The sequence below is a fragment of the Pantoea leporis genome, assembly GCF_028048155.1.
In the GTDB taxonomy this organism is placed as follows: domain Bacteria; phylum Pseudomonadota; class Gammaproteobacteria; order Enterobacterales; family Enterobacteriaceae; genus Pantoea; species Pantoea leporis.
This window is the reverse complement of sequence record NZ_JALMEU010000001.1, coordinates 975,955-1,033,625: the sequence shown is the minus strand read 5'-3', so window position 1 is coordinate 1,033,625 and position 57,671 is coordinate 975,955. Positions and strand designations below refer to the sequence as shown.

The window sequence follows — 57,671 nt, the reverse complement described above, 5'->3', positions numbered from 1 at the left end:
GGTAGAGCGCGCGTCGGTGCAGCAGCTGTTTGCCGACCCGCAGCAGCCCTATACCCGCGCGTTGCTGGCGGCGGTGCCCAAACTGGGGGCGATGCATGGCCAGCCGCTACCGGCTAAATTTCCCTTATTGCATAGCAACGGACGTGAAGAACAGGCCGCGCCGCAGGACACGGTGCGTCACGATCGACCGCCGATTTTGCAGGTGCGCGATTTAGTCACGCGCTTTGATATTCGCGGCGGCTTGCTCAATCGCGTTAAACGCCGCGTGCACGCGGTCGAGAAAGTCAGTTTCGATCTCCATGCCGGTGAAACGCTGGCGCTGGTGGGGGAATCCGGCTGCGGAAAATCCACTACCGGGCGTTCGCTGCTGCGGCTGGTAGCCAGCCAGGGCGGCACCATTACTTTTGACGGCCAACGCATCGATGCGCTGCAGGGCAATGCGCTGGCGTCGCTGCGTCGCGATATCCAGTTTATCTTCCAGGATCCTTACGCTTCGCTCGATCCGCGTTTGACCGTGGGTTTTTCGATCATGGAACCGCTGCTGGTGCACAAAACGCTGGGTCGTCGTCAGGCAGAGAAGCGCGTTGCCTGGCTGCTGGAGCGCGTCGGCCTGCTGCCGGAACATGCGCAGCGCTATCCGCACGAATTTTCCGGCGGCCAGCGCCAGCGCATCTGCATTGCGCGCGCGCTGGCGCTCAATCCCAAAGTGGTGATCGCCGATGAATCGGTGTCGGCGCTGGATGTGTCGATTCAGGCGCAAATCATCAACCTGATGCTCGATTTGCAGCGTGAATTTGGTATCGCTTTCTTATTTATCTCACACGATATGGCGGTGGTGGAACGCATCAGCCATCGCGTGGCGGTGATGTATCTCGGACAAATTGTGGAGATGGGGCCGCGTCAGGCGGTATTTGAGCAGCCGCGCCATCCCTACACCAAAAAACTGATGGCCGCGGTGCCGGTGGCCGATCCGGCCCATCGGCATCGTGAGCGGGCGCTGATGGTGGATGAGATCCCCAGCCCGATTCGCCCGCTGGGCGATGAGCCAGAAGTGGCGCCTTTACTGGAAGTGGCACCGGGCCATTTTGTCGCCCGGCACGCAATTAGCGGCGCCTGAGCAGCAAACAACCGCACATCTTTGGATGTCGCGCATGACAGGGATTACAGGAGAACGATAACGATGCACCATATTATGCGAAAAGGGGTTATCACTGCCGGTTTGTTGAGTTCGGCGCTGGCGCTGCCCGCGTGGGCGGCGAAGGATGCGGTGATTGCGGTGGCCTCGACCTTTACCACGCTCGATCCGTACGACGCTAACGATACGCTGTCGCAGGCGGTGGCGAAGTCCTTCTATCAGGGCTTGTTCGGCTTCGATAAAGACATGAAGCTGACCAACGTGCTGGCGGAAAGTTATCAGGCGAGCAGCGACGGCCTGACCTACACCATTAAGCTGCGCGCCGGCGTGAAATTCCAGGATGGCACTGACTTTAATGCCGAAGCGGTGAAGGTGAACCTCGATCGCGCCAGCAATCCGGATAACCATCTCAAACGCTATAACCTGTTCAAATATATCGCCACCACCGAAGTGGTCGATCCGAGCACAGTGAAAATCACCCTGAAGCAGCCGTTCTCGGCCTTCATTAATAATCTCGCGCATCCGGCGGCGGTGATGATTTCCCCGACCGCGCTGAAGAAATATGGCAAAGAGATCGGCTTCCATCCGGTAGGAACCGGCCCGTTTGCCTTTGATACCTGGAACCAGACCGACTTCGTGAAAGTGAAGAAGTGGGACGGCTACTGGAAAAAAGGCTATCCGAAGCTGGATAGCATTACCTGGCGTCCGGTGGTGGATAACAACACCCGCGCGGCGATGCTGCAAACTGGCGAAGCGAGCTTTGCTTTCCCGGTGCCGTTCGAGCAGGCCAAACTGCTGGAAGGCAACAGCAAGCTCGATGTGGTCACCACGCCGTCAATCATGCAGCGCTACATCAGCCTCAACGTGACGCAAAAGCCGTTTGATAATCCGAAAGTGCGTGAAGCGCTGGAGTACGCCATCAACCGTCAGGCACTGGCAAAAGTCGCCTTTGCCGGTTACGCCACGCCAGCCACCGGCATCGTGCCGCCGAGCATCGACTTTGCGCAGAGCTATCCGGCAATCAAATATGATCCGGCCAAAGCGCGCGAACTGCTGAAAGAAGCGGGCTTCCCGAACGGTTTCGAAACCACGTTGTGGTCTTCGCACAACCACAGCACCGCGCAGAAAGTGCTGCAGTTCACCCAGCAGCAGCTGGCACAGGTGGGCGTGAAGGTGAAAGTGACGGCGATGGATGCCGGTCAGCGTGCCGCTGAAGTAGAGAGCAAAGGGCAGAAAGAGAGCGGTGTGCGCATGTTCTACACCGGCTGGTCCGCCTCGACCGGTGAAGCCGACTGGGCGCTGACGCCGCTGTTCGCCACCACTTCATGGCCGCCAGCAATCTTCAACACCGCGTTCTACAGCAATCCGCAGGTGGATAAAGATCTCGCCGATGCGCTGAAAACCACCGATCGCGATCAGAAAGCTAAGCTGTACAAAGACGCGCAGGATCGCATCTGGAACGATCATCCGTGGATCCCGCTGGTGGTGGAACAACTGCTGTCAGCCAACAATAAAAACCTCAGCGGTTTTTATGTCATGCCCGATACCTCATTCAATTTTGATGAGGCCGATCTGAAGTAACAGACGCGGCCAGCCTTAGCGGGCTGGCCGATGCTGCGCAGGACTTCGCATGCTCAACTATTTTCTCAAACGATTACTGGGACTGATTCCCACGCTGCTGATTGTGGCGGTGCTGGTGTTCCTGTTCGTCCATTTGCTGCCAGGCGATCCGGCGCGCCTGATTGCCGGCCCGGAAGCGGATGCCTCGGTGGTGGCGCTGGTGCGTCAGGATCTCGGCCTCGATCAGCCGCTGCTCAAGCAGTTCTGGCACTTTATGATCAATGCGGTGCAGGGCGATTTCGGCCATTCGCTGGTCTCGAAACGTCCGGTGATTGACGAAATTGCCGCGCGCTTTTTCCCGACGCTGTGGCTGACACTCAGCAGCATGGTGTGGGCGGTGATATTCGGTATGGCGATTGGCATCACCTCGGCGGTGTGGCGCAATCGCTGGCCGGATCGCATCGGCATGACACTGGCGGTGTCGGGCATCTCGTTCCCGGCGTTTGCGCTCGGCATGCTGCTGATGCAGGTGTTTTCTGTCGAGCTCGGCTGGTTGCCGACCGTTGGCGCGGATAGCTGGAAACACTACATTTTGCCATCGATCACCTTGGGTGCAGCGGTGGCGGCGGTGATGGCACGCTTCACCCGCGCGTCGTTTGTGGAGGTGATGCAGGAAGATTACATGCGCACCGCGCGCGCCAAAGGGGTGCGCGAATCGCTGGTGGTGGTGAAACACGGCCTGCGCAACGCGATGATTCCGGTGGTCACCATGATGGGCCTGCAGTTTGGTTTCCTGCTCGGCGGCTCGATTGTGGTGGAAGTGGTGTTCAACTGGCCAGGCTTAGGCCGCTTGCTGGTGGATTCGGTCGAGATGCGCGATTACCCGGTGATTCAGGCTGAAGTGCTGCTGTTCTCGCTGGAGTTCATCCTGATTAACCTGATTGTCGATGTGCTGTACGCGGCAATCAATCCGGCAATTCGCTACAAGTAAGGAGTTGCAATTGAAGAACTGGCGACGAGCCGCGGCATTGAAAACCCTGCCGACTATCACGGAAAACCGGGTACGCACGCCGTGGCGCGAATTCTGGCGACGCTTTCGCCGTCAGCATGTGGCGCTGCTGGCCGGACTGTTTGTGCTGCTGCTGATCGTGGTGGCGTTTATCGCGCCGCTGATTGCGCCGTTTGATGCGGAAAACTATTTCGATTACGACCGGCTAAACGAAGGGCCGTCGCTGATGCACTGGTTTGGCGTTGACTCGTTGGGGCGCGATATCTTCAGCCGTGTGCTGGTGGGCACGCGTATCTCGCTGATCGCCGGTTTCTTCTCGGTGGCGATCGGCGCTCTGATCGGCACCGTTTTAGGTCTGCTGGCGGGCTATTACGAAGGCTGGTGGGATCGCATCACCATGCGTATCTGCGATGTGCTGTTCGCTTTCCCCGGCATTCTGCTGGCGATTGCGGTGGTGGCGATTATGGGCAGCGGCATGAGCAACGTGATTGTCGCGGTGGCGATCTTCAGCATTCCGGCGTTTGCCCGTTTGGTGCGCGGCAATACGCTGGTGCTGAAACATCAAACCTATATTGAGTCGGCACGCAGTATTGGCGCGTCGGACTGGACCATAATTATGCGTCACATCCTGCCCGGCACGGTGTCGTCGATTGTGGTCTATTTCACCATGCGTATCGGTACCTCGATTATCACGGCGGCGAGTTTGTCCTTTCTCGGCCTCGGCGCGCAGCCGCCCACGCCGGAGTGGGGCGCGATGCTCAATGAAGCGCGCGCCGATATGGTAATTGCGCCGCATGTCGCCATCTTCCCGAGCCTGGCGATTTTCCTCACCGTGCTGGCGTTTAACCTGCTGGGTGATGGTTTGCGTGATGCGCTGGATCCGAAATTGAAGACCTGATGGTGAGTCCGGTCGCCATTTATGGCGACCTCTTCAATAACCGCACCACTCCGGTCTTAGAACGTTTCCCAATTGTCATTACTGTGCGCGGCGGCAGGCTGCGCGCGGGCTGGTGTTATCACCGGTTTTACCACTTTCGCCACCTGCGCAGCGGCCTGGCGCGTGCCAGTTTTGAAGCGGGCCACCGCAGAAGAGAGGCTGCTGGCCTGCTGCTCCAGCGACGCTGAGGCGTTAGCCGATTCCTGCACCAGCGTGGCGTTCTGCTGCGTGACGCGATCCATCTCGTTCACCGCCTGACCAATCTGGTCGATGCCGCGGCTCTGCTCATCGGACGCTGAAGCAATCTCGCCCATGATATCGGTGACGCGGGTAACAGCGCTGACGATTTCCTGCATGGTTTCACCGGCGCTGCTCACCTGCTGCGAACCGGTGTTGACACGCTGCACGGAATTCTCAATCAGCAGTTTGATCTCTTTCGCCGCCTGAGCGCTGCGCTGTGCCAGATTGCGCACTTCACCCGCTACCACGGCAAAACCGCGTCCTTGTTCACCGGCGCGCGCCGCTTCAACTGCCGCGTTGAGCGCGAGGATGTTGGTCTGGAAGGCGATGCCATCAATCACGCTGGTGATATCGGCGATTTTCTTCGAGCTGTCGGCGATATCGCGCATGGTTTTCACCACACCATCCACCACGTTGCCGCCTTTATCGGCGGTTTCCGAGGCGGTTTTCGCCAGCTGCGTGGCCTGACGCGCGTTATCGGCGTTCTGTTTCACCGTGGCGGTCAGCTGTTCCATACTGGCGGCGGTCTCTTCCAGCGATGCCGCTTGCTGCTCGGTGCGTGAAGAGAGATCGTTATTGCCGGTGGCAATCTCGCTGGCGCTACCAAAAATCGCATCCGCACTATCACGCACATTGTTGATGGTGCTGAGCAGCGACTGCTGCATATGGTTGAGGCTGGCGGCAATCGATGCCATTTCACTGCGGCCTTCCACCTGCAAACGGGCGGAGAGATCGCCGTCGGCGAAGCGCTCCATCTGCTGCTGCACCTGCTTCATCGGTGCCAGCAGGATGCGACGCACCAGAATCCACACCGCAACCAGCAACAGCACCACAACTATCGCCATCACGGCGACCAACACCAGCATGTGCTGATAGTTATTATCATATTCCGCATTGCGCTCGGCCAGCAGCTGCACGTTGTGCTCGCGCCATTGCTTGTACGCGACTTCCAGATCGTCCTGAGCCTGCTGGGCGTCAAGGTTGCCATAGGCGGCGTAATCATTGGCTTTCAGGAACGCTGCCGACTGTTTCAGTAATTCTGCGAAGGCAGCAAATTTAGCGTCGACTACACTGGCTGAATCAGCGCTTTGTCCGGCAATGCGCGGCATGCTCTGGTATAGGTCATAATGTTGCTTTGCTTCATCCAGTGACGCACCCGCGCTGATCAGCAGTTTGTTGATGGCGGCGACGGACGCTTCATCCGTTTGTTTTTTCAGGATACGAATGGCGACGCGGTTAATGATTACGCGCGTTTTCACCAGCGTTTGCCAACCGTCGGCCAGCTCACGCTGCTGATGTGACAGCTGATTACTGGTGGTGAAATTATGCTTTCCGGTAATCAGTGATGATAAAAACAGCGAGCCGGAAATCGCCTGCATCGCGGTGAAAACCACCAATATCATCATGATGGCTGTCACAATTTTCATTCGTTTAAACATAGGTGCGTCTCTGAGGAAGTAGGCTAATACCCAGGTTATCGGTATAAAAGCAAATCGCTTAAGTGCCAGCAGGAAATAATTACGTCACGGGACGATGAGAGGCGGGAAAAACAGATGAAAGCGTTTAACTACGAGCAGGATTTCAAGCACATCAATTTTCGCCAGCAGCCTGAGCTGTATCAGGTGGGGCGCGGCGAGCAGGGCGTGCTGATGGTCGAACCCTATAAAAGTGAGATTCTGCCGCACTGGCGTTTTCGCACCGTCGAGCTGGCAAAAGAATCTTCACAGCAGATTATGCAGCTATTTGAGGCATATCGCGCGCAGGACGATTTTGTCGGTATGGACATGGCGCGCAAATATATTCAGATGGGTTATACGCGTGCACGCCGCTACAGTAATCATCAGGGCGGGCGTAAATATGACGAGGCGGGCAACGAACTGCCGCGTACCACAGAAAAAGAGAAGGCCGCTGCGGCGGCCGTTTTCAAAGCGTGCTGGGATAAACTGCGCGCGGATACAGACTATCTGGCGCGCAAGCGTGCGCACCAGCAGAAGTATGGTTAAACGCGCGTGCCCCACAGATCGTATTCATCGGCGTGTTCCACTTTAACGCGGACCACGTCGCCGACTTTCACCTGACGATCGCCGTTCAGATAAACCGCGCCATCGATTTCCGGGGCGTCAGCCATGCTGCGTCCCACCGCACCTTCTTCGTCCACTTCATCAATCAGCACCAGCACTTCGCGGCCGATTTTCTCCTGCAGCCGTTCGCTGGAGATCTTCTGCTGCAGCTGCATGAAGCGATCAAAACGATCCTGCTTCACGTCGTCCGGTACCTGATCCGGCAGCTGGTTAGCAGTTGCGCCATCTACCGGGCTGTACTGGAAGCAGCCAACGCGATCGAGGCGCGCTTCCCGCAGGAAGTCGAGCAGCATCTGGAAATCTTCTTCGGTTTCACCGGGGAAACCGACGATAAAGGTTGAACGCAGCGTCAGCTCCGGACAGATTTCACGCCAGCGCTTAATGCGCTCCAGCGTACGCTCTACCGCGCCGGGACGCTTCATCAGCTTGAGGATGCGCGGGCTGGCGTGCTGCAGCGGAATATCGAGGTACGGCAGAATCTTGCCTTCGGCCATCAGCGGGATCACATCATCCACATGCGGATAAGGATAAACATAGTGCAGACGCACCCACACGCCGAGTTTGGCTAACTGCTCGCACAGGCTCACCATGCTGGTTTTCACCGGCGATCCGTTCCAGAAACCGGTGCGATGTTTAACATCCACGCCGTAAGCGGAGGTGTCTTGTGAGATTACCAGCAGCTCTTTCACGCCCGCTTCAACCAGACGTTTAGCTTCGTCGAGCACCGAACCGATTGGGCGGCTATCAAGATCGCCACGCATTGATGGAATGATGCAGAAGGTGCAGCGATGGTTGCAGCCTTCGGAAATTTTCAGGTAGGCGTAATGGCGCGGCGTCAGTTTGACACCTTGCTCTGGCACTAAACTCAGGAACGGATTGTGTTCTGGTTTCGGCACATAAGTGTGCACATGCGACAGCACCTGCTCGTAGCTGTGCGGGCCAGTGATCTCCAGCACTTTCGGATGCACTTCGCGGATCTGATCCACTTTGGCACCGAGGCAACCGGTGACGATCACTTTGCCGTTTTCATTCAGCGCTTCACCAATCGCTTCCAGAGATTCCTGTACGGCGCTGTCAATAAATCCACAGGTGTTAACGATGACGATCTCCGCATCATCGTAGCGTGGCACCACGTCATAGCCTTCAGTACGCAGCTCCGTCAGGATGCGTTCAGAGTCGACGAGGTTTTTCGGACAGCCGAGGGAGACGAACCCCACGCGCGGTGGATTTTTGACATGGCTCATAAGGATAAAAATTCATCATAATTAGTGTGGATAGGGGGGCGATTGTACAGAGGTTGCCGGGGAAAATGTATAGGCTGTGTAAGAATCTCCTTATGGGGTAACTAATGCATGATGATTGTGCTTAACTCTGTTGGCGGTGCGGCTCACTCGCTGGCGCAATGGCCCTCTGTGGCGATCCGAGTTGTGTAAGCTGGCGCCTTTTGCTTAAATGTTGGGTCGGTGAAGGTAAGTTGTTATCTTCACTGAAAATTTCAAATCGCACTGATAGTGAATCCTCACTGCCAGGGCAGAAGTGGATAATGTGAGAGCAGACATATGCAAGAGATCGTCAAAGGTTTTCTGAATTTTCAACAGAATGTGTTCCCTGAAAGGAAGGATCTTTTCAAAAGTTTGGCATCCAACCAAAATCCTAAAGCCCTGTTTATCTCCTGCTCAGACAGCCGTCTGGTGCCAGAGCTGGTGACGCAGTCGGAGCCGGGTCAGCTGTTCGTGATCCGAAACGCCGGTAATATCGTGCCACCGTTTGGTCCAGAGCCGGGCGGCGTGTCCGCAACCATTGAGTACGCGGTTGTCGCTTTGGGCGTGACCGAAATTATTATTTGTGGTCACTCTAACTGCGGTGCCATGAACGCCATTGCTTCCAATGCCGATCTCGAAACCATGCCCGCGGTCGATCACTGGTTGCACTACGCCAACGCGGCGAAAGCGGTGGTGGAAGAGCGTAACTACGATTCCGTTGAGAAGCGTCTCAACGAAATGGTGAAAGAGAACGTGATTGCGCAGCTGAACAATATCAAAACACACCCTTCCGTAGCGGTAGCGCTGCGTAAAGGCAAAATTCGCCTGCATGGATGGGTTTATGATATTGAGAGTGGCGGAATCATTGCCCTGACCAAAGGCGGTGAATCCTTTATTTCGCTGTCGGAAAACCCGGAAACCTGCTTCGAGTAATTCCGCCTAACCACCTGCATTGCAGGTGGTTATCCTCGCATTTCGTTAATATTTCCCGCCACGTTTTTGACGACCTCCTACACTTGAGAAGCAATTACCTCTGATAAGGGCTTTCTCATGCGATTTCCCCTTTATGCTTCTGTTTTAACGCTGGCAATACTGGCGGCGGGCTGTACCTCTCATGTGACTAATCAACAACAATATTCAGGATTTCTCGGCGATTACAGTGAATTGAAGGCCACCGAGTCGCCCAGCGGTAAACCGACCTTGCGCTGGATTTCACCCGATTACCATGATGCTGATTATAAAGGCGTGGTGTATACGCCAGTGGTCTATTATCCGGTGGCACACCCCACGGCACGTATCGATCAGCAAACATTGGATGCGATCCGCAGCTATACCGATACGCAACTCAAGCACGCGATTTCCCAGCGTAAACCGCTGGTGACGCAAAAAGGCCCTCACACGCTGGTAGTTAAAACCGCTATCACCGCCGTTTCTGCCGAAAATGAAGGCGTGCAGTTCTATGAAGTGGTGCCAATTGCCGCTGTTGTTGCCAGCACCATGGCAGCGACTGGACATCGCACGCAAAACAGCGCGCTGTTCCTCGAAATGGAAGCGCTGGATGCGCAGACTGGCAAGCCGCTGATCAAGGTGGTACGCAAGGCATTTGGTAAAAATCTGCCGAACAACAGTGCGCCAATCACACTTAACGATCTGCGTCCGGGCATCGACGAGATGGTCCGCGATGCGCTGACCTTCCCCGCACAGTAAATTCTCGCCCGGCGGCGTGCCGGGCTTAATGTTTTGTAAATCCTGCACATCCTTTGTCGCGCGCTGACTACGCTTTACGGCAGACCGCGATAAAGGAGAATGCCATGCGTTTACTGCCCGCCGCGCTACTGTTTGGCGCTTTAAGCACGTCCTTACCGTTATTCGCTGCCGATGTGCAGGTTCAGGTGCTTCAGGACAAGCTCGACCATCCGTGGTCCGTGGCTTTTCTACCCGATAATCAAACGCTGTTAATCACTGAACGATCCGGCCAGCTGCGCAGTTGGCAGCCGGGTAAAGGCTCGTCGCCACCGATCGGCGGGGTGCCGAAGGTGTGGGCGAATCGTCAGGGTGGCTTGCTGGATGTGGTGCTGGCACCGGACTTCGCCGAAAGCCGCCGCGTGTGGCTCAGCTACACCACCGCCGATGCCAGCGGTCGGGCGGGTGGCGTGGTGGGTTATGGTCGCCTGAGCGATGACAACCGTCAGCTGAGTGACTTTAAAGTGGTGCTGGAGCAAACGCCGAAGCTGTCGGGCGGCGCCAATATCGGCACGCGACTGGCATTTGATCGCCAGGGCTTTCTCTATATCGCCTTCGGTGACAACTTCGCCAGCAGCAGCGCGCAACAGCTGGATAAGCTCTCCGGTAAAATCGTGCGTCTGACCAAAGACGGTGAAATCCCGCCGGACAATCCGTTTGTTGATCGTCAAGGCGCGCGCGCGGAAATCTGGTCCTACGGCATGCGCAATCCGCAAGGGCTGGCGCTCAATCCGTGGACGCAGCAAATATGGGAAAGCGAACACGGCCCGCGCGGGGGTGATGAGGTCAACATCCCCGAGAAGGGCAAAAATTACGGCTGGCCGCTGGCGACGCACGGCATTGATTACAGCGGGCAGAAAGTGCCGGAAGCAAAGGGCAGTGAAGTGGAAGGCACTGAGCAACCGCTGCATTTCTGGAAAGTCTCGCCGGCCATCAGCGGCATGGCGTTCTACAACAGCGCGCGTTTCCCGCAGTGGAAAAATTCCCTGTTTATTGGTGCGCTGAAAGAGAAGAGTTTGATTCGCTTGCAGGTCAACGGCGAGAAAGTGGTGGAGGAGCAGAGATTGCTGGAAAATCGTGGTGAGCGTATTCGAGATGTGCGTCAAGGCCCGGATGGTTATCTGTACGTGCTAACCGATGAATCCAACGGCAAGCTGCTGAAAGTGGGGCTGCCAGACACAGCCAGCGCCCCACGCGGTTAAATTAGCGAGCCCAGTTACACACTTCCCATCCGCGCTGTTGTGCTTCCTGCAGCAGCAGCGGATTGGGATTGACCACCCACGCATGATCGGCATGTGCCAGCAGCGGTAAATCATTCATCGAATCGCTGTAAGCCCAGGTGCGTTCAAAGCGTTGATCTTGCTGTAAGGCTTTCCAGTCACTGAGGCGTGTCACTTTACCTTCGCGATAGGTCATGGTGCCGTAGGTTTGTCCGCTGTAGCGTTCATCCACCACTTCCACGCCAATCGCCAGCGCGCCGTGTACACCAAGGCGTTCGGCGATGGGCACCGCAAGATGATCGCCGCTGGCGGTGATGATCATTACCGTGTCGCCGCGCTGCTGGTGCCACGCAATACGCTCGCGGGCGGCAGGGAACACGCGCGGCATGATGTCGCGATGGATAAAGCGGCGTACCCAGCCTTCAACGGTCATCGTAGCCATGCCGGCGAGTGGCGCCAGCGTGGTGTTCATATACTCTTCAATGGATAACGTACCGGTGTGATATTGCTCCATCAGGATTTTCTCCTGCTGGATGATCTCTTCGGGGGCAAAGCCCTGTGAAACCAACCAGCGCAGCCAGAGGCTGGTGCTGTCTTCACAAATCAGGGTTTCGTCCAAATCGAAAATGGCTAAGTCCATCGCGGCTCTCCTCAGGCTGACTGAGTTCAGGTTAGCGGAAATTTGTGACTGGCTTAACCGTTCTGCGAAAAATCGGAATTACACGCAAAATTTTTCAATAGTCAGATGGGCAAAAGTGGCGGCGCTGCGCGGTTGGTGCCAGGGTTAGTCTAATAAACTCTATAAAACTTTACGATTGAGCGGTTTTTTTCGCTGGCCTGAACCGTTAGCGTGGGGCAAGACATGTCTTGCCTGCAAGAAAACCGAGATTTAACAAGGACAATCTGGTCACGCTCATGAGAAAAAACACCTTCGCTTCTGTCTGGCGGCCGTTGGCTGCGTCTTCACTTCTTTTACTCTTTATCCCCGCAGCCACCCTGGCTGAACAGGCACCTGCGGCACCGCAAATTGACGCCAAAGCCTGGATTTTAATGGATTACAACAGCGGCAAAGTGTTGGCGGAATCCAATGCCGATCAACGCCTCGATCCCGCCAGTTTGACCAAAATGATGACCAGCTATGTGGTCGGCCAGGCGCTGAAATCGGGCAAGATTCACAACGATGACATGGTTACCATCGGCCAGGATGCGTGGGCAACCGGCAATCCCAAGCTGCGCGGCTCATCGCTGATGTTCCTTAAGCCCGGCGATCGCATTCCGGTCTCTGAGCTGAATAAAGGTGTGGTGATTCAATCCGGCAACGATGCCTGTATCGCGCTGGCTGATTATGTCGCGGGCAGCCAGGATTCATTTATCGGGTTGATGAACAACTACGTCAAAGCCTTTGGCCTGCAAAACACCCACTTTATGACGGTACACGGCCTGGACGCCGAAGGGCAGTACAGCACCGCGCGTGATATGGCGATTATCGGCCAGCGCCTGATTAGCGATGTGCCGGAAGAGTATGCGATCAACAGCGAAAAAGAGTTCACTTTCAATAAGATTAAGCAGATGAACCGCAACCGTCTGCTGTGGAGCACCAATCTCAAGGTGGATGGCATTAAAACAGGTCACACCTCCGGCGCGGGTAACAATCTGGTGGCGTCGGCAACCGAAGGCGATATGCGGCTGATTTCCGTGGTGCTCGGTGCGGCGACCGATGCCACGCGTTTCCGCGAAAGTGAGAAGTTGCTGACGTGGGGCTTCCGCTTCTATGAAACCGTGACGCCGATTAAGGCCGATAAACCGTTTGCGCAGCAGCGCGTTTGGTTTGGCGATCGCAGCCAGGTCAATCTTGGCGTCGCAAAAGACGCCGCGATCACCATGCCAAAAGGGCAGATGAAAAACCTCAAGGCCAGCTTTACCCTAAATTCACCGCAGCTGGAAGCGCCGCTGGAGAAGAATCAGGTGGTGGGCACTATCGATTTCCAGCTGGATGGCAAAACCATTGAGCAACGTCCGCTGGTGACGATGGAAGCTGTGCCGGAAGGTGGCTTTGTTGGTCGCATTTGGGATTTCATCATGATGAAATTCCACGGCTGGTTCGGGAAGTGGTTTAGTTGAGACAAAAACGGTGCGCTTGATGCGCACCGTTTTTTACAGGCTCGTCATTAATGGCGACCCCATCGCTTACTCACGAATCCACCCTTTCTTAATCGGCATGGCGAACAGCGCGCGATACACCTGATGCGTAAACGCCAGCATGCGTTCGCCATACAGCTGCCACGCCATGTGCGACGCCAGACAACCCAGCAAGCCAACCAGGAATCCGCCCAGCATATCCAGCGGCCAGTGCACGCCAAGATAGACGCGTGACCAGGCGATGGCGCTGCCTATCACCAGCAACACCACACCTGACCAAAGGCGATGCCAGAAGATAAATGCCAGCGCAAAGGTGAAAATGGTGGTGCCGTGATCGCTCGGATAGGAATCATCAGGTCGGTGTGACAGTAACTGATGGCCAAAACCAATAGCGAACGGACGCGGATGCGGCAGCAGCTGGCCGACGCACCATGAAATGCTCAGCGCGTACAGCAGCGCCATGCCGGTTTTTAGCACCAGCTCGCGTTGAGACTGCACCTGATCGCGCGGTCCCCACAGCCACAGTGCCACAATCAGCAGCGGCACGATGGCTATCACATCTTTGGCGATAAAGGTTGCCAGACTAATTAGCCACTGCGGCGAATCCTGCGTGGCGTTGATCCATAAAAAGAGCGTGTGGTTCAGTGCTTCCATCACGATTCCTTGTCCTCGTCTTGTTTACCCAAAAAACTGCAGCGCAAAATTGTCTGCAAAATAAGCGTGATAGCCTAGAAGCGTCCGAACCAGGAATAAATAGTCGCGCTCTTAATCTTATCGCGGGTTGTTGGAGTGTTTAACTTTGATGAAAGTTGCATGAAGATTTAAAAAATCGACATCAGAGTGGCAGGATGGAATTTTTGTCTGAGAAGAACCTTAAGCGGCAGAATGGCAGCCATAAAAAAACCCGCAAGTCAGTGACCGGCGGGCTCCACAATTTGGGGATTTCAAAGAAAAGCAGTGGCACTTATTCAGACTGCGACCCCAGAAGAAAGTTCTGGACAGCGCAAAAATATTTTTATAAAGGCAAAAGCGGCCAGATTATCACGATCAGGGTACCGGCCAGCGTCAGCAAAACATTCGCGATCGCATACGTTCCTGCATAGCCCAAGGCTGGGATGCTGCTGCGCGCGGTATCGCTGATGATCTCCATCGCTGGCGCACAGGTACGCGCGCCCATGATGGCACCAAACAGCAGCGCGCGGTTCATACGCAGCACGTAAGCGCCGAACAGATAGCAAATCACCACCGGCAGCAAACTGACCAGCAAGCCACTCAGCAGCATCAACGCGCCGGCGCTGCCGAAACCGTGCTGCAAGCCGCTGCCCGCGCTCAGACCTACGCCCGCCATAAACACCATCAGGCCAAACTCTTTCACCATCGTCAGCGCACCCTGCGGGATGTAGCCAAATGTAGGATGGTTAGCGCGCATAAAGCCCAGCATGATGCCTGCGAACAACAATCCAGCGGCGTTACCGATGCCGAAGCTGAAATTGCTGAACTGGAAGGTGATCATCCCGACCATCAAGCCGACGATAAAGAAGGCGCAGAAGGCCAGCAGATCGGTGATTTGGCTGTGAATGGCGATAAAGCCAATGCGATCGGCCAGGCTTTTCACGCGACGCGCTTCGCCGCTTACCTGCAGCACGTCGCCTTTGTTTAGCATAATGCTGTCATCGATCGGCATTTCGATTTGGCTGCGAATCACCCGGTTGAGGAAGCAGCCGTGATCGGTCAGTTTGAGATGACTCAGGCGCTTGTTCACCGCGTTGTGATTTTTCACCACAATCTCTTCGGTGACGATGCGCATATCCAGCAGGTCACGGTCGAACACCTCTTTGCCGTTACGGAAACTGGGATCAAGACGCGCGTGCGCATCGGGATAGCCCACCAGCGAGATATCGTCGCCCAGCTGCAGCATCGCGTCACCGTCCGGGCTGGCGAGAATACCGTTACGGCGCAAACGCTCGATGTAGCAGCCGGTCTGGCGATGAATGCCCAGCTCGCGCAGGTTTTTACCGCCGCTCCACTCCACCAGTTCCGGACCCACGCGATACGCGCGGATCACCGGTAGAAACACTTTGCGCTGGCTATCAGCGTCGAGGCCGCGCTCGCGCGCGATTTGCTGCGCGCAAGTCGGCAGATCCTGATGCTGCAGGCGCGGCAGATAGCGGGCGCCAAAAATCAGGCTGACTAAACCCACCAGATAAGTGAGGGCATAACCGAGGCTGAGGTTATCCTGCATCAAAGTGAGCTGATGGCTGTCGCTGATACTTTGCCGCAACGTATCGCCAGCACCTACCAGCACCGGCGTTGAGGTCATTGAACCGGCCAACATGCCCGCGGTTAAACCAATATCCCAGCCGAATACTTTGCCGAGCGTCAGGGCGATTAACAGCGCGCTGACCACCATGACAATCGCCAGAAAGAAGTAGTTTTTACCGTCGCGGAAAAATATCGAGAAAAAGTTAGGCCCGGCTTCGACGCCAACACAAAAAATAAACAACATAAAGCCAAGACTTAATGCGTCAGTATTAATGGCGAAATGCTGTTGACCTAAAATCAACGAAACAACCAGGACTCCAATGGAATTACCGAGTTGGACCGAGCCGAGGCGTAATTTACCTAAGCAGAGTCCGAGGGCTAAAACGACAAATAATAACAGAACGTCATTTCCGCTTAACAATTCTGCGACGTTAATGTTCACGGTTTAACTTCTTCTTAACCTGTAACCAGTTGATGAGAGGGACTTTTTTCGCTATCTTGTGCCGAACGTTAAAGTTCCTGCAACAAAAGCGTTCAAGCCGAAATCTAAAGCGGCGTCATTCTAATCATAATTAACACCCTCAGCTATCGGCAGTTTTCATTCCTTTCGCCTCCAGCTGTTTCTTTTTATTTCCAGTCGTGCGCATCAGGGCAATAAAAGTTTCATAATTGTTAACGTCAAAGTTGAGGATAATTATGTTGCAGCGCAATAATCGCTGGCCAGCATCCATTCTGGGCGTGATGCTTTATACGCTGGTGTTTATTTATGCACATCATTTCTGGGCCGCCGCCAGTGAACAAGCCGTACGCGGACAGCCAGAATTACTGCTGTTTTTACTGCCGGGATGTGTGATGGCGCTACTGCAGCCGGAAAGTCCGCTTATCAGCACCTTGTGGGTCGCGCTAGGCGGTACGCTGCTGGGTATGATGTGGTTAATGCTAGCGGTGCCAATGACGCACAGCGGCTTGTTGATTGTGGCCTGGAGTTTGAGTGCGCTGTTTTGGGCGGGCTGTGGTGCGCTGCTGGTGCGCTTGCTGCGGATTATGCTGGCGATGCGAGCCGAATAGCACCTGCAAAAACGGGCCCGCAGGCCCGTTCTCTTAGGCTTCGATACCCAGGTTTTCTTTGGTCCAGGCAGCGAATTCGGTGTAACCACCGATGTGCTGATCGTCGAGGAAAATCTGCGGCACGGTTGTCACCGGCTTGCCGGCACGGGCTTCCAGATCGGCTTTAGTAATGCCGGTGGCCTGAATATCCACGTACTGATAGTTAAAATCGTCGCGCTCGCTGGTCAGCTTAGCCGCCAACTCTTTCGCACGTACGCAGTAAGGGCAGCTAGAACGGCCAAAAATCACTGCAATCATTGCTTCTCTCCTTCCGCTGCTGTTTTGTGACTAGAATCACATCACAGCGTGAATAATGCGTCACATCATGCCCGCCCATCCTGCTTAAAGGAAGAAGAATATACCTGTTACTCTAATACTTACCGCCTATACATTGGGTAAAATGCGGCTAACGCTGAAAGAACAATCAAGGAACCATCGCATGCGTAATCTCGCCACATTACCCAAACCCGTGTTGCTACTCGAAGTGCTCGGCGTGCTTGCCGTGATTGGCGCCTTGTTGCTTACCAACGATTGGGTGAGCGCACCTGATTTCATCGCCAAAAAGCCGCTGGCGACGCTGCTGTTTTTTCTTGGCATCGCGCTGATGCTGCCTGCGGCATGGATGATGATGTGGCGCACGGCGAAGGCGATGGCCCCGCAATTGTTCAATCATTCCAACAAAAAGAAGTAACCACCGGAGAGAATTTATGACGCCGACTATCGATTTACTGTGCAGCCACCGTTCCATTCGCGCTTTTACCGAACAGGGCATTGACGAGGCGCAACGCAGCGCCATCATTGCAGCGGCACAAGCGGCTTCGACCTCCAGCTTTTTACAGTGCTCCTCAATTATTCGTATCACCGATCCCGCTAAGCGCGAGCAGCTGGTCCAGCTGACCGGCGGCCAGCCTTGGGTCAGCGCAGCGGCGGAGTTTTGGGTGTTCTGCGCGGATTTCAATCGTCATCAACAGATCTGCCCGGATGCGCAACTGGGGCGTGCTGAACAGCTGCTGCTCGGTTGCGTTGATACCGCGCTGATGGCGCAAAATGCCATGGTGGCGGCGGAATCGCTGGGCCTTGGCGGCGTATTTATTGGCGGGATTCGCAACAGCATCGCTGAAGTGACCGAGCTGCTTGAACTGCCGAAGTTTGTGCTGCCGCTGTTCGGCTTCTGCATCGGCCATCCGGCTGATACACCCGATGTTAAACCCCGCATGCCGCACGCGATGCTGGTACATGAAAACCGCTATCATGCAGTCGATAAAAATCTGTTGGCGCAATACGATGAGCAAATTACCGCCTATTATCAGCAGCGTGATAGCAACCAGCGTTCCGAAACCTGGAGTCAGCTGATTCAGCGTCTGATCATTAAAGAAACGCGTCCCTTCATACTGGATTACCTGCATCAGCAGGGCTGGGCGACGCGCTAAGCACAAGGAACTCTGTAATGAAAATGGCCATTCTCACTCGCGATGGATCGATCTATTCGTGTAAGCGTCTGCGCGACGCCGCGGAGGAGCGTGGCCATCAAGTGCAGATGATCGATCCGCTCTCCTGCTACATGAACATCAATTCCGATTCGCCTGCGGTGCACTATCGCGGCGAGGCGCTGGGGCATTTTGATGCGGTGATCCCGCGCATCGGCACCGCTACCACTTTTTACGGCACCGCGGTGCTGCGTCAGTTCGAAGTGCGCGGCAGCTATCCACTCAATGAATCGGTGGCCATTACCCGCGCGCGCGACAAACTGCGTTCGCTGCAGCTGCTGGCGCGTGAGGGCATTGATATGCCGATCACCGGTTTTGCTTCTTCGCCGGATGATACTGATGATTTGATCGCGATGGTGGGCGGTGCGCCGCTGGTGGTGAAACTGGTGGAGGGCACACAGGGCATCGGTGTGGTGCTGGCGGAAACGCGGCAGGCAGCGGAGAGCGTGATTGACGCTTTTCGTGGCCTCAATGCCCATATTCTGGTGCAGGAGTTCATCAAGGAAGCGCAAGGACGCGATATTCGCTGCCTGGTGATTGGCAATGAAGTGGTGGCAGCGATTGAGCGCGAGGCGAAAGAGGGCGATTTTCGCTCCAATCTGCATCGCGGCGGCAAAGCGCGTGCGGTGGAGATCACTGAACAGGAGCGCGAAATCGCGGTGAAAGCCGCCAGTACGCTGGGGCTGGAAGTGGCCGGTGTGGATATCCTGCGCGCCCAGCGTGGTCCGCTGGTTATGGAAGTGAACGCCTCGCCGGGACTGGAAGGGATTGAGGGCATTACCGGTTTAGATATCGCCACCATGATGATCACGTGGATTGAGCAGCACGCTTGCCCCGGCTATCGTCCTAAAACCGGCGGCTAACCGGCGCTTTTCAGCGGTTTTCGTGGCATCCAGATCGGTTTTTCCGTAAGCTAAGGCGCTTATTTCTTCACCCCACAGGATATTACGATGGATTCACTGGTCGTTCCGGACATTGACGTACTGCGTCGCTGGCTGGATCAACAAAATATCACCTGGTTCGAATGCGATGCCTGTCAGGCACTGCACCTGCCGCACATGCAGAATTTTGACGGGGTGTTTGATGCAAAAATTGACCTGGTGGATAACGTTATCCTCTTCTCCGCGCTGGCAGAAGTAAAACCGACGGCGCTGATTCCGCTGGTGGGCGATCTCTCGCAGATCAACGCCAGTTCGCTAACGATTAAAGCCTTTGTTGATATTCAGGACGACAATCTGCCGAAGCTGATTGTCTGCCAGTCGATCAGTACCAGCGCCGGATTAACCTTCGGGCAGTTCTCCCACTTTATGAAGCAGAGTGAAGAGGGCGTTTCTATGGTAATCATGGAAGCCTTTGCTAACCACCTGCTGGTGGTTGAAGAAGAAGAGGAGCGACAGCCGAGCTCCAGCAGCCACGCGATGCTGCACTGAGTTCCCCGCCTCGCTAACTGCCGCTTTTTGCGGCAGTTTTCATTTTTGCCCCACCACTTTTTATTCTGCACTTTGCCCTTTATTGCCAGATATTAGTCGTGCTTTATGCCACTAGTGCCAAACCCCATAGCAGAAACATGCATAACTCATCGCAAAAAGGCGTTTTTTAAGCTGGGATCTGGTGAAGGTGGTGCGGGGGGGCTATTCTTGCGGGGCTGCTTGAGACGTGCAACCTCAGCGCAGGTATAGGTTTTTGCTATTAAACTCCCGCTGAATATTGATTCATTGTGTGCCTGTGATTTAACAGAAAACGCAACGTCCGGATCGCCGTGTATGCAGCGTTGTGATGACCCGCTCAGGAGGAAGTAAAACATGTTCAACCAACGTCAAAAATGGTTGTCAGGTGTGGTTGCTGGTGCATTGATGGCTGCGGCCGGCGGTGTGCAGGCCGAAGGCAGTACGGTACATGTGTATAACTGGTCCGATTATATCGCGGCGGATACCGTGCCGAACTTCGAAAAGCAGACCGGCGATAAAGTGGTTTATGACGTCTTTGATTCCAACGAAGTGTTGGAAGGCAAATTAATGGCGGGCAGTACCGGCTACGACGTGGTGGTGCCGTCGTCCAGCTTCCTCGCGCGTCAGCTGCAATCCGGCGTATTCCAGGAGCTGGATAAGAGCAAGCTGCCGAACTACAAAAACCTTGATCCCGATCTGATGAAGAAACTGGAGCAGCACGATCCGGGTAACAAATTTGCGATTCCTTATCTGTGGGGCACCACCGGCATCGGCTATAACGTCGATAAAGTGAAAGCCGCACTGGGCAAAGATGTGCCGCTGGATAGCTGGGATCTGGTGCTGAAACCGGAAAACCTGGAAAAACTGAAAGGCTGTGGGGTTTCCTTCCTTGATGCGCCGGAAGAGATTTTCGCTACTGTGCTGAACTACCTTGGCAAAGATCCCAACAGCTCTGACGCGAAAGATTACTCTGGCGCAGCCACTGATTTGCTGCTGAAACTGCGTCCGAACATCCGTTACTTCCACTCGTCGCAGTACATCAACGACCTGGCGAACGGCAACATCTGCGTGGCGATTGGCTGGTCGGGCGATATCCTGCAGGCGAAAGATCGTGCGGACAAAGCCAACAATGGCGTGCATGTCGGCTATATCGTGCCAAAGCAGGGCGCACTGGCATTCTTTGACATGTTCGCGATTCCAAAAGACGCGAAAAATGTGGAAGGCGCCTACCAATTCCTTAATTACATGATGGATCCCAAAGTCATCGCTGACGTTTCCAACAACATGAACTACGCCAACGGTAACAAAGCCTCGCTGCCGTTGATCAATGCGGACGTGCGCAACAATCCGGGCATTTTCCCAACGCCGGATGCCATGGCCAAACTGTTTGTGCTCAAGGTCCAGGATCCGAAACTGGATCGTGTGCGCACCCGTGCATGGACTAAAGTAAAAAGTGGTAAGTAATTCGTTCTGAACGATTATTGCCTGAAGACGACAGCAGAGGCGCAGTAATGGCCTCTGTTGTGCCATTTTTAGCGGCTGGCTGTGCCGCGCGATTTTAGCGCCGGAGAAATGTTAGTGAACGACGCGATTCCCCGCCCCCCAAATAAAACGGCTAAGGCGATGACGCCGCTGCTGGAAATTCGCAACCTGACTAAATCTTTTGACGGCCAGCACGCCGTGGATGATGTCAGTCTGACCATTTACAAAGGTGAGATTTTTGCGCTGCTGGGCGCATCCGGCTGTGGTAAATCGACCTTGCTGCGCATGCTGGCGGGATTCGAACCGCCCACCAGCGGCCAGATTGTGCTGGATGGCCAGGATCTCTCCCATGTTCCGCCGTATCAGCGCCCGATCAACATGATGTTCCAGTCCTACGCACTGTTCCCGCACATGACGGTGGAGCAGAACATCGCCTTTGGCCTGAAGCAGGACAAACTGCCGAAAGGCGAAATCAGCAGCCGCGTTGAAGAGATGCTGTCGCTGGTGCATATGCAGGAGTTCGCGAAGCGTAAGCCGCATCAGCTCTCTGGCGGTCAGCGTCAGCGTGTGGCGCTGGCGCGTAGCCTGGCGAAGCGGCCCAAACTGCTGCTGCTCGACGAGCCGATGGGCGCACTGGATAAAAAGCTGCGTGACCGCATGCAGCACGAAGTGGTCGATATTCTCGAGCGCGTCGGCGCCACCTGCGTAATGGTGACGCACGATCAGGAAGAAGCGATGACCATGGCGGGCCGCATCGCCATCATGAACCGCGGTAAATTTGTGCAGATTGGTGAGCCGGAAGAGATCTACGAGCATCCCACCAGCCGCTACAGCGCCGAGTTCATCGGTTCGGTAAACGTGTTCGAAGGCTTACTGCGCGAACGCGGTGAAGACGCGCTGATCATCGATGCGCCGGGCCTGGTGCATCCGCTGAAAGTGCAGACCGATGTTTCTGTCGTCGATAACGTGCCGGTCCATGTGGCGCTGCGTCCGGAAAAAGTGATGCTGTGCGAAGAGGTGCCTGCCGATGGCTGTAACTTTGCCGTAGGTGAAGTGGTGCATATCGCCTATCTCGGCGACCTGTCGATTTATCACGTGCGCCTGCGCAGCGGCCAGATGATCAGCGCACAGTTGCAAAACGCCCACCGCTACCGCAAAGGCGCGCCAACGTGGGGCGATGAAGTGCGTCTCTGCTGGGACGCCGACAGCTGTGTGGTTCTGACGGTTTAAGGGGGCGATATGAGCCAGATTTCTCAACGCAGCGAGCCCGAAGTGGTGGGCACGCCGCTGCAGCGCTGGGCGACGCGCATCAAGATGCAGCACGGCCGCAAGCTGGTGATTGCCATGCCATATCTGTGGCTGATCCTGCTGTTCCTGCTGCCGTTCCTGATCGTGCTGAAGATCAGCTTTGCCGATATTGCGCGCGCTATTCCGCCGTACACCGATTTGGTCACCTGGGCCGATGGTCAGCTCAATCTGGTACTCAATCTCGGTAATTACTTCACGCTGACCGACGATCCGCTGTATGCCGATGCGTACCTGACGTCGCTGAAAGTGGCGGGCATCTCCACCATTATCTGCCTGATGATCGGATATCCGCTGGCGTGGGCGGTGGCGCACAGCAAGCCGTCAATGCGCACTATTTTGCTGCTGCTGGTGATCCTGCCATCGTGGACCTCGTTCCTGGTGCGCGTTTACGCGTGGATGGGCCTGCTCAACAACAACGGCATTCTCAACCGCTTCCTGATGTGGCTCGGCGTGATCGATCATCCGCTGGTGATCCTCTACACCAACACGGCGGTGTATATCGGGATCGTTTACTGCTATCTGCCGTTTATGGTGCTGCCAATTTATACCGCGCTGACGCGTATAGATTATTCGCTGGTGGAAGCCTCGCTGGATCTCGGTGCACGTCCGCTGAAGACCTTTTTCAGCGTGATTGTGCCGCTGACCAAAGGCGGGATTATTGCCGGCTCAATGCTGGTGTTTATTCCGGCGGTCGGCGAGTACGTGATCCCGGAACTGCTCGGCGGTCCGGACAGCATCATGATTGGGCGTATTTTGTGGCAGGAGTTCTTTAACAACCGTGACTGGCCGGTAGCGTCCGCGCTGGCGGTGATCATCCTGTTGATTCTGATATTGCCGATTATCTGGTTCCACAAGCATCAGAATCGTGAAGTGGGAGAGAAAGAATGAGCCAGTTACCGACTATTCGCTCTCCGTGGCGCACTGTGATTCTGCTGCTGTGCTTTATGTTCCTCTATGCGCCGATGCTGCTACTGGTGGTTTATTCCTTCAATAGTTCGCCGCTGGTCACGGTATGGGAGAGCTTCTCGTTCCACTGGTACAACGTATTGTTCCAGGATCAGGCGATGCTGGATGCGGTGGGACTCAGCCTGACCATCGCCGCGCTCTCAGCCACCATGGCGGTGGTGCTCGGCACCATGGCGGCGGTGGTGATTGTGCGCTTTGGCCGCTTCCGTGGACACAACGGCTTCGCCTTTATGCTGACGGCGCCGCTGGTGATGCCCGATGTGATCACCGGTTTGTCCTTGCTGCTGCTGTTTGTGGCGATGGGCAATACCTTTGGCTGGCCAAGCGATCGCGGCATGCTGACCATCTGGCTGGCGCACGTGACCTTCTGTACTGCTTACGTGGCGGTGGTGATCAATTCGCGTTTGCGTGAACTGGATCGCTCAATTGAAGAGGCGGCGATGGATCTCGGCGCAACGCCGGTGAAAGTGTTCTTCGTGATCACCGTACCGATGATCGCGCCCGCGATCGTTACCGGCTGGCTGCTGGCGTTTACCTTGTCGCTGGACGATTTAGTGATTGCCAGCTTCGTGACCGGCCCAGGCGCGACCACCTTGCCGATGGCGATTTTCGCCACCGTGCGTCGTGGCGTCAATCCGGAGATCAACGCTTTAGCCTCGCTGATTCTGTTTGTCGTCGGTTTAGTTGGTTTTATCGCCTGGCGCTTTATGGCGCACGAAGAAAAGCAGCGTTTACGCGATATTCAGAAAGCAAAACGTGGCTGAAAGCCGTAACATTTGTCACTATAAGAACGGGCTGATTTTATCGGCCCGTTTTATTATGGTTACGGAGCGACACCATGTCGGAAACCCTGAAACACGGTTCAATGATTAACGCTACACCGGTGCCCGTGATGGTGGCGGGCAGCGCTATCATCATTACGCGTTGCCTCAGCGTGTTGATGCTGGCCAACGAACTGGGTTACGACGAACTCGCCAACTTCGTGCATCGCAGCGCGCAAGCCTGGGATTCCACCCTGATCTTTATCGCTAGCCAGCTGATTTTCCTGTTTGAACTGCGCTGCGCCTTTATTCTGATGCGCGGCAACAATCGTGGGCGCTGGGGCTATGTCGCGACGCAAATCATTGTGCTGATCTACATGTTGATGGCATCGGTGGGCTGGATCTACCCGGAAATTTTTAGCATTCCCGGTGAAAGTAATGCGCAGATCATTCATCACACGCTGCTGCAAAAGCTCCCGGATGTGTTGGTATTAGGGCTGCTGTTTGTGCCGGCCAGCAGTCGCGCTTTTTTCCGGCGCCGGTGATACAATCGCCCCCCATTTTTTCTCCCGATTCTGACTACAGGCATTTGCATGCATTGCGCGCTATATGATGCCGGTCGCTGTCGTTCGTGTCAGTGGCTGGAAAAACCCTATCCGCAACAGCTCAACGACAAGCAGTCGCTGCTTGAACAACTGCTGGCTGAAAAGCCGGTGGGCGAATGGCTGCCGCCGGTGCAATCCGCGCAGCAAGGGTTTCGCAATAAGGCCAAAATGGTAGTCAGCGGGAGCGTAGAGCGGCCGATTTTGGGCATGGTGGCGCGCGACGGTGAACCGGTCGATCTCTGCGCTTGTCCGCTCTATCCTGACAGCTTCAGTGCGGTGTTCGCCCAGCTCAAACCTTTTATCGCCCGCGCCGGTTTAACGCCCTACAACGTGGCGCGTAAACGCGGTGAGCTGAAATTTCTGCTGCTGACGGAGAGTACGCAGGGCGGCATGATGCTGCGTTTTGTGCTGCGTTCCACCAGCAAGCTGCAGCAGCTGCGCGACGCCTTGCCGTGGCTGCAACAGCAGCTGCCGCAGCTGAAGGTGATTTCCGCCAATATTCAGCCGGTGCATATGGCGATTCTTGAAGGTGATGAAGAGATTGCGCTGACGCCGGATCAGGCGCTAGCGGAGCGCTTTAATCAGGTTCCGCTCTATATTCGCCCGCAAAGCTTCTTCCAGACCAACCCACTGGTTGCAGCCGATCTCTATGCCACCGCGCGCGATTGGGTCGCGCACTTGCCGGTGAGCGGCATGTGGGATCTGTTTTGTGGCGTCGGGGGATTTGGCCTGCACTGTGCAACGCCCGAAATGCAGCTGACCGGCATCGAAATCAATGCTGAAGCCATCACCTGTGCGCAGCAGTCGGCGCAGCAGCTGGGATTAGAAAAAGTGAGTTTTGCCGCGCTGGATTCCACGCAGTTCGCCACTTCACGGGAAGCGGTGCCGCAGTTGGTGTTGGTGAATCCGCCACGTCGCGGTATTGGCGCAGAGTTGTGTGCTTATCTCAGTGAGATGGCGCCGGATTACCTTCTCTATTCCAGCTGCAATCCCAGCAGCATGGCGCAGGATATCGCGCGTCTGGCTGATTATGACGTGAGCCGCGTGCAGCTGTTCGACATGTTCCCGCATACCGCGCATTTTGAAGTGCTGTGCTTGCTGAGCAAGAAGGGTGGGACGGCGTAACGTTCACCTGCACGGAGGACGTGCAGAACCTGGCAGGCAGCACGCTCCGCCATCCCATAATGCTTATTCCGGGAACCACTTCTGGTTGATTTGCTGCCAGGTGCCGTTGGCTTTCAATGCCACTAACGCGCTGTTCAGCTCGTTCAGCAGCGGCGCATTGCCTTTGCGTACCGCGATACCTAAACCGGTGCCAAAGAAGTCGGTATCGGTGATGTGCTCGCCTACCGCGCTAAGATCGTCATTGGCCTTGAGCCACTGATTCACCACCGCCGTATCACCAAACACGCCGTTCAGGCGACCGTTTTTCAGGTCGAGAATCGCGTTCTGATAGCTGTCATACGCCACCGCAATCACCTCCGGATGTTTCTCCAGCAGGTATTTCTGATGTGTGGTGCCGTTCTCAACGCCAACACGTTTGCCTTTCAGCTGGCTGAAGTCGGTGAACTGGCCTTTATGCGCAATCACAATCGCCGAGTTAGCGTAGTAAGGTTGGGTGAAATCGACCTGCTTGCTGCGATCGGCGGTGATATCCATGCCGGAAATCACTGCGTCATAGCGACGGAATTTCAGCGACGGAATCAGGCTATCGAAGGCGTTGTTGGTGAAGGTGCAATCCGCTTTCATCTGCTGACACAGTGCTTTTGCCAGATCGATATCGAAGCCCACGATTTGGTTGTCGTGATCAAGGGATTCGAACGGGGGATAAGTGGCGGAAGAGGCGAAGCGGATTTTTTCCGCCGCATAAGCATTCATTGCTAGAGTTGCCAGCGCAGCAGCAACGATCCATTTTTTCATTATGTAACTCCTGTAAACCATGCCAGAGACGGAACGGGTTACACGATGCCAGTTAATGAATTTATATGCAATATTTTTGCTTATTAATTTAAACAAACAGCGGGCGCTTTTTTAGTGCGCCCGCAGGGAATAAATCAGTTACGACGCTCAAATGCCAGCGCACGCTTCTCGACCAGACGCATCATCAGCGTCAGCAAGCCGTTAACCACCAGATAGATCAGGCCAGCGGCAGCGTATACCGAGATATCGTAAGTGCGGCCATACAGCAGTTGTCCGTGGCCCATTACTTCCATCAACGTAATGGTGTAGGCCAGCGAGGTACTTTTAAATACCAGCACCACTTCGTTGGAGTAGGACGACAAGGCGCGCTTGAAGGCGTACGGCAGCAGAATGCGCAGCGTATCTTTGCGGTTCATGCCGAGCGCCGCGCAAGATTGCCATTGACCGGACGGAATGGCGCGCACCGCACCGTAAAACAGCTGCGTGGTATAAGCCGCACTGTTGAGCGACAGCGCCAGCAGCGCACACAGCCACGGCTGCGACAGCAGATGCCACAACCAGGGAATGTTTTGGATGCTGGGGAACTGGCCGGGACCGTAATAGATCAGGAAGATCTGCACCAGCAGCGGCGTGCCGGTGAACAGCGTGATATAGCCTTTCACTAGCCAATTGAGCACCGGCACTTTGAGCGCCAGCACGATGGTGCAAAGTACAGAGAGCACCAATGCCGCAATCAGCGATGCCACGGTCAGCGTCAGGCTGGTGTGTAGCCCTTTCAGCAGCTCGGGTAAGTAATCCAGCATGCTTAAGCCCCTCGCTCGAAACGCGTGGTGCGCAATTCAATGCGGCGCAGCACGAACTGACTGAACAGCGTGATAATCAGATAGATCGCCGCCGCCACCAGATACCAGGTAAACGGCTCTTGCGTGCGCGTAGCGATACTTTTGGTTTGCAGCATCAGGTCATTCACGCTGATCAGCGATACCAGCGCAGTATCCTTCAGCAGCACCAGCCATTGGTTACCCAAACCGGGCAGCGCGTGACGCCACATCTGCGGCATGATCAGGCGCAGGAAAATCGCCGACTTCTTCATCCCCAGCGCCTGGCCCGATTCCCATTGACCCACCGGCACCGCTTTCAGCGCGCCGCGCAGGGTTTGTGATGCATAGGCGGAATAGAGCATCGCCAGCGCAATCACACCACACAGGAAGGGACTGACGTCGAAGTTTTCAATTTGCACCTGCACCGGAATAGCGAACAGGCCGAGATTGATGTGGAAGCCATCGGAGAGCGTTAGCAGCAGCTGTGAGGCGCCGAAATAGATAAACAGCACCACCAGAATTTCCGGCAGGCCGCGAATCAGTGTGACCAGCGCGGTACCGAGCCACGCCAGTGGTTTCCAGCGCAGCGATTCCCAGCCAGCAAAAATCATCGCCAGCACAAGGCCGGCGATCAGTGCACAAACGGCAAGGCCGACGGTCATACCGGCGGCGCTTGCGAGTGGAATCATTTCATTCATCAGAAATTACTGCTGGAACCATTTGCTGTAGATGGTTTTGTAGGTGCCGTCAGCTTTGATCTTCTCCAGCGCCGCATTGAACTTGCCCTGCAGCTCGCTGTTGCCCTGACGCACAGCAATACCTAAACCGGTACCGAAGTAATCTTTGTCCGTCACTTTCTCACCCAGCGGCGCGAGGTTGGCGTTCTGCTTCAGCCACTCGTTGACCACGGCGGTGTCACCGAATACCGCATCGATACGACCGTTTTTCAGATCCAGCACCGCGTTCTGGTAGCTGTCGTAAGGCACAACGGTGATGTCGCTGTGTTTGTCAGAGAGGTATTTCTGGTGCGTGGTGCCGTTCTGCACGCCTACACGTTTGCCTTTCAGCGCGGCCACGTCAGCCATTTTGCCTTTCTGCGCGATGAAGATGGCCGAGTTGTCGTAATACGGCTTGGAGAACAGCACTTGCTTCTCACGATCTGGCGTGATGTCCATGCCTGCCATCACCGCGTCAAAACGACGGAACTTCAGGCTGGGGATCAGGCTATCGAACGCCTGATTAGTGAAGGTGCAGGTCGCATCCATCTCTTTACACAGCGCGTTAGCCAGATCGACATCAAAGCCCTGAATTTTGTTATCAGAGTCGACGAATTCAAACGGAGGATAAGAAGCCTCGGTAGCAAAACGCAATGTCTGTGCCGCTGAAGCGCTCAGGCTCAGGCCAGCAAGGAGGGCAGCAATTACAACTTTTTTCATTAGAAGCATCCTGACTTAATGCGAAAGATAATTAGCAAACGCGTCGGTTTGCGGCTGTGTAAAGTGGCTGGCATCGCCTTGCTCAACAATGTGACCGTTTTCCATATACACCACGCGGCTGGCGGTTTTACGCGCCACTTCCACTTCATGCGTCACGATCACTTGTGTGATGTTGGTTTGTGCCAGCTCACGAATAATGCTGACGATCTGGGCGGTGATTTCGGGATCGAGCGCAGCGGTCGGTTCATCAAACAGCAGCACCTGCGGCTCCATCATCAGCGCACGGGCAATCGCTACGCGCTGCTGCTGGCCGCCGGAAAGATGCAGCGGGAAGCGATCGGCGTAAGGCGTCAGGCGCAGACGGTCCAGCAGCTTTTCAGCACGCGCACGCGCGGCGTCCTTGCTGAGGCCGAGCACGCGGCACGGCGCTTCAATCAGGTTTTGCAGCACGCTCAGGTGCGGCCACAGATTATATTGCTGGAATACCATGCCCACGTTCTGCCGCAGCTCGCGAATCGCGCTGTCGGAAGGGGCTTTGGTGAAATCAAACTGGTTGCCGGCAATCTGTAGGCTGCCGGAGCGCGGTTGCTCCAGCAAGTTGAGGACGCGCAGGAGCGAACTTTTACCCGCGCCACTCGGGCCGAGCAACACCAGCGTTTCACCCTGCGGACAAGCCAGGTTGATATCGAACAGGGCCTGATGGGTACCGTAAAAACAGTTTATGGCGTTTAGTTGAATACTCATGCGCAAAAAATGAATAGTAATTAGTGTCGCGGATTTTAACGTCACCAGAATAGTTATGCAATTGTGGTGGGTTAATATTTATTAAAGAGCAGTGAAACCTCCAAAGCGTAGCACAAAATCGCGCAACTCAAGGTGGATGAGGGCTGGCGAGCCCTATTTTGTTCACAAAATATCAACAAAAAGCGCCGCAAGGATGCGGCGCGCTAAACAATGGTATTAACGGCGGGAAAAGTGAACGGTTACTTTTTCGCTTCCAGCAGCTGCGTCAGCGAACCGCCGCCAGCGTGGGGCACCTGGCCGACATAACGCACATCATCAACCACCCAGCAGGTGCCTTCGTGGATCATCAGCACTTCATCTTGCCAGGTTTTGCTGTCGCGGCTCAGCTCAACCCGCAGCGGAATATTGCGCGCGTCGCGGTTAGGAATGGTGGATGCGCTGGCCACGTCCGCTGAAGTTGGGCCTTGCGCCAGGCTGGAAAAGATATCGCCGCGGGTCCACGCCGCTGGTTTCGGATTCTGGCTGCTGGCACTCAGCAGCTTTTGATACAGGCGATCGCTCAGGTAAGGGCGATATTTCGCCAGCGTGTTGCTGTCTGGCAAACCTTGCGTCGGCTGGCTGACGCGTAAATCGTAGAACTGTTGCGCCACGCTGTCCGGACCCCCGTCAACGCAGGCAGCGGTGCGCGGGCCATTATCCTTAATCACTGGCTCAACGGTGGTACAAGCACTTAGCAGCAACGCTGCGGGAATAAGCAGCGCAAAGGCATTGTTTCTCATCTCGATTTCCTTATTGTTCACTGGCAAAGCGCCATTTTTAGCATAGAGTATAGCCTTGCTTTTAAGCGCTACGAGCTGATTCAGAAAAGGAGAACACCATGAAATTTTCTACAACGCCCACGTTGGAAGGACACAGCATCAGTGAATATTGCGGCGTGGTCGCCGGTGAAGCGATTCTCGGCGCCAATATTTTCCGCGATTTCTTCGCCGGTATCCGCGATATCGTCGGTGGCCGCTCTGGCGCCTACGAAAAAGAGTTACGCAAAGCGCGCCAGATCGCCTTTAAAGAGCTGGAAGAGCAGGCGAAAGCGCTCGGCGCCAACGCGGTGGTGGGCATCGATATCGACTACGAAACTGTCGGCAAAGAGGGCAGCATGTTGATGGTGAGCGTCACCGGCACCGCCGTGATTATTCGCTAATGCGCGTGGTTGTCCTGCTGGCGGTGGCGCTGTTACTTAGCGCTTGTCAGTCATCGATTGAAGCGCGCCACGGTTACTGGGTTGATACCGCGCATCCGGCGCAGGGCGCGCGGCCGCGTATTAAGGTGGTGGTGATTCATTACACCGCTGAGGATTTCTCCAATTCGCTGGCGACGCTGACCGATCGGGAAGTTAGCGCGCACTACCTGATTCCGCAAAATCCGCCGCAGAAAAAAGGAAAGGGCGTGGTGTGGCAATTGGTGCCGGAAAGCAAACTCGCGTGGCACGCAGGCCCGAGTTTCTGGCGCGGCGCAACGCGCATTAATGACACTTCGGTTGGTATCGAAATCGTCAACAGTGGTTATCGTCGAACCTTAACGGGTTTGCAGTGGCAGCCCTTTACGCCGCAGCAGATCAGCGCGCTGATGGCGCTGGTCAAAGATATCACTCAGCGCTACGGCATCGCGCCGGAAAATGTGGTCGGGCACAGCGATATCGCGCCGCAGCGTAAGCAGGATCCCGGTCCGCTGTTTCCCTGGCAGCAGCTGGCAGAGCACGGTTTAGGCGCTTGGCCCGAGCAGGCAACGGTGCAGCGCTATCTTAACGGACGCGCGGCGGATGAAGGCGTGGATCAGGCAGAACTGCTGGATGCGCTGCAGCGCTATGGCTACGACGTGGCGGCGGCGACCACGCCGCAGATGCAGCGCAAGCTGATTGCGGCGTTTCAAATGCATTTCCGCCCGCGTGATTATCGCGGCATCGCCGATGCAGAAACCCTGGCGATCGCCCGCGCGTTATCAGCGAAGTACGGTGCGGCGCAGTGATACGCGGCATTGGTCGCCATAAATGGCGGCCCTTTGTTTACTGCTGCAGGAATGCCTGCCAGTGCGCCACCAGCCGTTGCAGATCCTGACGGCTGACATCCAGATGCGTGACAATACGCGTTACGGGCCCAACGCTGATTAGCACATCGCCCGACTGCATCCAGCTTTTCAGCGCGTCAACTTTCTCTGTTGGCACCTTCACAAACAGCATGTTGGTGTGCTGATTGAGCACTTCAACACCGATGGCGCTGAGCTGCTCGCCTAACCATGCCGCATTATCATGATCCTCTTTGAGACGCGCGATATTGTGCTTCAACGCATACAACCCCGCCGCGGCCAGAATGCCCGACTGGCGCATGCCGCCGCCGGTCATTTTGCGCCAGCGACGCGCTTGCTCAATGTAGGCCTCATCGCCACACAGCAGCGAACCAATTGGCGTGCCGAGGCCTTTTGACAGGCAGATGGTTAAGGTGTCGCAGTAACGCGCAATCGCTTCCAGCTCCACATTCTGTGCCACCACGGCGTTAAAAATACGTGCGCCATCAATGTGCAGCGCCAGCTTATGCTCGCGGGTGAAACTCCACGCTTGCTCCAGATAGCTCAGCGGCAGCACTTTACCGTGATGGGTGTTTTCCAGGCTCAACAGACGGGTACGGGCGAAGTGGAAATCGTCGGGTTTGATGGCGGCGGCCACCTCCGCCAGCGGCAGGGAACCATCTTCCGCATGCAGAATTGGTTGTGGCTGAATGCTGCCGAGCACCGCTGCGCCACCGGCTTCATATTTGTAGTTGTGCGCCTGCTGACCCACGATATATTCATCGCCGCGCTGACAGTGACACAACAGCGCTACCAGATTAGCTTGCGTGCCGGTGGGGAAGAACAGGGCGGCGGCTTTGCCGCTCAAGCGTGCGGCTTCGACTTCCAATGCGTGTAAGGTGGGGTCATCGCGGTAGACATCATCGCCGGTTTCGGCTGCCATCATGGCATCGAGCATGGCAGCACTCGGGCGGGTTACGGTATCACTGCGTAGATCGATCACGTCGCTCTCCTGAAATAAAAAAGCGGGCGAAGCGCCCGCGTTATCATCATGTTTGGCCTGAATTGTTTTACCTCAGCCAGTTGGTTTTCGCCAGCTCCACGATCTCATCACCGCGTCCATTCAGAATGGCACGCATCATGTAGAGGCTGAAACCTTTGGCCTGCTCGGCTTTAATCTGCGGCGGCATCGACAACTCTTCTTTGGCGGTAAGCACGTCAAGCAACACCGGGCCACCATGCGCAAAGGCTTCCTGCAACGCGCCGTTGAGATCGGAGGCTTTCTCAACGCGAATGCCTTTGATGCCACAGGCGGCGGCGATGGCGGCGAAATCCGGGTTTTCGAGGTCAGTGCCGTCGGTCAGATAGCCACCGGCTTTCATCTCCATCGCCACAAAGCCCAGCACGCTGTTATTGAAGATCACCAGTTTCACCGGCAGCTTGAGCTGCGCCACCGAAATGAAATCGCCCATCAACATGCTAAAACCGCCGTCGCCACACAGCGCCACCACCTGACGCTGCTTGTCCAGCGACTGCGCGCCCAACGCCTGCGGCATGGCGTTGGCCATCGAACCGTGATTGAACGAGCCGATCAAACGACGTTTGCCGTTCATCTTCAGATAGCGCGCTGCCCACACGGTTGGCGTGCCGACGTCGCAGGTAAAGATGGCGTCATCATCGGCGTATTCGCTGATTTGCTGGGCCAGATATTGCGGGTGAATCGCCAGCTTATCGTTAGCGGTGGCCAGTTCGTCCAGCCCTTTGCGCGCATCGACATAATGCTCCAGCGCTTTGTCCAGATGCTGACGATCGGTTTTGCTGGTGAGCTGCGGCTGCAGCGCATGCAAGGTGGTTTTGATGTCACCCACCAGCGCCATATCCACATGGCTGTGTGAGCCAAGGCTGCCCGGATTGATGTCGATCTGAATGATTTTGGCATCGGCCGGATAGAAGGCGCGATAGGGGAATTGCGTCCCCAGCAGCACTAAGGTATCGGCATTCATCATGGCGTGGAAACCAGAGGAGAAGCCAATCAATCCGGTCATGCCGACATCGTAAGGGTTATCATATTCGATGTGCTCTTTACCGCGCATCGCGTGCACAATCGGCGCTTTCAGCGTTTCTGCCAGCTTCACCACTTCGTCATGCGCGCCAGCGCAACCGCTGCCGCACAGCAGGGTGATATTTTTCGCTGCATTCAACGTTTCAGCTAAGGCGGCCACTTCGCGGGCGGTTGGCACCACGTGCGGCAACTGCGGCGGATACCATTCGCTGCGTGCGCTTTCCGGGGCCGGCTGCAACGCCACGTCGCCGGGGATCACAATCACTGATACGCCACGATTGAGAATCGCTTTACGCATCGCAATGCCCAGCACCTGCGGCAGCTGCTCCGGATTGGAAACCAGCTCGCAATAGTGGCTGCATTCGCGGAATAATTCTTGTGGGTGGGTTTCCTGAAAATAGCCGCTACCAATTTCGCTGGAAGGAATGTGGGCGGCGATGGCCAAAACCGGAACGTGATTGCGGTGGCAATCAAACAAGCCGTTGATGAGATGCAGGTTGCCCGGTCCACAGGAACCGGCGCATACCGCCAATTCACCGCTGATTTGTGCTTCAGCGCCGGCCGCGAAGGCTGCCACTTCTTCATGGCGCGTCGGCATCCATTCGATGGTGCCCATGCGATTCAGGCTGTCGCTCAGCCCGTTGAGAGAGTCACCGGTGACGCCCCAAATGCGTTTCACGCCGGCGTTTTCCAAAGTTTTTGCCAGCATTGCCGCCACAGTTTGCTTCATCGTTATGCTCCTTTCTGGTGTTGAGCCATCCATGCCGATGGCGAAAACGTGTCAGTCAGAAAGCGTAGACGATGAAGCTGGCGTGCAGGCGTGAAAAAATGCGTTATGCCGAGAACAGGGCGATAAGGATTGGCGCCAGCAAACTCATAATAAAACCGTGCACAATCGCAGCGGGCACGATCTCCATGCCGCCGGTGCGTTGCAGGATTGGCAGCGTGAAATCCATCGAGGTTGCGCCGCTCAAGCCCAGCGTCATGCTGCGTTGACGGGTGATCAGCAGCGGGATCAGCATAATGGTGATCAGCTCACGCAGCAGGTCGTTGAAGAAGGCGGCGCTGCCTATCACCGGGCCGAACGATTCGCTCATCAGAATGCCGGAGAGCGAATACCAGCCGAAACCGCTGGCTAACGCCAGGCCGGTTTTGATCGGCAGATCCAGCAGCAGCGCGGCCATTACGCCGCCCACCAGCGCACTGCACAGCGATACCAGCGCCACCAGCATGCCGCGACGGTTGATGGTGATTTGACGCAGCGTCATGCCGCTGCTGCGCAGCTGAATACCGACCAGCAATAGCATCAGCATCAAGGCGTATTCACTGATGGTCGAGGCGTTACGCAGCGGCGCCCATTGACTCAAACCGAGCAGAAAGCCCGCCAGCACCGAACCGCACAGCTTGAGCGACTCCAGCGCCATATGCAGACGCGACGGCAGCGCTTGTGGCTTGTGCTGATGACGCCAAGGCCAGCGTCGCTCCAGCAGCCACAGCGCCAGTAGCGAGCAGGCAAGAATGCTCAGCATGCTCACCAGCGCGATGTGGAAAATGGCCAGCAAATTGCTGCTCAGGTTATCGAGGAATGCCAGGCTGGTGCCCATAAAGAACAGAATGATGTAGACCAGCGCGCTCAGCGTGCGGGCAACCGCCTGTAAAAGCGTGGTGTTGCGCAGCGGCAGCAGATAGCCGAAAATCAGCGGCAAAAGGATGATAATCAATCCGTACATGTGAGGTTTCTATCCATGATTTGCGGGCTGCCACGCTAGCGAAAAACGGTTGAAGTGTAAACCTTTTCCCCTGGCGCTGACTTGACCAACGCAGCGTAGCGGACCATGCTCAGGCAAAGTAGCAGATGGAATGTATGATGATTCTGGAACATATCGATATTCACGGTTTTCGCGGTATTAATCGGCTGTCATTGCCGTTGACCAACACCAATGTATTGATTGGGGAAAATGCCTGGGGTAAATCGAGCCTGCTCGATGCATTGACGCTGTTGCTGGCGCCCGCCGCCGAGCCTTATCAGTTTACCGAACACGACTTTCACTTCCCGCCCGGCGACATTGATGCCCGCATGCGCCAGTTGCAGCTGGTATTTCGTTTTCGTGCCCAGAGCGATGATGAGAATGCGTTGTTTCAGCCTTTCTGGCAGCACGATGAGCATGGCCGCTATATCCGTTTCAGCACGCGTGCTAAACGTCAGGATCAGGGTGTAAAAACCAGCTGGCGTTTCATCGATCAGCATAACGATGTGTTGCCAGCGGCAGGCACTGACGCAGCGTTGGCACATCTGCGCGCTTATTATCCGGTATTGCGTTTACGCGATGCGCGTTTTGGCCGTCGTAACCGCCATGCTGACAGCGATGCGGAGCGCCGCGAGACGACGCTGACGGCATTGGCGCAGGAAGTGGAAAAGCTGACGCGCGATTTGGTGGTGCGCCCGCAAACGCTGAGTGACGATCTGCTGCGTCAGGGATTGCATACTATGCAGCAGCTGCTGGAACACTATTTTCTGGTGCAGCAGTCAGGCAGCAGCGCGCCGCGCGTGGCACCGGAAGTTCGCGATGGCAGCGAAGGCTGGCGATCGCTGGATAAACTTAATCACCTGATTGCCGGCACCGAATCACGCAGTCGTCAGGTGATTATGCTGCGCATGTTCTCGCTGTTGATTCAGGCGCACGGCAACGAGCCGCTGCCGGCGGGTGCGCATCCGCTGCTGCTGGTGGAAGATCCGGAGACGCGGCTGCATCCCATTATGCTGTCGGTGGCGTGGAATTTACTGGAACTGATGCCGCTACAGAAAATCGCCACCACCAACTCGGGTGAACTGCTGTCGCAGGTGCCACTGGAAAATATGTGTCGGCTGGTGCGTGAACCCGCGCGCGTGGCGGCATGGCGCATTGGGCCTGAAGGTTTAAGCGCTGAAGAGAGTCGCCGTATCGGTTTCCACATCCGCGTGAATCGTCCGTCGGCGCTGTTTGCCCGCTGCTGGCTGCTGGTGGAAGGCGAGACCGAAGTGTGGATTATCAATGAACTGGCGCGGCAGCGTGGCTATCACTTCGCGGCGGAAGGAGTGAAAGTCATTGAGTTTGCGCAATCGGGCTTGAAACCGCTGCTGAAGTTCGCCCAACGCATGGGCATCGCCTGGCATGTGCTGACCGACGGCGACCAGGCGGGCAGCAAATATGCGGCTGCTGCCCGCAGCCAGCTGCCGTCGGCGGCACGGGAAAGCGATCATCTCACGCAGTTTCCGGCACCGGATATTGAACATTTTCTCTATAAGCAGGGTTTCAGCGATGTTTATTACCAGACGGCGCACCTGCCGTTAAACGCGCCGATGAACACGCGGCGTATTATTAGTAAAGCCATTCAGCACAGCTCGAAACCTGAGCTGGCGATTGCCGTCGCGATGGCTGCGGCTGAACGCGGGCCACAGGCGATTCCGCCGTTGCTGGATCAGCTGTTTGCGCGCGTAATGTGGTTGGCTCGCGGCCGGGCGGATTGAGGAAAGGGTGAGATGCGCCAAATAAAAATGCCAGCGTCTGCGGCTGGCATTTTTTTTCGGGAGTGGTCAGAATACGTGAAACAGCATGCGCGTTAAGCGACCGCGGCTTGCGTGGCTTCACAGGGCACGATCAGGCTGGCATGATTGCCTTTTGGTCCTTCATGGACATCAAACTGAACCTGCTGGCCAGCTTTCAGCGTTCTGTATCCCTCCATCTGAATCGTGGAGTAGTGTGCGAAGATATCGTCGCCGCCGCTAATCGGACAGATAAACCCGAAGCCTTTGGCGTTATTGAACCATTTTACTGTACCCGTCTCCATGCTTTTACTTCCCTCGCAAGACATTTTGATAAGTAGGTGAGGTCATCGAAGCTGTGAGTCGAGTTTGTTTAAAACTCAATCAGCTTGTGTTAGTAGAATGTAGAGAAACGGACCTTACCGTCAAGCAAACGGCCCTGGCGGACGGGGATAAATTCATCAAAATTTGAGGCAGTTAACGCTATTGCAAATTTTGTGATACAGGTCGCGCATGTGCTTTTAGGGCCAGTTTTTATCAACTGAAAACCGGCTTGACAGGCATGTTAAACTTTAGGAATGGGCGCAGAGATGTGCACAACCGTAACGCAGAATTTCGACGGAACATTATGGCAAACACAAACGACTGGCTTAATTTTGAACATCTAGCCGAAGATAAAGTACGCGAAGGGTTAAAGCCGCCTTCAATGTATAAAGTCATTCTGAATAATGACGATTATACACCTATGGAATTTGTTATTGACGTTCTGCAAAAGTTCTTTTCTTATGATATTGAACGTGCAACGCAGCTGATGTTGAAAGTTCACTACCATGGAAAAGCAATCTGTGGTGTATTCACTGCAGAAGTGGCGGAGACCAAAGTAGCCCAGGTGAACAATTACGCACGAGATAATGAACATCCGTTGCTGTGTACGCTAGAAAAAGCCTGAAGCCATCTCCATATAGGAGATAGGTTGTCAGAGCGATAATTGGGGGAGGTGCCAAATGCTCAATCAAGAACTGGAACTCAGTTTAAACATGGCTTTCGCCAGAGCGCGCGAGCACCGTCATGAGTTTATGACCGTCGAGCATCTGTTGCTGGCATTGCTCAGTAACCCGTCGGCCAGAGAGGCACTGGAAGCCTGTTCGGTGGATATCGTGGCTCTGCGTCAGGAACTCGAAGCCTTCATCGAACAAACCACGCCGGTGCTGCCTGCCAGTGAAGAGGAGCGCGATACCCAACCGACGCTCAGCTTCCAGCGTGTGCTGCAGCGCGCGGTATTCCACGTCCAGTCCTCCGGTCGCAGCGAAGTCGCAGGCGCGAACGTGCTGGTCGCAATTTTCAGCGAGCAGGAGTCGCAAGCGGCTTATCTGCTGCGCAAACACGAAGTGAGCCGTCTCGATGTGGTGAACTTCATCTCCCATGGTACGCGTAAAGACGAACCCGGCCAGCCGCAGAACAATGCGGAGAATCCGGTTAACGAAGAGCAAGCAGGCGGGGAGGATCGTATGGAAAACTTCACCACCAATCTTAATCAGCTTGCTCGTGTCGGCGGAATCGATCCGCTGATCGGCCGCGATAAAGAGCTGGAACGTACTGTTCAGGTGTTATGCCGTCGTCGTAAGAATAACCCGCTGCTGGTGGGGGAATCGGGCGTGGGTAAAACCGCGATTGCCGAAGGGCTTGCCTGGCGCATTGTGCAGGGCGACGTACCGGAAGTGATGAAAGAGTGCACCATCTATTCACTCGACATCGGTTCGCTGCTGGCGGGTACCAAATACCGTGGTGATTTTGAAAAACGCTTCAAAGCGCTGCTGAAACAGCTGGAGCAGGACAGTAACAGCATCCTGTTTATTGATGAAATTCATACCATTATCGGTGCCGGTGCGGCATCGGGTGGCCAGGTGGATGCGGCGAACCTGATTAAACCGTTGCTCTCCAGCGGCAAAATTCGCGTGATGGGTTCAACGACCTATCAGGAATTCAGCAACATTTTTGAGAAGGATCGTGCGCTGGCGCGTCGTTTCCAGAAGATCGATATCACCGAGCCTTCTGTGGAAGAGACCGTGCAAATTCTTAACGGCTTGAAACCGAAGTACGAAGCGCACCATGACGTGCGTTATACCGCCAAAGCGGTGCGTGCGGCGGTGGAGCTGGCGGTGAAGTACATCAACGATCGTCATCTGCCGGATAAAGCGATTGACGTGATTGACGAAGCCGGTGCGCGTGCGCGTCTGGTGCCCGTCAGCAAGCGTAAGAAAACCGTTAACGTTTCGGATATTGAAACGGTGGTGGCACGTATTGCGCGTATTCCTGAGCAGAGCGTGTCACAAACCGATCGTGATACGCTGAAAAATCTCGGCGATCGCCTGAAAATGTTGGTGTTTGGTCAGGATAATGCGATTGAAGCACTGACTGAAGCGATCAAAATGAGCCGTGCAGGTTTGGGCCAGGATCGTAAACCGGTCGGTTCCTTCCTGTTTGCGGGCCCAACCGGTGTCGGTAAAACAGAGGTTACCGTCCAATTGGCAAAAGCGCTGGGTATCGAGCTGCTGCGTTTTGATATGTCCGAGTATATGGAACGTCACACCGTCAGCCGTTTGATTGGTGCGCCTCCGGGCTACGTTGGCTTCGATCAGGGCGGTTTGCTGACTGATGCGGTAATTAAACATCCGCACGCTGTGGTGCTGCTGGATGAGATCGAGAAAGCGCACCCGGATGTCTTCAACCTGCTGCTGCAGGTAATGGACAACGGTATGCTGACCGATAACAACGGCCGTAAAGCAGATTTCCGCAATGTGGTGCTGGTGATGACCACCAACGCCGGTGTGCGTGAGACTGAACGTAAGTCGATTGGCCTGATTCATCAGGACAACAGCACAGACGCAATGGAAGAGATCAAAAAGATCTTCACCCCAGAGTTTCGTAACCGTCTCGACAACATTATCTGGTTCCGTCACCTGTCTCAGGAAGTGATTCATCAGGTAGTGGATAAGTTTATCGTCGAGTTGCAGGCTCAGCTGGATGCGAAGGGCGTATCGCTGGAAGTTAGCGATGATGCGCGCGATTGGCTGGCTGATAAAGGCTACGATAAAGCGATGGGTGCGCGTCCGATGGCACGTGCCGTACAGGAAAATCTGAAGAAACCGTTGGCGAATGAACTGCTGTTTGGTTCGCTGGTTGATGGTGGATCGGTATCAGTAGCGCTGGATAAAGATAAAAACCAGCTTACATACCACTTCCTGAGTGCGGAAAAACGTAAAACCGAAGGTACAGTACACTAAGCGTTTTGCAGATATGAAAAAGGCCGGATGCGAATCCGGCCTTTTTTTTGCGCTAAGTTTGTGCCATCAGCGCGAGATAGAAATATCTACTTAGCGACTACGGAAGACAATGCGGCCTTTGCTCAGGTCGTACGGGGTCAACTCGACAGTCACTTTGTCGCCCGTCAGGATGCGGATATAGTTTTTGCGCATTTTACCGGAGATATGAGCGGTAACCACGTGCCCGTTTTCAAGCTCTACGCGGAACATGGTGTTCGGTAACGTATCCAGTACGGTACCTTGCATTTCAATATTGTCTTCTTTGGCCATCGAATCCTCTGGGTGTACTACCAAACTGTTGAACCGGCAAGATAATGCCGAATTCCATGATTTATGTAAAGAACCGTTGATGATTTTGCCAACGCTTCGCCGTGCGTCGCGCCGTTGCGCGTGCAGTACGGATAAATTAGGGTGTTTTTTGACGTCTGCGGGGGATTAGCGGGCTAAGAATCTGTAGCAATCGGCATCAGTTGCACAATCAAAACAGCTTCGGGAAATGTGTGAGATTCCCAACCTGGCAATTCCGGCTCGCCACAGCGAAGCGCGGACGACATACCAAACTCGCTTATTGTATCACTTTTGTCGGGAATTGTGTGCAAAACATCGGTGACCGATGTCAAAAAAGGGTTTGTGTGTGCCAGCAACTCTCGGAAACCGGTTGCCACGCCAGCGTTTGCACGTACTGCAGATAATCAACGCGAGGAATTTCCACCGCACCGAGGGAAGCGGTATGCGGATTCAGCACCTGACAATCAATCAGCCGGCCCTGATGCGCCAGAAAATGTTGTGCGAACACCCAGAGCGCGGTTTTCGAGGCATTTTCCTGACGGCTGAACATCGATTCACCGCAAAAAATTTGCCCCAGCGCCAGGCCATACATCCCGCCGACCAGTTGCTGCTCGCACCAGACTTCAATCGAATGTGCATGGCCCAGTTCGTACAACCGCAACCACGCACGTTTCACTTCGAAAGTGATCCATGTCCCTTCCTGACGGCCGCTGGCGCAGCCTTCCAGCACCTGCGGAAACGCATGATTCATGGTGACGCGATACGGTGAGCGCTTATGGAAGCGCGCCATACTGCGGCTGAGATGGAAAGATTCTGGCAGCATGACCGCGCGGGGATCCGGCGACCACCAGAGAATCGGATCGCCAGGAGAAAACCACGGAAAAATGCCTCGCTGATAAGCATTCATCAGGCGAGCAGGGGAGAGATCGCCGCCCATCGCCAATAATCCATTGGGCTCGCGCAGCGCCATTTCCGGTGGTGGGAAATTTAATGAATCTCGTGAAAGCTGTATCAGTCTCATTGCATCAATCACACTCAGGGCTGTTGGCTAAGACTATAGCGTAAAGCGCTGATGGAAACGCCAGTAGCGGCCTGCTTTTGAGATTAATTCGGCGTGCGAACCGGATTCGATAATTTGTCCCTGATCCATAACGCAAATGCGGTCCATGGCGTCTAAACCACTTAAGCGATGCGTCACCATAATCAGCGTCTTGCCGCGGGTGACGTGTTGCAATAACGCCAGAATTTGCTGCTCGGTGCTGGCATCCAAACCTTCGGTAGGTTCATCCAGCAGCCACAAATCGCCATCATGCAGCAGGGCACGCGCTATTGCCAGACGACGCAGTTCGCCGCCGGACAACGGTCGACCGCCATCGCCCATCCACGCATTCAATCCTTCGCTGTGTTCGGCGAGATGGGCCAGACCCACCTTACTCAACGCGTCTTCCAGTTGCTCATCGCTGGCATCGGGTTTTGCCAGCAGGAGATTGTCGCGCAGCGTTTGGCTGAACAGATGCACGCGCTGTGTTACCACGCTAATGCGGCGACGCAATGAAGCTTCATCCCAGGTGGTGAGATCGCTATCGTTGAGGCTAATTGAACCTTGCTGCGCTTCCCAACCGCGGGTAATCAGCGCCAGCAGACTGGATTTGCCGCAGCCGGTTGGACCGAGCAGCGCCAAATGCTCACCTGCATTTAACGATAGGGAAAAATGCTGCAACACCGGTTCGGGGCGCTGCGGATAGCTGAAGCGGATGTTTTCCATTTTCAGGCTGATACCTGATGGGCTACTGATTTTTGCGCTGGGAAAACGGATCGCGGCGGGCTGTTCAATGATTTCCTGTACCCGCTTAGCGGCGCTGGTCACCTGCGACAGCGGCAGAAACGCTCCGGCAACCGGGGCCAGCGCTTCAAACGCCGCCAGTCCGCAGAACACAAACAGCGCGATCAATGCGCCCGGCGAACTGTTTCCACCCACGCCATTCGCGGAAATCCATAGCAACAGCGTAACCGTCGCGCCGCTGATGACCAGCAACAGACTTTGCGCCAGCGCCTGCAGGCAATGTTGTCTGCGTTGCGCCTGTTGCCACTTCTGTTCATCGCTATCAAGTTGGTCGCGCCACTGTTGTGCTGCACCATAAATTTTCAGCTCAGACAGGCCAGTAATCCAGTGCGTCAACTGCACGCGCCAACTGGCCTGATGCTGGGCGATTTGGTGTCCGGCTGAGGTGCCAAGCCGCCAGAACAGCGGCGGCATGAGCAGCAGCGTCAAAAGCATCATACCGCCGAGCAGCAAAGCTAACGGTACATCCAGCAGCGCCAAACCGCAGGTGACCACCACAATTACCACCGCTGCACCGATTAACGGCGAGATCACACGCAGGTAAAGATGATCGAGTGTATCCACGTCGCTGACAAAACGGTTGAGCAATTCGCCATGACGAAAACGAGCCAGCTGTTCCGGCGATAGGGCGATGACTTTGCTGAAGGTGAATACGCGCAAATGTTGCAGCACGCGGAAGGTGGCATCGTGGCTCACGAGGCGCTCAAAATAACGTGCAGCCGTGCGCGTGATCGCCGCGCCTCGCACGCCGGCAGCGGGCAACATATAGTTGAACGTATAAAGTCCCGCTACGCCCGCCAGCGAAGAGGCGGCAAGGAACCAGCCGGATAAAGTCAGCAATCCGATACTGGCAAGCAAAGTGATAATGGCGAGAATGATGCCAAGTCCCAAACGCCATGGATGACGGCTAAACAGACGCAGGAAAGGCAATAAATTATTCATTATGCGATCTCCTTCCGACGATGCTGCGCCATTTCACGCAAAGGTCCATCTTGTTCAATCAGCTGCTGCCAGGGACCTTGTTGCACCAGTTGCCCGGCCTGCATCACCCACACTTCATCCCAGCTAGCGAGCTCGTTGAGTTGATGCGTGATCATCAGCGTGGTCTGCTGGGTGGCCGCCTGCTGCAGTGCGCGGATAACATGTTGCTCACTTTGGCTATCCAGCCCAGAACCGGGCTCATCAAGCAATAGCAGTTGTGCCGGTTTAAGCAGCGCACGCGCCACGGCAATACGCTGCGCCTGACCGATGGAAAGCCCCACGCCGCCATCGCCTAAAAGAGTATCTAATCCGTTTGGCAGACGATCTAAAAACTCGTCAACGCCCGCGCGCTGCAGAACCGACATGAGCGTCGCGTCATCAATGGGGCTATTAAGCAGCAGGTTTTCGCGTAGCGTTTGCGCGGGTAAATGCGGATTTTGGCCAACCCAGGCAATATATTGTTGCCAGCTATCGCGGTTGATATCACGCAGCTCCTGCCCATTAACCTGCAGTGAACCTTGATAAGGCAGGAAACCCAGCAAGACGTTCATCAGCGCGGTTTTGCCTGCACCGCTTTGTCCTAACAGCGCTACACGTTTACCAGTATCGAGAGTGAAATTGAGCGATTGAGAGAGCGCTTCACCGCCAGCAGTCATGACCACCAAATTCAGAGCCTGAATATGCAGCGGTGTAGTGAGAGAAAGCTCGCGAGAAGCATGCTCTTCGTGTGGATCGGGACTTTCGCGTAGAAACTGGTCCAGCGCATCAGCTCCGCCAATCGCTTGCGCTTTGGCGTGATAAAAGGTGCCTAAGTCGCGCAACGGCTGGAAAAATTCAGGCGCCAGAATAAGTGCCAGGAAACCAGCAAACAGCGTTACGCCGGTGCTGTAATGACCAAAATTCAGTTCGCCGAGATAAGAAAAACCGAAATAGACCGCGACGACAGCAATCGCCAGTGAGGCAAAAAATTCCAGCACGGCAGATGAGAGAAACGCCAGGCGCAACACTTCCATAGTGCGTTGCCGAAAATCGGTGGTGCTGGCGGCAATTGCTTCTTGCTCTGCCGCAGCGCGATAGAACAGGCGCAGCGTTTCACGTCCACGCAGACGATCGTAAAAATCACCACTTAGCCGGGCGAGAGCAACAAAGTTGCGGCGATTGGCATCTGCAGCGCCCATGCCAACCATCGCCATAAATAGGGGAATCAGTGGCGCGGTGACCAGCAGAATCAATCCCGCCGCCCAGTTAATTGGAAAAATGGCGATCAATATGGCTAACGGAATAAAGAGTGCCAGCGACATCTGAGGCAGATACCGCGCGTAGTATTCCTGCATCTCTTCGATTTGTTCGAGCAGCAGCGTAGCCCAACTGCCTGCTGGCTTACCTTGAATCCAGGCGGGACCGAGCACATTGAGTCGATCCAGAACCTGCTGACGCAGCGCACGGCGAATGGCAACGCCGGCGCGATGTCCTGCCATTTCGCGGGCGTAATGCAATCCGGCGCGCAAAACAAAGCACAGCAGCAGCAACAGAAAATCGGTGAGCAGTGATGCGCGCGGTTGCTGTGCGACAAGCAGATTTTGCAGCAGCGAAGCCAGTAACCAGGCTTGGGCGATAATGACCAATGCGCCAGCAAAACCCAGCAGCGAAGCCGCACGTAAGTTGCGCGCACCGTGATGACGTTGCTGACGGAGCCAGCGGAGAAGTTCTTGTTGCCGTGATTTGTTCATGCGATGCCGTTTGGTAACTCAAAAGAGATGTAAATCCCGGATGAAAACCCAGCAATATCGGGCGCGTGAACTGTAGCACGCAGGTAACAAAAAAGGCGACCAAAACTGGCCGCCTTTTAGCGATTATGATCAGGTTATTAACAACTTACTTATCGTTTTTAACCAGTCCATCGAGGAAGCGTTCCGCATCCAACGCCGCCATACAGCCGGTACCGGCAGAGGTAATTGCCTGGCGATAAATATGATCCATCACATCGCCGGCAGCGAACACGCCTGGGATGCTGGTTTGCGTGGCGTTGCCGTGCAGACCAGACTGCACTTTGATGTAGCCATTTTCCAAATCCAGCTGACCATCAAAAATTGCGGTATTTGGACTGTGGCCGATGGCGACAAACAAACCAGCGACGTCCAGTGATTCAGCCGCTTCACCTTTGGTAGACAGCAGTTTCAAGCCCGTCACGCCCATTTGATCGCCAACCACTTCATCCAGCGTGCGGTCGGTGTGCAGCACGATGTTGCCATTGCGCACTTTTTCCATCAGACGGTCAATAAGGATTTTCTCAGCGCGGAAACTGTCGCGACGGTGAATCAGATGCACTTCTGCAGCAATATTAGCCAGATAAAGCGCTTCTTCAACGGCAGTGTTACCGCCACCAATGACGGCAACTTTCTGATTGCGGTAGAAGAAGCCGTCGCAGGTCGCACAAGCAGAGACGCCTTTGCCTTTGAACGCTTCTTCTGATGGCAATCCGAGATAACGTGCCGATGCGCCAGTGGCGATGATCAACGCATCAGCAGTGTATTCACCGCTGTCGCCGACCAGACGGAACGGACGGTTCTGCAAATCGACGGTATGAATGTGGTCAAAAATGATCTCGGTGTTGAATTTCTCGGCATGCTCCTGCATGCGCTCCATCAACGCTGGACCGGTCAGATCGTTTGCATCGCCTGGCCAGTTCTCCACTTCGGTGGTGGTGGTGAGCTGACCTCCTTTCTCCAGTCCGGTAATTAACACCGGATTCAGGTTAGCGCGCGCTGCATATACCGCAGCAGTATAACCGGCAGGGCCGGAGCCCAGAATGAGCAGCTTACTGTGTTTGGCCGTACTCATGCGTTCCTCAATTTTTTTCTGACAACATAGTTTTTGATTGTAGGGAAATTAACGCCGCAAAAAAAGGCTCCAGCAATTTTGTTAACAATCACTGCGAGCGGCGTAGACGATGAGTGCAAGTTTTGCACGCGCGTTGCGCCAAAAGGGGGCAATGCTCGGCAATTAGTGGTGCAGCAGCATAAAAATTCTCATTTAAAAACAGCAACCCAGAACTCTATCTGGCATCTTGTACTGAATTTGGATGTTTTACTTTGACAATCGCCTGCGCTTTTGCGAAAACATTGGGAGAAGCAGAGAATATTTAGCGATTCAAAACAGAATTTCATTTCTGTTTTGGGCTTTTTAGCCGAATAAACTCAGCCTGACATTGGTAGTGACGCATGATGTGGACAGACAACATGCGTCATACGGATGGACGCGTTACTGCACAGGCTTATGGTCTTCACTTCAGTAAGGCCCTGAACAATGAGCGTTTTCAGGGTGTGGCAGGTAAAGGGAAGGAATTAAGAGAGACAATAATAATGGTAGACAATAAGAAACGCCCCGGAAAAGATTTAGATCGTATCGACAGAAATATTCTGAATGAACTGCAGAAAGACGGTCGAATTTCTAATGTCGAGCTTTCCAAACGTGTTGGATTATCGCCAACTCCATGTCTTGAGCGCGTGCGCCGCCTCGAGCGTCAAGGCTTCATTCTGGGCTACACCGCGCAGCTCAACCCGCATTATCTGGATGCTTCACTGCTGGTTTTCGTTGAGATTACTCTGAATCGTGGTGCGCCAGATGTGTTTGAACAATTTAACGCCGCCGTGCAAAAACTTGAGGAAACTCAAGAATGTCACCTCGTTTCCGGTGATTTTGACTACCTGCTGAAAACCCGCGTACCAGATATGTCCGCTTATCGTAAATTGCTGGGTGAGACCTTGCTGCGTCTGCCGGGCGTAAACGACACCCGTACTTACGTGGTGATGGAAGAGGTCAAACAGAGCAATCGTCTGGTGATTAAAACCCGGTAGTGCAGGGCAGGTGCAAAGCTTGCAGGATTTCGGTACACTCCTGTGAATTCATACAGGACCAGCGTCGGGCATGCCCGACGTTGTTGCCTTCTTAATTTACAGGCACCTGGAGAGTTCTCTTGAGCCAGGAATATACAGAAGATAAAGATGTTTCGTTACAACCGCTGAGCAGTGGACGTCGTCTGCTGGAAGCGTTGCTCATTCTTGTGGCCTTGTTCGCCATCTATTTGATGGTGTCGCTGGTTAGTTTTAACCCGTCAGATCCAAGCTGGTCACAAACCGCATGGCACGAACCTATCCATAATCTGGGTGGTAGCGTCGGCGCATGGCTGGCCGATACGCTATTGTTCATCTTTGGCGTGATGGCCTACGCCATTCCTCCCGTCATTATTGGTCTATGTTGGATCACCTTCCGCCAACGCGATCGTCAGGATTACATCGACTACTTTGCCGTTGGTTTACGCCTGATTGGCGTGCTGGCCTTGGTGGTAACGACCTGTGGTCTGGCGGCGCTCAACGTAGATGACATCTGGTATTTTGCTTCCGGCGGCGTAATCGGCAGCCTGGTCAGCAATGCGATGGCGCCGTGGTTCAGTTCGGCTGGCGGCACCTTGACGCTGCTGTGCGTCTGGGCTGCCGGCATCACGCTTTACACCGGATGGTCATGGCTGACGATTGCCGAGAAGATCGGCGGCGTGGTGATGGGTGTTCTGACCTTTGCCAGCAACCGTTCACGACATGACGAACCCTGGCAGGAAGAAGAATACGACGACGAAGAGCTTGCTGATGAGGTGTCGCCTCCAATGCATGCTGCACACTCCGTTAATGACGACGATGATGTCTTGTTAGCTAAACCGCGCAAGGTGAGCGAACCGGTTGCTGCGGAGTTGGGCGACGATCCGCTGCTGGCGAAGGCGAGTGCGGCAACTGCCGCTGCAATTGCGGTTACTACGCAAGCTGCACAGCAAACTCCAGCTGCTATGCAGCCTGCTCCAGCCGCATCTGCCGAACCCGACGCAATGCCACGCGTTGCCGAAGCCACGGCTCAGTCGACTCCGGCTCCTCAGCCTGTTGCTGCAGCGCAACAACCAATCGCGCAGCCTTCTGCTCCGCTCTATCGTTTCGAGATGCCAGGTGAAGCAGCACCTTCACCGTTTTCGCCGGCTGATGATGATGAGGGCCCGAGCATGGGCAACTGGCAGGATGCCGCTTCATCTTCTGCACCTTTAAACAGTCTCGCCGCCGCTTCACTTGCCGCTGGAGCAGTCAAAGCAGCGACATCACCTGCTGCTTATTCACCTGCCTTCGATATCGTACCTGAGCGTGATTACAACCCGCAGGTGAAGCAGGGCATTGGTCCAGAGTTGCCGCGTCCAAACAAAGTTAAGTTGCCAACACGACGTGAGTTAGCTTCGTACGGCATTAAGTTGCCTTCGCAGCGTATGGCGGAAGAGCAGGCTAAAGATGCTGAGCAGCAACAGCCAGAAGTCACTGCGTCTTACAGCGTTCCTCCACAGGAACAGGATGTTGAGCTGCAAGAGGCGCAGTTGCGTGAAGCCTTCGCGTCGCAGCAGCAGAATCGTTACGGTGAAAGCTGGCAGGAAGCGTCTGAGCCTGATGATGGGGATGCATTGCAGCAGGCTCAACTTGCACGTCAGTTCGCCGATCAGCAGCAGCAACGCTATACCGAACCTGAAGTGAAGGAAGCACCGGTATTTAATCTGGATACGTCGTCTGCCTTTGATTTTTCACCAATGAAAGATTTGGTCGACGATAGCCCGAGCGAGCCACTGTTCACTATTTCTGCATCGCCAGAGCCGGAAGAGCCCGCGCCGTGGCAACAACCTGCTGCGCCGGAGCCAGCGGCAATGCCGTCGTTGAGTGCTGAATCCAGCCCATGGTCGTCGCCGGAACAGGAAGCTTATTCTGCGCCGCCTGCACCAGTGAAACCTGCTGCGCCGGTGCAGGACAGCTTGTTCCATCCGTTCCTGGTTCGCCATGAACAGCCGCTGGAAAAACCTTCTACGCCGCTGCCCACGCTGGATCTGCTCACGTCACCACCGGCAGAAGAAGAGCCGGTGGATATGTTTGCGCTGGAGCAAACCGCGCGGCTGGTTGAAGCACGCCTAGCTGATTATCGAGTGAAGGCGGAGGTTGTAGGTATTTCACCTGGTCCGGTCATTACCCGCTTCGAGCTCGATTTAGCGCCAGGCGTTAAAGCTTCCCGTATTTCTAACTTGTCGCGTGATCTGGCGCGTTCTCTGTCTGCGGTTGCCGTGCGCGTGGTGGAAGTGATTCCAGGCAAGCCTTACGTCGGGCTTGAACTGCCAAATAAACATCGTCAAACCGTTTATCTGCGCGAAGTACTGGATTGCCCTAAATTTCGTGAAAACCCGTCACCGCTTGCAGTGGTGTTGGGTAAAGACATTGCTGGCCAGCCGGTGGTGGCTGATTTGGCGAAAATGCCGCACTTGCTGGTTGCCGGTACCACCGGTTCCGGTAAATCAGTGGGCGTTAACACCATGATCATTAGCATGCTGTATAAAGCCACGCCGGAAGAAGTGCGCTTTATCATGATCGACCCGAAAATGCTCGAGCTGTCAGTCTACGAAGGCATCCCTCACTTGCTGACCGAAGTGGTTACAGACATGAAAGATGCGGCCAATGCGCTGCGCTGGAGTGTTGGTGAAATGGAGCGTCGCTATAAACTGATGTCTGCGCTGGGCGTGCGTAATCTGGCCGGCTATAACGAGAAGATTGAGCAGGCTGCCGCGATGGGTCGACCGATTCCGGATCCGTTCTGGAAACCGGGCGATAGCATGGACACCACACCTCCGGTGCTGGAAAAACTGCCTTATATCGTGGTGCTGGTCGATGAATTTGCCGATCTGATGATGGCGGTCGGTAAGAAAGTCGAAGAGTTGATTGCTCGTCTGGCTCAGAAAGCGCGAGCGGCGGGTATTCACCTGGTGCTGGCGACACAGCGCCCGTCGGTTGATGTGATTACCGGTCTGATCAAAGCCAACATCCCGACGCGTATCGCCTTCACCGTTTCCAGCAAGATCGACTCACGTACCATCCTCGATCAGGGCGGTGCAGAATCACTGCTGGGGATGGGTGACATGCTGTACATGCCGCCAAACTCCTCAATGCCGGTACGTGTACACGGTGCATTCGTGCGCGATCAGGAAGTGCATGCGGTGGTTCAGGACTGGAAAGCACGCGGTCGCCCGCAATACATCGAAAGCATTACTGCTGGTGAAGAGAGCGAGAGCGCAGCTGGCGGAATGATGGGCGATGAAGAGCTGGATCCGCTGTTTGATCAGGCGGTTTCTTTCGTAGTGGAAAAACGCCGAGCCTCCATTTCTGGAGTTCAGCGCCAGTTCCGTATCGGATATAACCGTGCCGCACGTATCATCGAGCAGATGGAAGCGCAGGGCATCGTTTCTGAACCGGGACATAACGGCAACCGCGAAGTGCTTTCGCCGCCGCCACACGAGATGTAATTTATCGCGTGCAGTTGTCTGCTTATGGGCCAGTTAACACTGGCCCATTGTTTATCTGTTGGTCGATCCCCATATCTTCGGGAGCTTTCGGCTTTTTCTCCTGTCGAAGAGACAGGATGGCAACTACGTTTAATGCTGTAAGTGTCGGGAAACAATAAATAAGGAATCGAATCAGATGAAATTACGCGTTATTGCCTGTGGCCTGTTGGCCAGTTTTGTTTCCGCATCAGTATTGGCAGATGCGTCCAGCGATCTGCAACAGCGTCTCAATAAAGTGAACAGCTTCCATGCCAGCTTCAGTCAGAAAGTGACCGATGGCAGCGGTGCCAACGTGCAGGATGGTGAAGGCGAGCTGTGGGTGAAGCGCCCAAGCTTGTTTAACTGGCACATGACCGCGCCGGATGAAAGCGTAATTATTTCTGATGGCAAAAATCTGTGGTTCTACAATCCCTTCGTTGAACAAGCCAGCGTTAGCCTGTTGCAAAATGCAGCCAGCAACACGCCGTTTATGCTGATTGCGCGTAACCAGCCAAGCGACTGGAAACAGTACAACATCAAGCAGCAGGGCGATAATTTTGAGCTAACGCCGAAGAGCAGTGATGGCAACCTCAAGCAGTTCACCATCAATGTGACATCGTCTGGCACCATCAATAAGTTCAGCGCGATTGAGCAAGATGGTCAGCACAGCGATTATCAGCTGAAGAGCCAAAACAACGGCGCTATTAGCCCAGACAAATTCACCTTTACGCCGCCAAAAGGGGTAACGGTGGACGATCAACGTCAGTGAGGTCAAGGTGAGTAACCTGTCTCTGGATTTCGCTCCATCGAATGAGTTTCAGCCGCTGGCCGCGCGTATGCGGCCGGCGACGCTGCAACACTACATTGGGCAACAGCATTTGCTGGCGCCCGGTAAACCGCTGCCGCGCGCCATTGAGGCTGGGCATCTGCATTCGATGATTTTGTGGGGACCGCCTGGGACAGGGAAAACGACATTAGCCGAGATTATCGCCCATTACGGTAAAGCTGATGTTGAGCGCATTTCTGCTGTCACTTCTGGCGTGAAAGAGATTCGTGAAGCGATCGAGCGTGCCCGACAAAATCGTCAGGTGGGTCGACGTACCATCCTATTTGTCGACGAAGTCCATCGCTTTAATAAAAGTCAGCAGGATGCTTTCCTGCCACATATTGAAGATGGCACCATTACGTTTATTGGTGCCACCACTGAAAATCCCTCGTTTGAACTCAATTCCGCGCTGCTATCCCGTGCCCGCGTATATTTACTCAAGTCTCTTACCACTGCAGATATTGAACAGGTTCTGCTGCAGGCGATGCAGGATGACCAACGCGGTTATGGCAAAAGCGATATTGTGCTGCCAGATAATACGCGCCGTATGATAGCGGAACTGGTGAACGGTGATGCGCGTCGGGCATTGAATACGCTGGAAATGATGGCGGATATGGCTGAAAGCAATGCCGAAGGCCAGCGTGAATTAACGCCACAATTACTCAACGAAGTTTCCGGTGAAAGAGCGGCGCGTTTTGATAACAAAGGCGATCGTTTCTACGATCTGATCTCCGCTCTGCACAAGTCTGTTCGCGGTTCAGCACCTGATGCGGCACTTTACTGGTATGCAAGAATCATCACCGCCGGCGGCGATCCGCTGTATGTCGCCCGCCGTTTGCTGGCTATCGCCTCGGAAGATGTGGGTAACGCCGATCCGCGCGGCATGCAGGTTGCGCTAGCGGCCTGGGATTGCTTTACGCGCGTCGGTCCAGCCGAAGGCGAAAGGGCGATTGCCCAGGCGATTGTCTACCTTGCCAGCGCACCCAAAAGTAATGCCGTTTACACCGCTTTCAAAGCCGCGATGCGCGATGCGCGCGAATTTCCTGACTACGATGTGCCGGAACATTTACGCAACGCCCCAACCAAATTGATGAAAGAGATGGGGCTGGGCAAAGAGTATCGTTATGCGCACGACGAGACTAACGCCTATGCCGCTGGCGAAGTCTATTTCCCGCCTGAAATGGCGCAGACGCGCTACTATCAACCGACTAAGCGCGGGCTCGAAGGGAAAATTGGCGAAAAACTGGCCTGGCTGGCTGAGCAGGATCAAAATAGCCCGATAAAACGCTACCGCTGATAAACACCTTACGGTAAGGTGAGCAAGGATTTCATTGTATTCCATAGGGATGCAAGTCCCGCCATTCGTTCAATCAACCTTTTATTACACAGGATTAGCATGCTCGATCCCAACCTGCTGCGTAACGAGCCAGACGCAGTCGCAGAAAAACTGGCACGCCGAGGATTTAAACTGGATGTGGAAACCTTACGTTCGCTTGAAGAGCGTCGTAAAGTCTTGCAGGTAGAAACCGAAAATCTGCAGGCTGAGCGTAATTCCCGATCCAAATCCATCGGTCAGGCCAAAGCACGTGGGGAAGACATCGAGCCGCTGCGTCAGGAAGTGAACGCGCTGGGCGAACGCCTGGATGCGGCTAAAGCAGAACTGGATGCCCTGCAGAACGAAATTCGTGACTTTGCCCTCGCATTGCCAAACCTCCCGGTTGACGAAGTCCCGTTGGGTAAAGATGACAGCGAGAATCAGGAAGTCAGCCGCTGGGGCCAGCCGCGCCAGTTCGATTTCCCGGTGAAAGATCATGTTGAGCTGGGTGAAGCCGCCAAAGGTCTGGACTTTGCCGCCGCGGTGAAATTGACGGGTTCACGTTTCATTGTGATGCAGGGCCAGATTGCGCGTCTGCACCGTGCGCTTAGCCAGTTTATGCTTGACCTGCACACGCAGCAGCACGGTTATCTTGAAACCTATGTTCCGTATCTGGTGAATCAGGAAACGTTGTATGGCACCGGACAGCTGCCGAAGTTTGGTGAAGATTTGTTCCATACCAAGCCGCTGGGCGAAGAAGCGGGTAGCAGCAACTATGCGCTGATCCCTACCGCTGAAGTGCCGCTGACCAATCTGGTGCGTGATGAGATCGTTGAAGAAGAATCTTTGCCGCTCAAACTTGCTGCGCACACGCCATGCTTCCGTTCTGAAGCCGGTTCGTACGGGCGCGATACGCGTGGTTTAATCCGTATGCACCAGTTCGATAAAGTGGAAATGGTGCAGATTGTGGCGCCTGAAACCTCCATGGATGCACTGGAAGAGTTGGTGGGCCATGCTGAGAAAGTGCTTCAGTTGCTCAATCTGCCATACCGTAAAGTGCTGCTTTGCACCGGCGATATGGGCTTTGGCTCTTCCAAGACCTACGACCTGGAAGTTTGGCTGCCAGCACAGGACACCTATCGTGAAATCTCCTCTTGCTCCAACATGGGTGATTTCCAGGCTCGTCGTATGCAGGCGCGCTGCCGTAGCAAAACCGACAAGAAACCGCGTTTGGTGCACACGCTGAACGGTTCTGGTCTGGCGGTGGGTCGTACTCTGGTGGCTGTGCTTGAAAACTATCAGCAAGCAGATGGCCGCATTGAAGTGCCAGAAGTACTGCGTCCTTATATGGGCGGACTGGAATTCGTTGGCTAATCAACGCGCAATTATATAAACCCGGCAATGCCGGGTTTTTTGTTTCTTAAGCGGCAAAATAATTATTTTTTAGTCGGAATTAATAAGAAATAAACGTTATCGACAAGAAATGGCTATTAACCATTAAAAATCGTAAATTCAAATAGATAGATGCCGCACTTGTATCCCTCATCATGCTTCTAACCCTCTGAAGATAAAAAAAATAAATTGTTCCGCAGCAAATCGTGCGGCGACGAATTTTTGCACATTGACTTTAAGATAGCCGATGGCAAACTGCGCGCAATTATCGTCATTTCTTTTGGTTTTATTCCCTATGTCAACCTGGTCGCGCCCCGTCGTTTTGCTGCTTTGCGGCTTAATGCTTATGACGGTGTCTATCGCTGTGCTTAATACGCTGGTACCGCTCTGGCTTACCCATGATCAATTGCCAACCTGGCAAGTGGGAATGGCTAGCTCATCGTATTACACCGGTAACTTGCTGGGCACCTTGCTCGCGGGCTGGTTGATTACTCGTTATGGTTTTAATCGCTGTTTTTACCTCGCCAGCGTGCTTTTTGCCGTAGCGACCATGGGCATGGTGATACTGGATGGTTTCTATAGCTGGACATTACTGCGCTTTACCGCAGGTGTCGGTTGTGCACTGATTTGGGTGGTGGTTGAGAGTGCCTTGTTATGCAGCGGTACCGTGCGTAATCGCGGTCAGTTGCTGGCGGCTTATATGATCATCTATTACCTCGGCACTGTTGCAGGCCAGTTGCTGGTGAGCCGCGTGTCAACCGAACTGCTCCACGTGATTCCATGGGTGACTGCACTGATTATCTGTGCGGTATTGCCGGTAGTATTTGTGCATGTCAATACCAGCGCTGCGACAGAAGAAGCTTCAACGGGGCGCCTTTGGGTTATGTTGCGTCGTCGTAGTTCTCGTCTCGGCATCAATGGCTGCATTATTTCCGGTATCGTTCTCGGCTCACTTTATGGCTTGATGCCGTTGTATCTGTCACATCAGGGCATGAGTGATGCAAACGTCGGTTACTGGATGGCGTTACTGGTCAGCTCCGGCATTGTCGGTCAGTGGCCGGTAGGACGTTTAGCCGATCGCTTTGGTCGCCTGATGGTGCTGCGTGTGCAAGTGTTTGTGGTTATCCTGGGTGCGATTGCTATGTTAGGTGATACTGCGATGGCGCCAGCGCTGTTTGTGCTTGGTCTTGCGGGTTTTACACTTTATCCGGTGGCGATGTCCTGGGCGTGCGAAACCGTCGCGCATCATGAGTTAGTGGCAATGAATCAGGCGTTACTGTTTAGCTATACCGTGGGCAGTTTGGTGGGGCCGGGAATGACGTCAATGCTGATGCAAAATTACTCTGACCGCCTGCTGTTTGTGATGATTGCTGCAGTTGCACTGGTTTATCTGGTGATGTTACTGCGCAAAGCCGATCATCAGGCTACTCCGGTCGCACATGCTTAACGCATTCCCATGAAATAGTAAAAAGGGGAGCCGGTGGTTCCCCTTTTGTTTGCGGTTAATACATCACTTCATGGCCGTAGCTGGCGAGGATATTCTTCACTCGCTCCATGGTTTCCTTGCTCGGCGGCTTAACACCATCCAGCTTGTACTCTTCGCCCATGGCGATCCATTTGTGTTTGCCTAACTCGTGGTAAGGCAGCAATTCGATCTTCTCTATGTTATCCATATCTTTGGTAAACTCACCCAAGCGATGAACGGAGTCATCATCATCGGAGTAGCCAGGCACCACTACAAAGCGGATCCAGGTGCGTTTGCCTCTCTTCTGCAGATAGCGCGCAAAGTCCAGCGTACGATGATTGGAAACGCCCACCAGAATCTGATGCACATCATCGTTAATCTGTTTTAAATCGAGCATTACCAAATCAGTGGCATCAAGCAATTCATCGATCACCGGATCGTAGCGACGAACAAAGCCGTTAGTGTCGAGACAGGTATGAATGCCTTCTGCCTGGCAAGCGCGGAACCAGTCACGCACGAACTCCGCTTGTAAGATCGCTTCGCCACCCGACGCCGTCACGCCACCGCCAGATGCATTCATGAAGTGACGATATGAGAGCGCATCCTTCATCAACTCTTCAACGGTAACTTCTTTACCGCCATGCGTGTCCCATGTATCGCGGTTATGGCAATACAAGCAGCGCATGAGGCAGCCCTGAAAAAAGGTAATGAAGCGGATGCCTGGGCCGTCAACGGTGCCGCAGGATTCAAAGGAGTGGATACGACCGATGGTTGACATTGCGATGAGTTCTCCAGGTGGGCCTGAATATCAGGCAGCACAATCTATGTTGTGCTCTAAAAGTGAAAGTCGATTTTGCCAGGTCGCCAGCACCAGCAAACTGGCAAAACGGACTTGTGGAGAAAAGGCTCCCGCAGGAGCCTTTCAATCTCAGTGAACTACGATTACAGCGACTGAGTGAACGTACGGGTAATTACATCCTTCTGCTGCTCTTTGGTGAGCGAGTTGAAGCGCACAGCATAACCGGATACGCGAATGGTCAGCTGCGGATACTTCTCAGGATGTTCCATCGCATCCAGCAACATCTCACGGTTCATCACGTTAACGTTCAGATGCTGACCGCCCTCAATATTGGCTTCATGGTGGAAATATCCATCCATCAGGCCAGCAAGATTGGTTTTACGCACGTTATCATCTTTACCCAGCGCATTTGGCACGATGGAGAAAGTATAAGAGATGCCGTCTTTCGCGTAAGCAAAGGGCAGTTTCGCGACGGAGGTCAGTGAAGCCACCGCACCTTTCTGATCACGGCCGTGCATTGGGTTAGCACCCGGACCGAATGGCGCACCCGCACGACGTCCGTCTGGCGTATTACCGGTTTTCTTACCGTAAACCACGTTAGAAGTGATGGTCAGCACTGACTGAGTTGGCACCGCGTTACGGTAGGTTTGCAGTTTCTGAATTTTCTTCATGAAACGTTCAACCAAATCGCACGCCATGTCATCAACGCGAGAGTCGTTATTACCAAATTGCGGATATTCGC

54 protein-coding genes (2 of these 54 only partly in view) are annotated in these 57,671 nt (G+C 54.7%); 31 read left to right on the top strand and 23 right to left on the bottom strand.

The window, feature by feature from the left end:
• The 4 genes from gsiA to gsiD form a co-directional block, all read left to right on the top strand.
• Positions 1-1,117, top strand: partial view of a glutathione ABC transporter ATP-binding protein GsiA gene (gsiA, locus tag MWH02_RS04875; RefSeq protein WP_271459995.1) — the 3' portion only. Its footprint begins 740 nt before the window's first position; only the last 1,117 of its 1,857 coding nucleotides appear in the window; the start codon falls outside the window, past its left edge; it ends in the stop codon at positions 1,115-1,117.
• 63 nt (positions 1,118-1,180) lie between these two features.
• On the top strand, positions 1,181-2,716 hold the full coding sequence (gsiB, locus tag MWH02_RS04870) for a glutathione ABC transporter substrate-binding protein GsiB (protein ID WP_192413917.1): 1,536 nt from the start codon (positions 1,181-1,183) through the stop codon (positions 2,714-2,716).
• Between the two features lie 49 nt (positions 2,717-2,765).
• Positions 2,766-3,686 (top strand): glutathione ABC transporter permease GsiC, encoded by a 921-nt coding sequence (gsiC, locus tag MWH02_RS04865; RefSeq protein ID WP_217547126.1) that lies wholly within the window; start codon positions 2,766-2,768, stop codon positions 3,684-3,686.
• 10 nt (positions 3,687-3,696) lie between these two features.
• A complete protein-coding gene (gene gsiD, locus MWH02_RS04860) occupies positions 3,697-4,602 on the top strand; it encodes a glutathione ABC transporter permease GsiD (protein WP_101761001.1) in 906 nt (301 codons plus the stop codon).
• 56 nt (positions 4,603-4,658) lie between these two features.
• Here gsiD and MWH02_RS04855 read toward each other — a convergent pair whose 3' ends face one another.
• Positions 4,659-6,320 (bottom strand): methyl-accepting chemotaxis protein, encoded by a 1,662-nt coding sequence (locus tag MWH02_RS04855; protein ID WP_271459994.1) that lies wholly within the window; start codon positions 6,318-6,320, stop codon positions 4,659-4,661.
• 114 nt (positions 6,321-6,434) lie between these two features.
• Between MWH02_RS04855 and MWH02_RS04850 the strand changes: the two genes are divergently transcribed.
• The gene (locus MWH02_RS04850; protein WP_101760999.1) at positions 6,435-6,884 is read left to right on the top strand and encodes a DUF4385 domain-containing protein; all 450 of its coding nucleotides are present in this window, start codon (positions 6,435-6,437) and stop codon (positions 6,882-6,884) included.
• On the opposite strand, the gene rimO is transcribed toward MWH02_RS04850, so the two are convergent.
• A complete protein-coding gene (gene rimO / locus MWH02_RS04845) occupies positions 6,881-8,206 on the bottom strand; it encodes a 30S ribosomal protein S12 methylthiotransferase RimO (protein ID WP_110865820.1) in 1,326 nt (441 codons plus the stop codon). The genes MWH02_RS04850 and rimO overlap by 4 nt on opposite strands.
• A 315-nt stretch (positions 8,207-8,521) precedes the next feature.
• Here rimO and MWH02_RS04840 point away from each other — a divergent pair, with 315 nt between their 5' ends.
• The 3 genes from MWH02_RS04840 (at position 8,522) to MWH02_RS04830 (ending at position 11,169) form a co-directional block, all read left to right on the top strand.
• Positions 8,522-9,157, top strand: a complete 636-nt coding sequence (locus tag MWH02_RS04840; RefSeq protein ID WP_101760997.1) for a carbonic anhydrase — start codon at positions 8,522-8,524, stop codon at positions 9,155-9,157.
• Positions 9,158-9,274: 117 nt separating this feature from the next.
• A complete protein-coding gene (locus MWH02_RS04835) occupies positions 9,275-9,931 on the top strand; it encodes a DUF3313 domain-containing protein (RefSeq protein WP_222233194.1) in 657 nt (218 codons plus the stop codon).
• 104 nt (positions 9,932-10,035) lie between these two features.
• Entirely contained in the window at positions 10,036-11,169 is a 1,134-nt protein-coding gene (locus tag MWH02_RS04830; protein ID WP_192236548.1) for a PQQ-dependent sugar dehydrogenase, read from the top strand.
• Position 11,170: 1 nt separating this feature from the next.
• On the opposite strand, the gene MWH02_RS04825 is transcribed toward MWH02_RS04830, so the two are convergent.
• On the bottom strand, positions 11,171-11,827 hold the full coding sequence (locus tag MWH02_RS04825; RefSeq protein WP_101760994.1) for an HAD family hydrolase: 657 nt from the start codon (positions 11,825-11,827) through the stop codon (positions 11,171-11,173).
• A 275-nt stretch (positions 11,828-12,102) separates the two neighbouring features.
• On the opposite strand from MWH02_RS04825, the gene MWH02_RS04820 reads away from it, so the two are divergent.
• Positions 12,103-13,308, top strand: coding sequence for a serine hydrolase (locus tag MWH02_RS04820; RefSeq protein ID WP_271459993.1), 1,206 nt, complete (start codon positions 12,103-12,105; stop codon positions 13,306-13,308).
• A 66-nt stretch (positions 13,309-13,374) separates the two neighbouring features.
• On the opposite strand, the gene ybjG is transcribed toward MWH02_RS04820, so the two are convergent.
• Positions 13,375-13,980, bottom strand: coding sequence for an undecaprenyl-diphosphate phosphatase (gene ybjG, locus MWH02_RS04815; RefSeq protein WP_271459992.1), 606 nt, complete (start codon positions 13,978-13,980; stop codon positions 13,375-13,377).
• Between the two features lie 361 nt (positions 13,981-14,341).
• Positions 14,342-16,030, bottom strand: coding sequence for an aspartate:alanine antiporter (locus MWH02_RS04810; RefSeq protein WP_101760991.1), 1,689 nt, complete (start codon positions 16,028-16,030; stop codon positions 14,342-14,344).
• Between the two features lie 254 nt (positions 16,031-16,284).
• Between MWH02_RS04810 and ybjM the strand changes: the two genes are divergently transcribed.
• Complete coding sequence (gene ybjM / locus MWH02_RS04805) at positions 16,285-16,656, top strand: inner membrane protein YbjM (protein WP_271459991.1); 372 nt, start codon at positions 16,285-16,287, stop codon at positions 16,654-16,656.
• Between the two features lie 33 nt (positions 16,657-16,689).
• Here the strand turns inward: ybjM and MWH02_RS04800 are convergent, their stop codons facing one another.
• Entirely contained in the window at positions 16,690-16,953 is a 264-nt protein-coding gene (locus tag MWH02_RS04800) for a GrxA family glutaredoxin (RefSeq protein ID WP_007887673.1), read from the bottom strand.
• A 181-nt stretch (positions 16,954-17,134) separates the two neighbouring features.
• Here MWH02_RS04800 and MWH02_RS04795 point away from each other — a divergent pair, with 181 nt between their 5' ends.
• From MWH02_RS04795 to rlmC, 10 genes are all read left to right on the top strand, one after another.
• Positions 17,135-17,386: a DUF1418 family protein gene (locus MWH02_RS04795; protein ID WP_101760989.1), complete on the top strand. Its 252-nt coding sequence runs from the start codon at positions 17,135-17,137 to the stop codon at positions 17,384-17,386.
• 16 nt (positions 17,387-17,402) lie between these two features.
• Positions 17,403-18,125, top strand: coding sequence for an oxygen-insensitive NADPH nitroreductase (gene nfsA, locus MWH02_RS04790; protein WP_101760988.1), 723 nt, complete (start codon positions 17,403-17,405; stop codon positions 18,123-18,125).
• Between the two features lie 17 nt (positions 18,126-18,142).
• On the top strand, positions 18,143-19,045 hold the full coding sequence (rimK, locus tag MWH02_RS04785; protein ID WP_137385472.1) for a 30S ribosomal protein S6--L-glutamate ligase: 903 nt from the start codon (positions 18,143-18,145) through the stop codon (positions 19,043-19,045).
• Positions 19,046-19,132: 87 nt separating this feature from the next.
• Positions 19,133-19,612 (top strand): type III secretion system chaperone family protein, encoded by a 480-nt coding sequence (locus MWH02_RS04780; RefSeq protein WP_008102469.1) that lies wholly within the window; start codon positions 19,133-19,135, stop codon positions 19,610-19,612.
• A 372-nt stretch (positions 19,613-19,984) separates the two neighbouring features.
• Positions 19,985-21,094, top strand: coding sequence for a spermidine/putrescine ABC transporter substrate-binding protein PotF (gene potF / locus MWH02_RS04775; RefSeq protein ID WP_101760986.1), 1,110 nt, complete (start codon positions 19,985-19,987; stop codon positions 21,092-21,094).
• Positions 21,095-21,208: 114 nt separating this feature from the next.
• Positions 21,209-22,342, top strand: coding sequence for a putrescine ABC transporter ATP-binding subunit PotG (gene potG, locus MWH02_RS04770; protein WP_158238594.1), 1,134 nt, complete (start codon positions 21,209-21,211; stop codon positions 22,340-22,342).
• A gap of 9 nt (positions 22,343-22,351) precedes the next feature.
• Complete coding sequence (gene potH / locus MWH02_RS04765; RefSeq protein ID WP_101760984.1) at positions 22,352-23,308, top strand: putrescine ABC transporter permease PotH; 957 nt, start codon at positions 22,352-22,354, stop codon at positions 23,306-23,308.
• Positions 23,305-24,150, top strand: a complete 846-nt coding sequence (gene potI / locus MWH02_RS04760) for a putrescine ABC transporter permease PotI (protein WP_271459990.1) — start codon at positions 23,305-23,307, stop codon at positions 24,148-24,150. Before potH ends, potI begins: the two co-directional genes overlap by 4 nt.
• Positions 24,151-24,224: 74 nt before the next feature.
• On the top strand, positions 24,225-24,692 hold the full coding sequence (locus tag MWH02_RS04755) for a YbjO family protein (RefSeq protein ID WP_101760982.1): 468 nt from the start codon (positions 24,225-24,227) through the stop codon (positions 24,690-24,692).
• Between the two features lie 48 nt (positions 24,693-24,740).
• On the top strand, positions 24,741-25,877 hold the full coding sequence (gene rlmC, locus MWH02_RS04750; protein WP_271459989.1) for a 23S rRNA (uracil(747)-C(5))-methyltransferase RlmC: 1,137 nt from the start codon (positions 24,741-24,743) through the stop codon (positions 25,875-25,877).
• A gap of 63 nt (positions 25,878-25,940) precedes the next feature.
• Here rlmC and artJ (MWH02_RS04745) read toward each other — a convergent pair whose 3' ends face one another.
• From artJ (MWH02_RS04745) to MWH02_RS04720, 6 genes are all read right to left on the bottom strand, one after another.
• Complete coding sequence (gene artJ / locus MWH02_RS04745) at positions 25,941-26,672, bottom strand: arginine ABC transporter substrate-binding protein (protein ID WP_101760980.1); 732 nt, start codon at positions 26,670-26,672, stop codon at positions 25,941-25,943.
• A 134-nt stretch (positions 26,673-26,806) separates the two neighbouring features.
• A complete protein-coding gene (gene artM, locus MWH02_RS04740; RefSeq protein ID WP_008102451.1) occupies positions 26,807-27,475 on the bottom strand; it encodes an arginine ABC transporter permease ArtM in 669 nt (222 codons plus the stop codon).
• Positions 27,476-27,477: 2 nt separating this feature from the next.
• Entirely contained in the window at positions 27,478-28,191 is a 714-nt protein-coding gene (artQ, locus tag MWH02_RS04735; protein WP_110865829.1) for an arginine ABC transporter permease ArtQ, read from the bottom strand.
• 6 nt (positions 28,192-28,197) lie between these two features.
• Entirely contained in the window at positions 28,198-28,929 is a 732-nt protein-coding gene (gene artJ / locus MWH02_RS04730) for an arginine ABC transporter substrate-binding protein (protein WP_008102446.1), read from the bottom strand.
• Between the two features lie 15 nt (positions 28,930-28,944).
• Positions 28,945-29,673 (bottom strand): arginine ABC transporter ATP-binding protein ArtP, encoded by a 729-nt coding sequence (gene artP, locus MWH02_RS04725; protein WP_101760978.1) that lies wholly within the window; start codon positions 29,671-29,673, stop codon positions 28,945-28,947.
• A 239-nt stretch (positions 29,674-29,912) separates the two neighbouring features.
• On the bottom strand, positions 29,913-30,452 hold the full coding sequence (locus tag MWH02_RS04720) for a lipoprotein (protein WP_271459988.1): 540 nt from the start codon (positions 30,450-30,452) through the stop codon (positions 29,913-29,915).
• Positions 30,453-30,550: 98 nt separating this feature from the next.
• On the opposite strand from MWH02_RS04720, the gene MWH02_RS04715 reads away from it, so the two are divergent.
• A complete protein-coding gene (locus MWH02_RS04715) occupies positions 30,551-30,871 on the top strand; it encodes a heavy metal-binding domain-containing protein (RefSeq protein WP_007887640.1) in 321 nt (106 codons plus the stop codon).
• Positions 30,871-31,695, top strand: a complete 825-nt coding sequence (locus tag MWH02_RS04710) for an N-acetylmuramoyl-L-alanine amidase (protein WP_271459987.1) — start codon at positions 30,871-30,873, stop codon at positions 31,693-31,695. Before MWH02_RS04715 ends, MWH02_RS04710 begins: the two co-directional genes overlap by 1 nt.
• A 37-nt stretch (positions 31,696-31,732) precedes the next feature.
• Here MWH02_RS04710 and ltaE read toward each other — a convergent pair whose 3' ends face one another.
• The 3 genes from ltaE to MWH02_RS04695 all read right to left on the bottom strand — a co-directional run bounded on the left by ltaE (position 31,733) and on the right by MWH02_RS04695 (position 35,523).
• Complete coding sequence (ltaE, locus tag MWH02_RS04705) at positions 31,733-32,734, bottom strand: low-specificity L-threonine aldolase (RefSeq protein ID WP_271459986.1); 1,002 nt, start codon at positions 32,732-32,734, stop codon at positions 31,733-31,735.
• Between the two features lie 67 nt (positions 32,735-32,801).
• A complete protein-coding gene (gene poxB / locus MWH02_RS04700) occupies positions 32,802-34,523 on the bottom strand; it encodes a ubiquinone-dependent pyruvate dehydrogenase (RefSeq protein ID WP_271459985.1) in 1,722 nt (573 codons plus the stop codon).
• Between the two features lie 103 nt (positions 34,524-34,626).
• The gene (locus MWH02_RS04695) at positions 34,627-35,523 is read right to left on the bottom strand and encodes a LysO family transporter (RefSeq protein WP_271459984.1); all 897 of its coding nucleotides are present in this window, start codon (positions 35,521-35,523) and stop codon (positions 34,627-34,629) included.
• A 137-nt stretch (positions 35,524-35,660) separates the two neighbouring features.
• Between MWH02_RS04695 and MWH02_RS04690 the strand changes: the two genes are divergently transcribed.
• Positions 35,661-37,301, top strand: coding sequence for an ATP-dependent nuclease (locus MWH02_RS04690; protein ID WP_271460178.1), 1,641 nt, complete (start codon positions 35,661-35,663; stop codon positions 37,299-37,301).
• Positions 37,302-37,393: 92 nt separating this feature from the next.
• On the opposite strand, the gene cspD is transcribed toward MWH02_RS04690, so the two are convergent.
• Entirely contained in the window at positions 37,394-37,621 is a 228-nt protein-coding gene (gene cspD, locus MWH02_RS04685) for a cold shock-like protein CspD (RefSeq protein ID WP_007887624.1), read from the bottom strand.
• Between the two features lie 323 nt (positions 37,622-37,944).
• Here cspD and clpS point away from each other — a divergent pair, with 323 nt between their 5' ends.
• Together clpS and clpA are read left to right on the top strand one after the other, a co-directional pair.
• Entirely contained in the window at positions 37,945-38,265 is a 321-nt protein-coding gene (clpS, locus tag MWH02_RS04680) for an ATP-dependent Clp protease adapter ClpS (RefSeq protein ID WP_007887621.1), read from the top strand.
• Positions 38,266-38,320: 55 nt separating this feature from the next.
• Positions 38,321-40,600, top strand: coding sequence for an ATP-dependent Clp protease ATP-binding subunit ClpA (clpA, locus tag MWH02_RS04675; protein ID WP_064740732.1), 2,280 nt, complete (start codon positions 38,321-38,323; stop codon positions 40,598-40,600).
• 90 nt (positions 40,601-40,690) lie between these two features.
• On the opposite strand, the gene infA is transcribed toward clpA, so the two are convergent.
• The 5 genes from infA to trxB all read right to left on the bottom strand — a co-directional run bounded on the left by infA (position 40,691) and on the right by trxB (position 46,592).
• Entirely contained in the window at positions 40,691-40,909 is a 219-nt protein-coding gene (gene infA, locus MWH02_RS04670; protein WP_002211347.1) for a translation initiation factor IF-1, read from the bottom strand.
• Between the two features lie 346 nt (positions 40,910-41,255).
• Positions 41,256-41,948, bottom strand: a complete 693-nt coding sequence (gene aat, locus MWH02_RS04665; RefSeq protein ID WP_101760971.1) for a leucyl/phenylalanyl-tRNA--protein transferase — start codon at positions 41,946-41,948, stop codon at positions 41,256-41,258.
• 33 nt (positions 41,949-41,981) lie between these two features.
• Positions 41,982-43,712, bottom strand: a complete 1,731-nt coding sequence (gene cydC, locus MWH02_RS04660) for a heme ABC transporter ATP-binding protein/permease CydC (RefSeq protein ID WP_271459983.1) — start codon at positions 43,710-43,712, stop codon at positions 41,982-41,984.
• Positions 43,712-45,481: a heme ABC transporter permease/ATP-binding protein CydD gene (gene cydD, locus MWH02_RS04655; RefSeq protein WP_271459982.1), complete on the bottom strand. Its 1,770-nt coding sequence runs from the start codon at positions 45,479-45,481 to the stop codon at positions 43,712-43,714. Before cydD ends, cydC begins: the two co-directional genes overlap by 1 nt.
• Positions 45,482-45,626: 145 nt before the next feature.
• Entirely contained in the window at positions 45,627-46,592 is a 966-nt protein-coding gene (trxB, locus tag MWH02_RS04650; RefSeq protein ID WP_061717155.1) for a thioredoxin-disulfide reductase, read from the bottom strand.
• A 521-nt stretch (positions 46,593-47,113) separates the two neighbouring features.
• Here trxB and lrp point away from each other — a divergent pair.
• From lrp to MWH02_RS04620, 6 genes are all read left to right on the top strand, one after another.
• Complete coding sequence (gene lrp / locus MWH02_RS04645; RefSeq protein WP_006118610.1) at positions 47,114-47,608, top strand: leucine-responsive transcriptional regulator Lrp; 495 nt, start codon at positions 47,114-47,116, stop codon at positions 47,606-47,608.
• A gap of 119 nt (positions 47,609-47,727) precedes the next feature.
• On the top strand, positions 47,728-51,114 hold the full coding sequence (locus tag MWH02_RS04640) for a DNA translocase FtsK 4TM domain-containing protein (protein WP_271459981.1): 3,387 nt from the start codon (positions 47,728-47,730) through the stop codon (positions 51,112-51,114).
• Between the two features lie 175 nt (positions 51,115-51,289).
• Positions 51,290-51,901, top strand: a complete 612-nt coding sequence (gene lolA, locus MWH02_RS04635) for an outer membrane lipoprotein periplasmic chaperone LolA (protein WP_008102417.1) — start codon at positions 51,290-51,292, stop codon at positions 51,899-51,901.
• A 7-nt stretch (positions 51,902-51,908) separates the two neighbouring features.
• The gene (locus tag MWH02_RS04630; protein ID WP_271459980.1) at positions 51,909-53,255 is read left to right on the top strand and encodes a replication-associated recombination protein A; all 1,347 of its coding nucleotides are present in this window, start codon (positions 51,909-51,911) and stop codon (positions 53,253-53,255) included.
• 99 nt (positions 53,256-53,354) lie between these two features.
• Positions 53,355-54,647: a serine--tRNA ligase gene (gene serS, locus MWH02_RS04625; protein ID WP_101760965.1), complete on the top strand. Its 1,293-nt coding sequence runs from the start codon at positions 53,355-53,357 to the stop codon at positions 54,645-54,647.
• Between the two features lie 313 nt (positions 54,648-54,960).
• Entirely contained in the window at positions 54,961-56,112 is a 1,152-nt protein-coding gene (locus MWH02_RS04620) for an MFS transporter (RefSeq protein WP_101760964.1), read from the top strand.
• A gap of 55 nt (positions 56,113-56,167) precedes the next feature.
• Here the strand turns inward: MWH02_RS04620 and pflA are convergent, their stop codons facing one another.
• Both pflA and pflB read right to left on the bottom strand, forming a co-directional pair.
• Entirely contained in the window at positions 56,168-56,908 is a 741-nt protein-coding gene (pflA, locus tag MWH02_RS04615; protein WP_101760963.1) for a pyruvate formate lyase 1-activating protein, read from the bottom strand.
• A 164-nt stretch (positions 56,909-57,072) separates the two neighbouring features.
• On the bottom strand, positions 57,073-57,671 hold the 3' end of the coding sequence (gene pflB / locus MWH02_RS04610) for a formate C-acetyltransferase (protein WP_101760962.1). It continues 1,684 nt past the right edge of the window; only the last 599 of its 2,283 coding nucleotides appear in the window; its start codon lies off the right edge, out of view — the gene reads right to left on this strand; its stop codon occupies positions 57,073-57,075.

What these genes read in the sequence shown, in the direction of transcription:
- ybjM (WP_271459991.1), top strand. Translation starts at nt 16,285, where the DNA reads ATGTTGCAGCGCAATAATCGCTGGCCAGCATCCATTCTGGGCGTGATG.
- MWH02_RS04720 (WP_271459988.1), bottom strand. Translation starts at nt 30,452, where the DNA reads ATGAGAAACAATGCCTTTGCGCTGCTTATTCCCGCAGCGTTGCTGCTA.
- rimO (WP_110865820.1), bottom strand. Translation starts at nt 8,206, where the DNA reads ATGAGCCATGTCAAAAATCCACCGCGCGTGGGGTTCGTCTCCCTCGGC.
- MWH02_RS04825 (WP_101760994.1), bottom strand. Translation starts at nt 11,827, where the DNA reads ATGGACTTAGCCATTTTCGATTTGGACGAAACCCTGATTTGTGAAGAC.
- infA (WP_002211347.1), bottom strand. Translation starts at nt 40,909, where the DNA reads ATGGCCAAAGAAGACAATATTGAAATGCAAGGTACCGTACTGGATACG.
- pflA (WP_101760963.1), bottom strand. Translation starts at nt 56,908, where the DNA reads ATGTCAACCATCGGTCGTATCCACTCCTTTGAATCCTGCGGCACCGTT.
- MWH02_RS04755 (WP_101760982.1), top strand. Translation starts at nt 24,225, where the DNA reads ATGTCGGAAACCCTGAAACACGGTTCAATGATTAACGCTACACCGGTG.
- cydC (WP_271459983.1), bottom strand. Translation starts at nt 43,712, where the DNA reads ATGAATAATTTATTGCCTTTCCTGCGTCTGTTTAGCCGTCATCCATGG.
- MWH02_RS04830 (WP_192236548.1), top strand. Translation starts at nt 10,036, where the DNA reads ATGCGTTTACTGCCCGCCGCGCTACTGTTTGGCGCTTTAAGCACGTCC.
- potH (WP_101760984.1), top strand. Translation starts at nt 22,352, where the DNA reads ATGAGCCAGATTTCTCAACGCAGCGAGCCCGAAGTGGTGGGCACGCCG.
- cydD (WP_271459982.1), bottom strand. Translation starts at nt 45,481, where the DNA reads ATGAACAAATCACGGCAACAAGAACTTCTCCGCTGGCTCCGTCAGCAA.
- artQ (WP_110865829.1), bottom strand. Translation starts at nt 28,191, where the DNA reads ATGAATGAAATGATTCCACTCGCAAGCGCCGCCGGTATGACCGTCGGC.
- lolA (WP_008102417.1), top strand. Translation starts at nt 51,290, where the DNA reads ATGAAATTACGCGTTATTGCCTGTGGCCTGTTGGCCAGTTTTGTTTCC.
- MWH02_RS04850 (WP_101760999.1), top strand. Translation starts at nt 6,435, where the DNA reads ATGAAAGCGTTTAACTACGAGCAGGATTTCAAGCACATCAATTTTCGC.
- MWH02_RS04820 (WP_271459993.1), top strand. Translation starts at nt 12,103, where the DNA reads ATGAGAAAAAACACCTTCGCTTCTGTCTGGCGGCCGTTGGCTGCGTCT.
- cspD (WP_007887624.1), bottom strand. Translation starts at nt 37,621, where the DNA reads ATGGAGACGGGTACAGTAAAATGGTTCAATAACGCCAAAGGCTTCGGG.
- MWH02_RS04835 (WP_222233194.1), top strand. Translation starts at nt 9,275, where the DNA reads ATGCGATTTCCCCTTTATGCTTCTGTTTTAACGCTGGCAATACTGGCG.
- MWH02_RS04855 (WP_271459994.1), bottom strand. Translation starts at nt 6,320, where the DNA reads ATGTTTAAACGAATGAAAATTGTGACAGCCATCATGATGATATTGGTG.
- clpS (WP_007887621.1), top strand. Translation starts at nt 37,945, where the DNA reads ATGGCAAACACAAACGACTGGCTTAATTTTGAACATCTAGCCGAAGAT.
- gsiC (WP_217547126.1), top strand. Translation starts at nt 2,766, where the DNA reads ATGCTCAACTATTTTCTCAAACGATTACTGGGACTGATTCCCACGCTG.
- clpA (WP_064740732.1), top strand. Translation starts at nt 38,321, where the DNA reads ATGCTCAATCAAGAACTGGAACTCAGTTTAAACATGGCTTTCGCCAGA.
- artM (WP_008102451.1), bottom strand. Translation starts at nt 27,475, where the DNA reads ATGCTGGATTACTTACCCGAGCTGCTGAAAGGGCTACACACCAGCCTG.
- MWH02_RS04620 (WP_101760964.1), top strand. Translation starts at nt 54,961, where the DNA reads ATGTCAACCTGGTCGCGCCCCGTCGTTTTGCTGCTTTGCGGCTTAATG.
- rimK (WP_137385472.1), top strand. Translation starts at nt 18,143, where the DNA reads ATGAAAATGGCCATTCTCACTCGCGATGGATCGATCTATTCGTGTAAG.
- MWH02_RS04710 (WP_271459987.1), top strand. Translation starts at nt 30,871, where the DNA reads ATGCGCGTGGTTGTCCTGCTGGCGGTGGCGCTGTTACTTAGCGCTTGT.
- MWH02_RS04780 (WP_008102469.1), top strand. Translation starts at nt 19,133, where the DNA reads ATGGATTCACTGGTCGTTCCGGACATTGACGTACTGCGTCGCTGGCTG.
- MWH02_RS04695 (WP_271459984.1), bottom strand. Translation starts at nt 35,523, where the DNA reads ATGTACGGATTGATTATCATCCTTTTGCCGCTGATTTTCGGCTATCTG.
- MWH02_RS04840 (WP_101760997.1), top strand. Translation starts at nt 8,522, where the DNA reads ATGCAAGAGATCGTCAAAGGTTTTCTGAATTTTCAACAGAATGTGTTC.
- potI (WP_271459990.1), top strand. Translation starts at nt 23,305, where the DNA reads ATGAGCCAGTTACCGACTATTCGCTCTCCGTGGCGCACTGTGATTCTG.
- artP (WP_101760978.1), bottom strand. Translation starts at nt 29,673, where the DNA reads ATGAGTATTCAACTAAACGCCATAAACTGTTTTTACGGTACCCATCAG.
- artJ (WP_008102446.1), bottom strand. Translation starts at nt 28,929, where the DNA reads ATGAAAAAAGTTGTAATTGCTGCCCTCCTTGCTGGCCTGAGCCTGAGC.
- MWH02_RS04800 (WP_007887673.1), bottom strand. Translation starts at nt 16,953, where the DNA reads ATGATTGCAGTGATTTTTGGCCGTTCTAGCTGCCCTTACTGCGTACGT.
- serS (WP_101760965.1), top strand. Translation starts at nt 53,355, where the DNA reads ATGCTCGATCCCAACCTGCTGCGTAACGAGCCAGACGCAGTCGCAGAA.
- MWH02_RS04715 (WP_007887640.1), top strand. Translation starts at nt 30,551, where the DNA reads ATGAAATTTTCTACAACGCCCACGTTGGAAGGACACAGCATCAGTGAA.
- rlmC (WP_271459989.1), top strand. Translation starts at nt 24,741, where the DNA reads ATGCATTGCGCGCTATATGATGCCGGTCGCTGTCGTTCGTGTCAGTGG.
- potF (WP_101760986.1), top strand. Translation starts at nt 19,985, where the DNA reads ATGTTCAACCAACGTCAAAAATGGTTGTCAGGTGTGGTTGCTGGTGCA.
- lrp (WP_006118610.1), top strand. Translation starts at nt 47,114, where the DNA reads ATGGTAGACAATAAGAAACGCCCCGGAAAAGATTTAGATCGTATCGAC.
- trxB (WP_061717155.1), bottom strand. Translation starts at nt 46,592, where the DNA reads ATGAGTACGGCCAAACACAGTAAGCTGCTCATTCTGGGCTCCGGCCCT.
- aat (WP_101760971.1), bottom strand. Translation starts at nt 41,948, where the DNA reads ATGAGACTGATACAGCTTTCACGAGATTCATTAAATTTCCCACCACCG.
- MWH02_RS04795 (WP_101760989.1), top strand. Translation starts at nt 17,135, where the DNA reads ATGCGTAATCTCGCCACATTACCCAAACCCGTGTTGCTACTCGAAGTG.
- poxB (WP_271459985.1), bottom strand. Translation starts at nt 34,523, where the DNA reads ATGAAGCAAACTGTGGCGGCAATGCTGGCAAAAACTTTGGAAAACGCC.
- MWH02_RS04690 (WP_271460178.1), top strand. Translation starts at nt 35,661, where the DNA reads ATGATTCTGGAACATATCGATATTCACGGTTTTCGCGGTATTAATCGG.
- ybjG (WP_271459992.1), bottom strand. Translation starts at nt 13,980, where the DNA reads ATGGAAGCACTGAACCACACGCTCTTTTTATGGATCAACGCCACGCAG.
- nfsA (WP_101760988.1), top strand. Translation starts at nt 17,403, where the DNA reads ATGACGCCGACTATCGATTTACTGTGCAGCCACCGTTCCATTCGCGCT.
- artJ (WP_101760980.1), bottom strand. Translation starts at nt 26,672, where the DNA reads ATGAAAAAATGGATCGTTGCTGCTGCGCTGGCAACTCTAGCAATGAAT.
- gsiB (WP_192413917.1), top strand. Translation starts at nt 1,181, where the DNA reads ATGCACCATATTATGCGAAAAGGGGTTATCACTGCCGGTTTGTTGAGT.